General features: G+C 44.3%; 39 protein-coding genes, 1 pseudogene and 1 riboswitch. Of the genes and pseudogenes, 31 read left to right on the forward strand and 9 right to left on the reverse strand.

The genetic code is table 11. From position 1 onward, the window contains the following. Positions 1 to 29: 29 nt before the first annotated feature. A complete protein-coding gene (locus AB4512_RS19435; RefSeq protein ID WP_372074279.1) occupies positions 30 to 704 on the reverse strand; it encodes a glutathione S-transferase family protein in 675 nt (224 codons plus the stop codon). A 485-nt stretch (positions 705 to 1,189) separates the two neighbouring features. On the opposite strand from AB4512_RS19435, the gene AB4512_RS19440 reads away from it, so the two are divergent. The 11 genes and pseudogenes from AB4512_RS19440 to thiM all read left to right on the forward strand — a co-directional run bounded on the left by AB4512_RS19440 (position 1,190) and on the right by thiM (position 11,344). Further along, positions 1,190 to 2,287: an ElyC/SanA/YdcF family protein gene (locus AB4512_RS19440; RefSeq protein WP_372074281.1), complete on the forward strand. Its 1,098-nt coding sequence runs from the start codon at positions 1,190 to 1,192 to the stop codon at positions 2,285 to 2,287. Between the two features lie 107 nt (positions 2,288 to 2,394). Next, the gene (locus AB4512_RS19445) at positions 2,395 to 2,646 is read left to right on the forward strand and encodes a DUF2999 family protein (RefSeq protein WP_004731647.1); all 252 of its coding nucleotides are present in this window, start codon (positions 2,395 to 2,397) and stop codon (positions 2,644 to 2,646) included. Between the two features lie 420 nt (positions 2,647 to 3,066). Next, a complete protein-coding gene (locus tag AB4512_RS19450) occupies positions 3,067 to 4,092 on the forward strand; it encodes a DUF4382 domain-containing protein (protein WP_372175390.1) in 1,026 nt (341 codons plus the stop codon). Between the two features lie 173 nt (positions 4,093 to 4,265). Next, on the forward strand, positions 4,266 to 4,994 hold the full coding sequence (locus AB4512_RS19455; RefSeq protein ID WP_016793022.1) for an AraC family transcriptional regulator: 729 nt from the start codon (positions 4,266 to 4,268) through the stop codon (positions 4,992 to 4,994). An 85-nt stretch (positions 4,995 to 5,079) separates the two neighbouring features. Then, positions 5,080 to 5,997 carry a DMT family transporter gene (locus AB4512_RS19460; RefSeq protein ID WP_102394458.1) on the forward strand — a complete coding sequence of 306 codons (918 nt, stop codon included), beginning with the start codon at positions 5,080 to 5,082 and terminating at the stop codon, positions 5,995 to 5,997. A gap of 98 nt (positions 5,998 to 6,095) precedes the next feature. Continuing rightward, a riboswitch (TPP riboswitch) is annotated at positions 6,096 to 6,207 on the forward strand. Between the two features lie 96 nt (positions 6,208 to 6,303). Next, entirely contained in the window at positions 6,304 to 7,197 is an 894-nt protein-coding gene (gene thiD, locus AB4512_RS19465; RefSeq protein WP_170964257.1) for a bifunctional hydroxymethylpyrimidine kinase/phosphomethylpyrimidine kinase, read from the forward strand. Further along, positions 7,187 to 7,966: an ABC transporter ATP-binding protein gene (locus AB4512_RS19470; RefSeq protein ID WP_372175391.1), complete on the forward strand. Its 780-nt coding sequence runs from the start codon at positions 7,187 to 7,189 to the stop codon at positions 7,964 to 7,966. Before thiD ends, AB4512_RS19470 begins: the two co-directional genes overlap by 11 nt. Beyond that, positions 7,959 to 8,774 carry an ABC transporter permease gene (locus tag AB4512_RS19475; protein ID WP_017077476.1) on the forward strand — a complete coding sequence of 272 codons (816 nt, stop codon included), beginning with the start codon at positions 7,959 to 7,961 and terminating at the stop codon, positions 8,772 to 8,774. The genes AB4512_RS19470 and AB4512_RS19475 overlap by 8 nt, the downstream gene beginning before the upstream one ends. Positions 8,775 to 8,894: 120 nt before the next feature. After that, complete coding sequence (locus tag AB4512_RS19480; RefSeq protein WP_372175392.1) at positions 8,895 to 9,851, forward strand: ABC transporter substrate-binding protein; 957 nt, start codon at positions 8,895 to 8,897, stop codon at positions 9,849 to 9,851. Between the two features lie 8 nt (positions 9,852 to 9,859). Further along, positions 9,860 to 10,534: pseudogene (gene tenA / locus AB4512_RS19485) on the forward strand (thiaminase II); the annotation flags it as partial. A gap of 24 nt (positions 10,535 to 10,558) precedes the next feature. Next, the gene (thiM, locus tag AB4512_RS19490; protein WP_372175401.1) at positions 10,559 to 11,344 is read left to right on the forward strand and encodes a hydroxyethylthiazole kinase; all 786 of its coding nucleotides are present in this window, start codon (positions 10,559 to 10,561) and stop codon (positions 11,342 to 11,344) included. Between the two features lie 129 nt (positions 11,345 to 11,473). Here thiM and AB4512_RS19495 read toward each other — a convergent pair whose 3' ends face one another. Next, on the reverse strand, positions 11,474 to 13,417 hold the full coding sequence (locus AB4512_RS19495; protein WP_104216407.1) for a methyl-accepting chemotaxis protein: 1,944 nt from the start codon (positions 13,415 to 13,417) through the stop codon (positions 11,474 to 11,476). Positions 13,418 to 13,678: 261 nt separating this feature from the next. Here AB4512_RS19495 and thiE point away from each other — a divergent pair, with 261 nt between their 5' ends. Then, the gene (gene thiE, locus AB4512_RS19500; protein WP_104216406.1) at positions 13,679 to 14,296 is read left to right on the forward strand and encodes a thiamine phosphate synthase; all 618 of its coding nucleotides are present in this window, start codon (positions 13,679 to 13,681) and stop codon (positions 14,294 to 14,296) included. 100 nt (positions 14,297 to 14,396) lie between these two features. Here thiE and AB4512_RS19505 read toward each other — a convergent pair whose 3' ends face one another. Continuing rightward, positions 14,397 to 14,741, reverse strand: coding sequence for a thiamine-phosphate diphosphorylase (locus AB4512_RS19505; RefSeq protein WP_372175403.1), 345 nt, complete (start codon positions 14,739 to 14,741; stop codon positions 14,397 to 14,399). A gap of 417 nt (positions 14,742 to 15,158) precedes the next feature. Further along, positions 15,159 to 16,061, reverse strand: a complete 903-nt coding sequence (locus AB4512_RS19510) for a LysR family transcriptional regulator (RefSeq protein WP_372175393.1) — start codon at positions 16,059 to 16,061, stop codon at positions 15,159 to 15,161. Between the two features lie 138 nt (positions 16,062 to 16,199). Here AB4512_RS19510 and AB4512_RS19515 point away from each other — a divergent pair, with 138 nt between their 5' ends. The 5 genes from AB4512_RS19515 (at position 16,200) to AB4512_RS19535 (ending at position 21,464) form a co-directional block, all read left to right on the forward strand. Beyond that, positions 16,200 to 16,628, forward strand: a complete 429-nt coding sequence (locus AB4512_RS19515) for a PACE efflux transporter (RefSeq protein ID WP_017077482.1) — start codon at positions 16,200 to 16,202, stop codon at positions 16,626 to 16,628. A 182-nt stretch (positions 16,629 to 16,810) separates the two neighbouring features. Continuing rightward, positions 16,811 to 17,791, forward strand: coding sequence for a helix-turn-helix domain-containing protein (locus tag AB4512_RS19520; RefSeq protein WP_372175406.1), 981 nt, complete (start codon positions 16,811 to 16,813; stop codon positions 17,789 to 17,791). A gap of 237 nt (positions 17,792 to 18,028) precedes the next feature. Continuing rightward, positions 18,029 to 19,408 (forward strand): amidohydrolase family protein, encoded by a 1,380-nt coding sequence (locus tag AB4512_RS19525; protein ID WP_017071981.1) that lies wholly within the window; start codon positions 18,029 to 18,031, stop codon positions 19,406 to 19,408. A gap of 81 nt (positions 19,409 to 19,489) precedes the next feature. Continuing rightward, positions 19,490 to 20,149 (forward strand): DUF3299 domain-containing protein, encoded by a 660-nt coding sequence (locus tag AB4512_RS19530; protein WP_102393604.1) that lies wholly within the window; start codon positions 19,490 to 19,492, stop codon positions 20,147 to 20,149. Positions 20,150 to 20,264: 115 nt separating this feature from the next. Then, positions 20,265 to 21,464: a carbohydrate porin gene (locus tag AB4512_RS19535; RefSeq protein ID WP_102393623.1), complete on the forward strand. Its 1,200-nt coding sequence runs from the start codon at positions 20,265 to 20,267 to the stop codon at positions 21,462 to 21,464. A 96-nt stretch (positions 21,465 to 21,560) separates the two neighbouring features. Here the strand turns inward: AB4512_RS19535 and AB4512_RS19540 are convergent, their stop codons facing one another. Next, a complete protein-coding gene (locus AB4512_RS19540; RefSeq protein ID WP_372175394.1) occupies positions 21,561 to 22,028 on the reverse strand; it encodes a hypothetical protein in 468 nt (155 codons plus the stop codon). A gap of 379 nt (positions 22,029 to 22,407) precedes the next feature. Between AB4512_RS19540 and AB4512_RS19545 the strand changes: the two genes are divergently transcribed. Both AB4512_RS19545 and AB4512_RS19550 read left to right on the forward strand, forming a co-directional pair. Continuing rightward, the gene (locus AB4512_RS19545) at positions 22,408 to 23,412 is read left to right on the forward strand and encodes a Solitary outer membrane autotransporter beta-barrel domain (RefSeq protein ID WP_372175395.1); all 1,005 of its coding nucleotides are present in this window, start codon (positions 22,408 to 22,410) and stop codon (positions 23,410 to 23,412) included. A gap of 118 nt (positions 23,413 to 23,530) precedes the next feature. Continuing rightward, positions 23,531 to 24,592: a diguanylate cyclase gene (locus AB4512_RS19550; RefSeq protein WP_372175396.1), complete on the forward strand. Its 1,062-nt coding sequence runs from the start codon at positions 23,531 to 23,533 to the stop codon at positions 24,590 to 24,592. A gap of 82 nt (positions 24,593 to 24,674) precedes the next feature. Here the strand turns inward: AB4512_RS19550 and AB4512_RS19555 are convergent, their stop codons facing one another. Beyond that, positions 24,675 to 25,670: a helix-turn-helix domain-containing protein gene (locus AB4512_RS19555; protein ID WP_372175397.1), complete on the reverse strand. Its 996-nt coding sequence runs from the start codon at positions 25,668 to 25,670 to the stop codon at positions 24,675 to 24,677. A gap of 159 nt (positions 25,671 to 25,829) precedes the next feature. Here AB4512_RS19555 and AB4512_RS19560 point away from each other — a divergent pair, with 159 nt between their 5' ends. The 4 genes from AB4512_RS19560 to AB4512_RS19575 are packed head-to-tail and all read left to right on the forward strand — an operon-like array spanning position 25,830 to position 29,743. Beyond that, entirely contained in the window at positions 25,830 to 26,951 is a 1,122-nt protein-coding gene (locus tag AB4512_RS19560) for an HlyD family secretion protein (protein WP_136979931.1), read from the forward strand. Further along, positions 26,941 to 27,960 (forward strand): DUF2955 domain-containing protein, encoded by a 1,020-nt coding sequence (locus tag AB4512_RS19565; protein ID WP_048606138.1) that lies wholly within the window; start codon positions 26,941 to 26,943, stop codon positions 27,958 to 27,960. Before AB4512_RS19560 ends, AB4512_RS19565 begins: the two co-directional genes overlap by 11 nt. A gap of 22 nt (positions 27,961 to 27,982) precedes the next feature. Further along, entirely contained in the window at positions 27,983 to 29,083 is a 1,101-nt protein-coding gene (locus AB4512_RS19570) for an AI-2E family transporter (RefSeq protein ID WP_017068458.1), read from the forward strand. Further along, complete coding sequence (locus tag AB4512_RS19575; RefSeq protein WP_017061900.1) at positions 29,084 to 29,743, forward strand: potassium channel family protein; 660 nt, start codon at positions 29,084 to 29,086, stop codon at positions 29,741 to 29,743. It begins immediately after the preceding gene. Between the two features lie 112 nt (positions 29,744 to 29,855). Here the strand turns inward: AB4512_RS19575 and AB4512_RS19580 are convergent, their stop codons facing one another. Further along, the gene (locus AB4512_RS19580) at positions 29,856 to 30,395 is read right to left on the reverse strand and encodes a DUF3332 domain-containing protein (RefSeq protein ID WP_017061899.1); all 540 of its coding nucleotides are present in this window, start codon (positions 30,393 to 30,395) and stop codon (positions 29,856 to 29,858) included. A gap of 652 nt (positions 30,396 to 31,047) precedes the next feature. Here AB4512_RS19580 and AB4512_RS19585 point away from each other — a divergent pair. Continuing rightward, positions 31,048 to 31,641 carry a hypothetical protein gene (locus AB4512_RS19585; protein ID WP_372175399.1) on the forward strand — a complete coding sequence of 198 codons (594 nt, stop codon included), beginning with the start codon at positions 31,048 to 31,050 and terminating at the stop codon, positions 31,639 to 31,641. A gap of 230 nt (positions 31,642 to 31,871) precedes the next feature. On the opposite strand, the gene AB4512_RS19590 is transcribed toward AB4512_RS19585, so the two are convergent. Next, positions 31,872 to 32,081, reverse strand: a complete 210-nt coding sequence (locus AB4512_RS19590; protein ID WP_004731601.1) for a hypothetical protein — start codon at positions 32,079 to 32,081, stop codon at positions 31,872 to 31,874. Positions 32,082 to 33,009: 928 nt separating this feature from the next. Here AB4512_RS19590 and AB4512_RS19595 point away from each other — a divergent pair. From AB4512_RS19595 to AB4512_RS19620, 6 genes are all read left to right on the forward strand, one after another. After that, complete coding sequence (locus AB4512_RS19595; protein ID WP_017061897.1) at positions 33,010 to 33,942, forward strand: siderophore ABC transporter substrate-binding protein; 933 nt, start codon at positions 33,010 to 33,012, stop codon at positions 33,940 to 33,942. A gap of 100 nt (positions 33,943 to 34,042) precedes the next feature. Continuing rightward, complete coding sequence (locus AB4512_RS19600) at positions 34,043 to 34,996, forward strand: ABC transporter permease (RefSeq protein WP_017061896.1); 954 nt, start codon at positions 34,043 to 34,045, stop codon at positions 34,994 to 34,996. Continuing rightward, a complete protein-coding gene (locus tag AB4512_RS19605; RefSeq protein ID WP_136978264.1) occupies positions 34,989 to 35,939 on the forward strand; it encodes an iron chelate uptake ABC transporter family permease subunit in 951 nt (316 codons plus the stop codon). The genes AB4512_RS19600 and AB4512_RS19605 overlap by 8 nt, the downstream gene beginning before the upstream one ends. Positions 35,940 to 35,951: 12 nt before the next feature. After that, complete coding sequence (locus AB4512_RS19610) at positions 35,952 to 36,716, forward strand: ABC transporter ATP-binding protein (protein ID WP_280588899.1); 765 nt, start codon at positions 35,952 to 35,954, stop codon at positions 36,714 to 36,716. A 310-nt stretch (positions 36,717 to 37,026) separates the two neighbouring features. Next, positions 37,027 to 38,052 carry an HD-GYP domain-containing protein gene (locus tag AB4512_RS19615; RefSeq protein WP_029235511.1) on the forward strand — a complete coding sequence of 342 codons (1,026 nt, stop codon included), beginning with the start codon at positions 37,027 to 37,029 and terminating at the stop codon, positions 38,050 to 38,052. Between the two features lie 70 nt (positions 38,053 to 38,122). After that, on the forward strand, positions 38,123 to 43,018 hold the full coding sequence (locus AB4512_RS19620; RefSeq protein ID WP_372074306.1) for an ATP-binding protein: 4,896 nt from the start codon (positions 38,123 to 38,125) through the stop codon (positions 43,016 to 43,018). 94 nt (positions 43,019 to 43,112) lie between these two features. On the opposite strand, the gene AB4512_RS19625 is transcribed toward AB4512_RS19620, so the two are convergent. Next, positions 43,113 to 44,003 (reverse strand): LysR family transcriptional regulator, encoded by an 891-nt coding sequence (locus AB4512_RS19625; RefSeq protein ID WP_017061891.1) that lies wholly within the window; start codon positions 44,001 to 44,003, stop codon positions 43,113 to 43,115. A 243-nt stretch (positions 44,004 to 44,246) separates the two neighbouring features. Between AB4512_RS19625 and AB4512_RS19630 the strand changes: the two genes are divergently transcribed. Next, a complete protein-coding gene (locus AB4512_RS19630; RefSeq protein WP_017064421.1) occupies positions 44,247 to 45,422 on the forward strand; it encodes an MFS transporter in 1,176 nt (391 codons plus the stop codon). The last annotated feature ends 233 nt before the right edge of the window (positions 45,423 to 45,655 follow it).

The following is a 45,655-nucleotide window of genomic DNA, read 5'->3' on the forward strand; positions in this document are numbered from 1 at the left end:
ACTCAGTAGAGCGTTAACTTTCAATTTTTCTACTTCGCATAATTCGAAGGAAACAGTGCTCGTTTCGCTTCTTCATCACGTTCGGTTTTAAATTGAACGTCTTTACCAGTTTCGCGAGCGCGAATTGCGGCAGGGCGGGCGTTGATTGCATCGAACCAGCGCTTTAAGTTCGGGTAAGGTGCTAGGCCTTCTTCACCAAGCACGAAAGGTGCTTTATCAATCCAACCCCATGCAGCAACATCGACAATGGTGTACTCATTTCCGACGAAAAACTCACGACCTTCCATGTGCTTTTCTAACACTTCGTAGTGACGTTGTGCTTCGCGTAGATAACGATTTACTGCGTAATCTAAGCCTGCTGGCGCAGCATGACGGAAGTGTACCGATTGGCCAGAGTATGGACCAAGTCCGCTGGCGATAAACATCATCCAAGATAATAGTTCAGCTCTGTCTTCTGGCTGACCAGCTAGCTTGCCTGTTTTCTCAGATAGGTACAGCAGGATAGCGTTAGAGTCGAATACACGTTGTCCTTCGTCTTCAATCGCAGGCGTTTTGCCATTTGGATTGATTAAACGATATTCCGGTGAATGCTGCTCACCCTTTAAGGTATCGACAGGAACAAGTTCAAAATCTAGGCCTGTCTCTTCTAGAAACAAAGCGATCTTCATTGGGTTGGGTGTTTGGTGAAAATAGAACTTAAGCATGGGGTAACTCCTTGTATTGGTCATTTATTAAAGCACCACTTGAACGATCGTTCAATAGCTGATTTTTGAATTTTCTGTGAATTGACTGATTTGATAGCACACTCTGTGCTTTTTGAACTTGGTTGAGCAAACGTGAATGAGCGTCGACTTGTAGAGAGATAGCATTTTAAGTTGCTGAAATAATGGACATAAAATGCACATTTAGGTTTGATGTTTAGCTTCGAAACTTACGGGTTTAGATGGAATAGGCATGTGGGATTCGAAGTTAAATATTCCAAAATCATTAAGGGAGCCACTCATAACTCGAAGCTATCTGGATATTTGAGCTTACTCTGGCGCATAAAATCGTGATCTGCAGCCACATCTTATGCAACAAATGAATATTAACCTTGGAGAGTAAGGTTTGGTTCACGGTTTTTTAATCTTGGCGGCTTACATTGGTGAGCAAATCTGATGTGAAACACTTAACGACACAGGATCTTTCCATGGAAAAGAACATTATCGCCCTCGCTCTTGGTGGCATGCTAGCCTTTGGCGCAACACCTTATTCTTTTGCTGCTAACGATGGCGCTGTACAGGCTTCTGCGGACTACGCGCAGTTGGTGACTAAGCGACAAGTTGTCGACCAACTACTTCTTGATGCGTTGCAGGCGTTTAAGTCTCCGGCAAGAATTTCACACGCGGGCTTCACGGCCAAAATGCCAAGCAACATGGAAATTGTGACTAACCGATTGTTAGAAGCGTACCAGCTAGAACCTTACCGTACGGATTTGTTGATCTCGGCGGCGAATGCTCAGATCTACAACAAGAATGCAGAGCGCGCGATTGAGTTGTTTGAGCAAGCGTTGACGGTTGCACCAGACGATGTCGACTTACATGCGTATCTAGCGGTTTGGCAGCGTTTTGAAGACAATGAAAGTGAATCCAACAAGCACATGGAGAAGCTAGAAAGCCTGAATAAAGGTAAGGCAGAAGATATTAAACGCATTTTTGCTACGGTCGACCGCGTATTAGAAACACCGTTAAAAGAGTCTGCGGATAAGGGGCTGTTGAGCGACCCCGGTGCCATAGTCACTTTGGGCTACGCACTTAACCCTGATGGTTCTATGCATCAAATCTTGATCGAACGTCTTGAGACAACGTTGGCGATGTCTAAAGCGAACCCAGATGCGATGATCGTGTTAACGGGTGGCGTGCCGAAGAACCATAAGACTGAAGGCAAGTTAATGGCGGATTGGCTTATCTCAAAAGGGGTAAGTAAAGATCGCATCATTGAAGAGAACTACGCGACCAGCACGGTAGGGAATGCCTTATTCAGTAGCTATGCGCTTGCTCGTCATGATATTAAGCACGCGACCATTATCAGCTCGGCAAGCCATGTTCGTCGTGGTCAAACTCTGTTTGAAATCGCTAGCTGGCAAACGGGCCCTCAGGGCATTACCTTCGATACGGTTTCTTACCCAGACAAGCCGCTCGAAGATCTTAAGAAAGCGAGCAGTGGTGAGCTTCTAGGCATCTACCGTGACGCACTGAGAACGTATGGTATGTGGAGCTACCGCTCTTACCCATTAGAGTCTCGCTAGGCTTAGGGTTATTTCACAGTAGGCAAAGTATAAGTTGCTAGTACAATCGAGCACAGCTAGATGGTATGCTGTGCTCCTACTTAATTTAGTGTTTCAAAGGCAAAAAAATGAACCCGATTTTAGCAATGTTGAAAGAGAACAATATTAGCGACGAGCAGATCAGTGAGCTATTCAAAACGCTGACAGAGAACCCTCTTGCAGCAATGGCGACGATCAGCCAACTTGGTTTACCTCAAGACAAACTTCAAATGCTGATGGGTCAGGTAATGCAAAACCCTGCGCTAATCAAAGAAGCAGTTGAAGAGCTTGGCCTAGATTTTTCTAAGGTTGAAGCGGCTAAAGAGCAACTTCAAAAATAAGTGAATTTGAATGAGTTAATATCGAATTAGCTTAATCCACATTCAATAAAAAGGTCGTTTAAGTTCAGCAACAGGCTGTCTTAACGGCCTTTTTTGATCTTGGTGGCGATTTTTGACTTTGATTTGATTGCATCCAATCATCCTCGCCGACCCTATACATACCGACCATTCCAACACAATTGACAGCAACCTTGCCAAATATGTGCGACTACTGACAATTTACTTACTAGACTTAATTAACCTATGTGCGACCTGAGATGTGCACCTTGATGAACAGAGTTTTTGGATGAAGACAGCCCTAAATAATAGGGCTAGCCGATTTGGGCCATAAGCGCGGTTTGTCTATGACACATTAAGGAAAAGAATAAGAGGGCAACGAACTAAGCCCTTTATTGAGCAGTGATTTATAGGAAATTATTTATGAAGTATTTAAAGGAAACCGCTTTAGCGAGCCTTGTGCTGGCTGGGCTTGTTGGTTGTGGCGGTGATTCAGGTTCATCAAGCAGCACGACACCCATTACTTTGAGCGTGAGTGATGCGCCCATTGATGATGTTAAAGACGTAACTGTGACATTCAGTAAGGTCGCTTTACTTCCTCAAGGGGGAGGTTCGCCACTGATTTATGATGTGTATAAAACGGACGAAAACGGCGATTACGTTGATGAAAATGGCGATCCATTGCCAGATGGTGAGGATCCGATTCCATTAAGTGTGAATTTGCTGGATTACCAAGGCAGCGATGCGCTTCCTTTGATTGAAAATGAGGTCATTCCGGTAGGCAGCTATAAGTTGTGTGTGTTTGCGAATGATGGCGATCATCCAACAGATCCATCTTACGTGGTAGAAAATGATGATACGAATCGTGAGCTAACGGTGAAAGGTGAAGGCGCGTGCCCGCAAGGCGTGGGTAAAGAAGATAACGCTGGCGTACTTTACTTTAATAACTCATTTAATGTGAACCAACAAAGTAACGACTTTGTTGTCGAGTTCGATCTTCGACGTGGCCTAAAGAACAGTTCGACTTTCCCTGATTACACCATTCAAAGAACGTCTGTAAGCCTTATCAATACGGTTGAGACAGGAAATATTGAAGGCACTGTTGCTCTTTCTACTTATGACACTTGTAACGGTGGTGACAATACATTTGTTCAGTCGGTGTACTTGTATGAAGGTAATGTTGAACAAGCTAACATGGCTCCGATTGGCGGCAGTGATGAAGTGAAACCGATTACTTCAGCGTCAGTGGCAATGAATGAAGCACAGACTAACTATGAGTTCTCTCTGGGCTTCATTGATCCAGGTACTTACTCATTAGGTTATACCTGTACTGCGCAATATGACAGTGATGAAGAAAATGTTGATCCGGTTGCTGATGGGTTCGAAATATATGAAGCTCAAAATGGCGTGCAAGTAACCGTTGGTCAAGACAGCCAAGTGTCATTCTAACCTTAATGTAAATGACGATTTTTTATAAAAACGGCCTCTCATTTGGAGGCCGTGTTTGATTATGTCACGTAGCTAGCATGAATTTGATGATCATTGAGTGTGACTCTAGGGAAGTGATAATGTAACTTTGTATCTCTTACTTTAACCTAGCGAAATGTACTCCGGCGTTGCTCATGAAATCTAGCTTAAGCATTCGATCTTACACCAAGCAATTTAATACCCATGCTCATGATGACCATCATCAACTGGTATTGCCGATCCAAGGCAGTATTAATATCGAAATGGTGGGGTATGTCGGTAAAGTGGCGGTGGGCGAATGTGTGGTGATTCCGGTAACCACAGCACATGCGTTTAAAGCGGACGAAGCAGCGCGGTTTATTGTCGCGGATATGGCTGTGTTGCCTCAGCATTTGTTAGAGCACGAGCTCTCGGTTTTCACGATAACGCCACCTTTGATGAGCTTCTTGTTGTTTGTTGAGAAGCAGCTGGAATATCAGGTCGATAGCGGTATTGAGTCATCCATCTTGGATGTGTTTTCACTGCTGTTAGAGCAACAACAAGTGAGCAAGAGCATCGACCCAAGAATCCGCGCTGTACAAAGGCTGATAGCGGATAATTACACACAACCATTATCCATTTCGCAACTTGCAGAAACGGCTTGTTTGAGCCCCACTCAATTCAAAAAACGCTTCAAAGAATGTCTGGGTATCAGTGCGCTTAAATACATCACTCGCTATCGTATGGAGAAAGCCCAAGCCTTGTTAACTCATACCGATTTACCGGTTCAATTGATTGCTGAAAATGTGGGCTATAGTGATGTGTCTGCTTTCAGTCGTCGCTTCTCTCAGCACTTTGGCATGTCTCCAAGGGCGTTTCTAGGCTCAATGAAAGACAGTCTTTAGAAACAACAATAGCGTCCTTTCGGCAAACTAACTTTTATCAATCTTCACTATTATCTATTTCAGAACTGAAAATTGGGTAATAGAAATGAATCTTGCCATCAATCGCGTTAACGAATTCCAAACGGGCACTTTAGCCATCTTGTTTGCTTCTATTTTATGGGGCACGACAGGCACCGCCGCAAGTTTTGCGCCTGATCTAAGCCCATTAGCGATTGGTGCTTTCTCTATGGGCGTCGGTGGCCTAATGCAAGCGGGATTGGCGTATCGAAAAATCCTATTCGCTTTCGACAAGCTTTTGCAGAACAAGAAGCTGTTGACGGTGAGCGCTTTGGCTTTAGCGATCTATCCTTTAGCTTTCTATTCTTCAATGAAATTATCTGGCGTGGCGATTGGTACAGTGGTTTCGATTGCTACCGCACCTTTCTTTTCTGCTCTGTTAGAGTGTCTTATTAGCAAAAAGAATAATATCAACAAACGTTGGCTCACTAGCTTTGCGATTGGTGTGGTGGGTATTGGGTTGTTGGTGTTTTCAGAATCTTCATCGACGAATGAATCCGGTGATGATCTCAAGCTGTTCGGTATTGCTTTAGGTTTGCTCGCTGGGTTGTGTTACGCCATTTATTCTTGGGCGACCAAAGCACTGATCGACAAAGGGATTAAGTCACAAGCGGCGATGGGCAGTATTTTTGGCCTGGGTGCGATGCTGTTGCTGCCAACGCTCTGGTTTACGGGGGAGAACCTGTTTTCCTCGCAGATTAACGTATTAGTCATCAGTTATCTGACGTTAATCCCACAATGCTTGGGCTATATCGCGTTCAGTTTTGGTTTACGCCACGTGACCGCGAGTAGCGCCAATCTGCTGACTCTGTTTGAACCAGTAGTTGCAGCGGTGCTTGCCGTCTGTGTTGTCGGTGAGCTGATTCCTTTTACAGGCTGGTTAGGTATGTCTCTGATTGTGTTGTGCTTGTTTATACAGTCGAAGCCATCTAAAGGAACGTTATAAGTATTTGTTTTGTTTTGCCTAATTGAAATTTTTTCATGTGTAATTCTTATAATTGAATAAAATCAGTATCTCAGTTGTGAGAGTGCTGTTACTATCGCTATCAATAGTCGGGGGGCATATACCTTATTTGGTGTTTGCTGAGATCGTTAATCGAGACCCGTTGAACCTGATTCAGTTAACACTGGCGTAGGGAACTATAAGCACTCGATCTGCGTCTGCACCCATGAAAACTTTCATGTGTTTATTGCGACTTCTCCTTCGATCGGTGTTCGTTCTCCTACGTCTTGTAAGATAGTAGGAGCGACAATGACACACAGTTCTAATTCAAAAGATTTAACGCTAAAAGCCTCAGTTTCGCAGCACTCTGCTGATGGTTCGATTCGAACAAACACTCCGATTGTATTGACGATCGCTGGTTCTGACAGTGGTGGTGGCGCGGGCATTCAAGCTGATATTAAAGCCATGTCTGCAACGGGTAGCTTCGCTTGTTCGGTAATTACCGCGATTACATCTCAGAACACCCAAGGCGTGTCCGCTATATTTCCAATCCCACTAGAGCATGTCGCTAGTCAGTTAGATGCAGTGTTTACCGATTTGAATATCGTGGCGGTAAAAGTTGGTATGTTGGCGGATTCGCAAATCATCAAAGTCGTTGCAGACAAAATCAAACAATACCAACCAAAACACTTGGTAATTGACCCTGTAATGGTCGCGACAAGCGGCGACCTTCTTCTAGAAAACTCTGCTATCACTACGCTAAAACAAGAGCTGATTCCGCTCGCCGACATTATTACCCCTAACTTACCTGAAGGCGCGGCGTTAACAGGCAAGCCGGTACCTGAAAGCGAAGCCGAAATGCAGGACATGATTGAAGATCTGCGCGCTTTAGGTGCTAAAGCCGTTCTGCTAAAAGGTGGTCATCTAGAGAAAGATGAAAACAGCAATGACTTACTGATTCTACCAACTGCATCTGCTGTGATTAGCGCGAAGCGTTTTCCTACCAAAAACACTCATGGCACGGGCTGCACGCTTTCATCTGCCATTGCTTCTTTCTTGGCTCAAGGCAACACGCTCCCAGAGGCTGTAGACCTGGGTAAACAATACATTTCACGCGCGATTGCCCATGCTGACGAGTTGAAAGTCGGTCAAGGTCATGGCCCAGTAAATCACTTTTTCGCTGGACACGGTAATGTCCGTTAATACCGTTGGTGTTCAGCTCAGCAATGCCTCCTTACGTTATAACGACAGCGAGCACGCGACTTTGTCTGGGTTGTCGCTTAGCTTAAACGCAGGTAAGTGGACGGTATTGCTGGGTCGAAGTGGTTGCGGAAAAACCACGGTATTGCGTTATCTGGCAGGCTTGCTGGACGACAAGGTGGAGTGGCAGGGCACATTGGCAACGTCCGATGAATTGCCTTTAACGGACCGCATCGCTTACATGGCGCAGCAGGATTTGTTACTGCCATGGCTATCGGTCATCGACAATGTTTGCCTGAGTCATCGTTTTCAAAATCCCGCAGACAAGCATCAAAGCCGAGCATCCCATAAACAAGCTCAAACCAACCAAGCACTAGAGTTGTTAGCTGCGGTTGGTTTGGCTGATCACGCGTCTACTATGCCGGATCAATTGTCTGGTGGTATGCGCCAGCGTGTTGCTTTGGCACGCACCTTAATGCAAGACAAGCCAGTGGTGCTGATGGATGAACCGTTCTCTGCGCTGGATGCGGTAACAAGACACAAACTACAAAGTTTAGCGTGTGAGCTGTTAAGAGATAAAACCGTTGTGTTGATCACCCATGATCCACAAGAAGCGGTGCGCTTGGCGGATAATTTGTATGTGTTGCAAGGCACACCTGCGAATGCTCAGCCTTTATCTGTGCCAAACACGGCCACACCAAGAGTGTTAGATGGTGAATGCGCTGAGTTACAACAAGCGATCTTAGATCAGTTGGAGCGTGATTATGAATGATCTAACGCGAAGCGAAGCTGTGGCTCGTTCAACTAACACACAGATCACAACTAAGCGCTCTCGTCAGATGAATCCCGTTATGCGATTGCTGATCAGCAGTGCTGTGATTCTCGGTTTATGGCAAATGGTGGTGGTTATCTTCGAGATGCCGAGCTTCATTCTGCCAGCGCCTGCTGAAGTCTTTATTAAGCTAATCGAACGTTACGATGTGTTACTCAAACACACTTGGGTGACGGCGCAGGAGATCTTACTTGGTCTGCTACTCGGTTTGTCTATGGGGTTGTTTTTTGCCTTGCAGATGTTGATGTTCGAACCACTTAAACGCTGGTTGTTGCCTATCTTAATCGCTAGCCAAGCGATCCCTGTGTTTGCGATTGCGCCAGTATTGATGTTGTGGCTTGGCTATGGCATCGCCTCAAAAGTGGTGATGGCGGCGATCATTATCTTCTTCCCTGTGACCACTTGTTGTTACGACGGTCTGCGCAATACACCGACAGGCTATCTCGATCTTGCCAAAACGATGGGTGCATCGAAATGGCAGCTGCTTCGTTATATCCAATTGCCTGCTGCGCTGCCAACACTGGCGTCTGGCATTCGTGTTGCTGTGGTGATTGCTCCAATTGGCGCGGTTGTCGGCGAGTGGGTGGGTTCGAGTGAAGGGTTAGGTTACTTAATGCTGCAAGCCAATGCGCGGATGATCATTGATGAGATGTTTGCGGCCTTATTCATCTTGGCGGTGCTGTCTATCTCGCTCTATTTCATCACAGACAAATTACTTAAAAAAGCTATCCCTTGGGAGAACCAGTAATGGCTTGCTCAATAACACTTTGTTTAGTAAGGCTTCGCTCAACGCTATTTATCTAAACAAAACGTCGTTAAAAATTAGCTCTATAAACACAATAATAATATTCAAAAGGAAAGGTTAACTATGAAAAACACCAAATTGGTAGGTGCAATGGCACTGCTTGCTTCGCTAGTTTCAGGTCATGCTCTAGCGGATTCTGAACAAAAGAAACTGACATTGATGTTGGATTGGTTTGTGAACCCGAACCACGGCCCAATTGTGATTGCTCAAGAGCGTGGCTACTTTGCTGACCAAGGCTTAGAGGTTGAAATCCAAGAACCAGCTGACCCAAGCACGCCAGCAAAATTGGTTGCGGCAGGTAAAGTCGATTTAGCGGTAACTTACCAACCAAGTTTAACCATGGATGTAGCGGCAGGTTTACCTCTCGTTCGTGCATCTACTCTTATCGCAACGCCACTGAATACGTTGATGGTTTTGGATAATGGCAAGAACGATTCGTTAGCGGATCTGAAAGGCAAAAAGATCGGTATTGCGATTGCGGGTAACGAAGAAGCGACCATCGGCACCATGCTAGCTCAAGAAAATGTTGCGTTTACCGACGTGCAAACCATCAATGTCGGTTGGGCACTTTCATCTTCATTGGCATCGGGCAAGGTAGATGCAATTTGGGGTGGCTTACGTAACTTCGAAACTAACCAGCTAGCCCTAGAAGGCTTTAAAGCCAAAGCATTCTTCCCTGAAGAGCACGGCGTACCAGCTTACGATGAGTTGATCTTTGTGGCGAACGCAAAGCAGCACGACGACGAAGCAATCAAAGCGTTCAACAAAGCACTTGAGCAAGCAACCACTTACATTGTGAACCACCCACAAGAGTCATGGAGCGAATTTGTGGCGTATTCACCAGATACGTTGAATAACGAGCTTAACCAACGCGCATGGAACGACACGCTGACTCGTTTTGCACTTCGTCCTTCTGCTGTTGACCTAAAACGTTACGACAATTACGCACAGTTCATGTTTGACAAAGGCATTATCAAATCACTACCAAAAGCCGCTGACTACGTACCGACTTTTGACTAAGGAATCTCATGAAATACCAAGACTTAATCCAAGCCTGTCAACAAGATTGGCAAGACTACACAGAGCATGATTTTGTTAAAACTCTGGCGAACGGCACACTCGCCCAGCCGTGTTTTCTGCATTATTTGAAACAAGATTTTCTGTTCTTGAAGCAATATGCTCGCGCTTATGCGTTGGCGATTTACAAGGCGAAAACCTTGGCTGATATGCGTCGTGCACTGCCAAGTGTTCATGCTCTGCTAGATTCTGAAATCTCTCACCACGTGACTTACTGTGGTCAGTGGGGTTTAACTGAATCTGACCTAGAAAATGAGCCGGAAGATTTCGGTACAGTTGCTTACACGCGCTATGTTTTAGATGCGGGTATGACGGGTGATCTCGTCGACTTATATGCGGCACTGGCTCCGTGTTCAATTGGTTACGCTGTGATTGGTAAAGCGCTGTTAGAAAGCAGTGATACTGTTTTGGAAGGCAACCCATACGCAAGCTGGCTACAGCTTTACGGCGGTGAAGAGTTCCAGTCTGGCGTAGCAACGGGCGCGGAATACTTCAATCAACTGCTTGCTGAAATTGATATCAACAGCGAGCGCGGTCAGAACATCGTTCATATCTTCAAAACCGCAACGCGTATGGAAGTGGCTTTTTGGCAGCAAGGGCTGAACGCTCTTGATGATTCAACAGCGACTTTCACGAATAAGGTTTACCCCATGCTAACTGAACAAATCATCCAATCGTTGCGCGCAGTACGAGAGCAAAAACCACTGGTTGTGAACATCACCAACTATGTAGTGATGAACAACACGGCCAATGCGTTATTAGCGATTGGCGCTTCGCCTATTATGGCGCACTCGCAACAAGAACTGGCAGAGATGATGTCTTTCTCTGGTGCTTTGGTGATTAACATCGGCACGCTCGACAGTGTTTGGACGCCAAGAATGTGTTTTGCTGTTGAGCAAGCGAACGCGAACAACAAGGTTGTGGTTCTTGACCCTGTGGGTTGTGGGGCAAGTACGTTGCGTACCGAGACTTCTCGTGAAATTGCACGCTTAGCCGATAAGTTGATCATTCGTGGTAACGCGTCTGAGATTATCGCGTTAGCGGGCGAACAAGCGCATAGCAAAGGCGTTGATGCGTTGGATAGCAGTGATGCTGCATTAGGCGCTGCGCAATGCTTAGTGGCTGAATACGGCGCGAATGTAGTTATTTCTGGTGAGACGGATTACGTTGTCACGAAAGACAGTGTTGTGACGTTAAACAATGGTCATCCAATGATGCCGTATGTGACAGGCATGGGCTGTACTTTAACAGCATTGACGGGCGCATTTGCTGCTATTGGTGATGACAATGGTTTGGCGGCAGCAGCGGTATTAGGTGTGGTTGGTGAAATCGCAGCTGAAAACTCACGCGGCCCGGGTAGCCTGCAAATGAACTTGCTTGATGAGTTGTACCAGTTAGATGAAGAGACTCTGATTCAACGATTGAAGATTCAGTAGGGTTAACCGAACTCTAAGCCACAAGCCTAACTTAAATCTCTTTAGATAAAGAAAAGCCCCCAACACTTATGTGCTGGGGGCTTTTTATTATTGCTTTGGAACTGTGCCAGCTGTGTATAGACTGGCTGGCTAGGTTCTAAATCGATTCACTTGGCTCTCTAGGTGGTGAGCAACCTCAGTTAAGTCGCTGGCTGCACCTGAAATGCTGCTGACTGATTCTTGGTTACTTTGCGCGATGGTGTTTGCACCTTGCGCGTTCTCACCGAGTGATTTAGTGAGACGATCCTGCTCATCAACTGACACTGCGATTTGGCTGTTGGCTTGGTTCAGGTCTTGGATGTGTTGATTAATCACATGTAAATTCTGAGAAGCTTGCTGCGCCTGCGTTGAAGCGTCTGAAACCGTGCTGTGGCTCTCTTTGATAGACTCTAACGCATCTTTAGCGCCACGTTGTAGTGAGGTGATGAGCTCATCAATCTGGCTAGCAGAGTCTTGGGTACGTTTAGCGAGCGTTCTTACTTCATCGGCTACTACTGCAAATCCGCGACCTTGTTCACCTGCGCGCGCAGCTTCAATAGCCGCATTCAATGCCAACAGGTTGGTCTGCTCAGAAACGCCTTTGATTACTTCAAGAATGGCACCAATGTTCATCGACTCTTTGTGTAGGTCAGTCACTTTCTGGCTGCTGACCTGCATGCTTTCATCGGCGCTGCCAATTTCATGCAGTGTTTTGTCTACTTCTTTGAGTCCCATCGCCACATTCTCGGTTGCTTGGTTAGCAACTTGAGACGCGTGGTTAGCACTTGCAGCAATCTCTGATGTGCTTGAAGCCAATTGATCAACGGCAGAAGAGATATTGATCATCTCATTGTTCAACTGTGTCGCGTTGGTCGAGCTGTTATTGGTCACTTGATTCAGCGACTCCGACATCTCACCAATACGCACGCTAGAGCGGTTCACTTGACCAACAATATCGCGCAGTGACTCGATGGTGATCTCCATGTTGGTCAGCAGTTCGCCAATCTCGTTTTTGCTCTCAATGTTCACTTCAACATTTAAGTTGCCTTGAGAAAGCTCATTGGTGATCTGTTTAACTTGTGCGATGCCTTTAGTAATAGAGCGAGTCACCAACACGGCGCTCGTCATGCCAATAACTAAAGCCACACCCGTCAGCAATATGATGATTTGAATCGAGCGCTTTTCGCTGGCTTGCAGTTCTGGTGTTAATGCTTGTTTCTGTTGTTCTAGAATGCTCTGAGCATCAGCTACCGAAATCGCTAAGCTGTCACCAATAGAGGCGAGGGTAGCGGTTCTTTGCGTGTTCTCAATCATCTGTTGATGAACTTGCTCAAAGCCTTTCGCGTACGCTTCCCGTTGGTTAGAGAAATCTTCAATCAATTCACTTTGATAAGGAGATGATTTAAGAGATTCAATATCGCCTTCTATACCTGGCAGAGCATATTCAAAAATGTCTTTACCAGCTTCATAGGTTTTGAGGTCGTTGTTGTTTGAGTAACTCAGCACTGTGATCTTGGCTGCGAGGAAGTTCTCCATCAACATGCCTGCGTATAAGCTCGCGTTTGGATCATTGTTATTGTAAGACTCATACAATAAGCTCTGAGCCGCTTTCAGTGCGTTGGTTTCTCGTGTGACCATCTCCACGTTCACTAACTGGTCAATGAGCAGTTGGCTCTGTTTCATTGATCCATAAGCCGCATCAAAAGCTGCAACGCTGTCTTGCACTAATTGCAGGCTCGACAAGCTATCAGTATTGGTGGTGGTTTGGATTAAGTTGTTCAGCAGTTCATCAATCGCAAGTTTGCTCGATTGATAATTCGCTTCGTATTGATCATCCAATGACTCTAAGTAACGTTCAGAAGCTAAACGCATCTGAAGAAAGTGCACTTGAATGTTGCCTGACAATGTCGCCTTGTGGCTGAGGTCACTGTACTGGCTAAAGCCGTTCGACAAGGTTTGAATACCTTTGTAACTCACAAGGCCTGAAATGACGAAAAAGAGCAAGCAGATGGCATAACCCAGCTTGATCTTGAGCGCTATAGAAAGGTGGCGCATAACTATCCCTATATTTACCTGATTCCTTCATAGGGGAGTATTTCATAAAACAGCATTCTGGGCATGCTAAAGCGAATAGTTTGTGTAATAAGTAACGCTTTTGTTAGAAAAATCGGGTTTTTCGACATGCTTTCAACGAGTTGCGTATTTGAATTCAACCGCCTAACTTAAGGAATTAAGTGCTAACTTCCATGCATAGGATGTGATTTGTCGGTAAAATGGCAGAAAACCAATTTTAGAAATCGACTTCAAAGGTACGCGATGAACCCTTATAAACTTTATCTGGTGACTGACGACCAACAAGATCTAGAAACGCTTAAATTCGTGGTTGAACAAGCGGTTGCTGGTGGCGTCACTATGGTTCAAGTAAGAGAAAAACATGGGGACGTAAGAGCCTTCATTGAACGAGCACAAGCGGTTAAGTCGATTCTGGCTGGCTCAGGTGTTCCGCTGATCATCAATGACCGAGTGGACGTAGCATTGGCTGTCGACGCCGATGGTTTGCATCTGGGTCAATCGGATATGCCTGCAGAGTTAGCACGTAAGCTGATTGGTTCAGACAAGATTCTTGGGTTATCAATTGAAACTGAACAGCAGCTACAACAAGCAGATAGTTTGCCGATCGATTACATTGGTCTCAGTGCGATTTTTGCCACACCGACTAAGACGAATCTAAAGAAACATTGGGGTTATGAAGGCATTCAAATGGCTTTGAAAACAACGAAATTGCCGATTGTTGGTATCGGTGGAATCAACGAATCGAACATTCCGCAGTTGGTTAACACAGGTATTCATGGATTAGCCTTGGTATCAGCGATATGTCACGCAGACGACCCGAAACAAGCGACCCAAGATTTGTTGTTTTTGATGGGAGAGTGAGTTTGTGGTGGCTAGAAAACAAATGAGACTCGTCATTTGTTTTCTAGTTAGAGCGCATTAAAGCGCTCGATGCAGTAGCCAGTAAAATTTGTGGTCTAACTTACTGAATACACAGAGCAACCGTGCCGATGACCATAAGAACGATCGCAGCATACCAACCGTATTGCGAGGTTTTATCAGCAACAAACACCTTAATGTAGTTGAGCTCTTCATGTGCCATTGCGATGAAGTCCGTGTAGTTAATCGATAACTCACGGCTCGCTTCTTTCAAGTCTTGCTGAAGTTTGTTGAAAGCCTCATCGATGAAGCCTTTTGTTTCTGAAACAGATGGAGTAGCAGCCAAAGTTAGGCTATTCCAAACCGCCATACGCGATTCATATTCGCTTTCACTGACACAATTAAGTACGCGTAAATCATACTCTCGTTTGTTACGCTCTTTACCCATTTTCTCAGGGCAAATATTTCTTAAAACGTTCACGACAAATTTTCCAAAAGGTTCATTTAGATATAAAAAAGCACTCGAAGAGCGCTCATAAACTGGGTGCGAATCAATATTCAAAAGTGATCTATTTGAAACCGGCATAAGCGACTGTAAGACAGAGCGTTTATCTGGGAGATTTGAAGTTGGGTCAGTGGTGTTAAAGAGCGATTTGGGTTTGTCGATATCAGTTTGATAAGACAAACCCTTTGGGATCGCATACTAGTTATGTCACTTTTGGATATCAACTAGGGTGTTTTATCCACACGACAAAGAAAATTATCGGCACGAAAAGCGGAAATGAGGTAGTGCTGGAGAAAACGCCACCGTCATTGATTTAGGATTCAGTTGCTGAAATAGGCTGAACTCAAGAATTGGGGGAGATTAGTTGGCTTGCCACTGATTGTTCTCTAATGAGTGGCCTTTTAGTTTTTCAAGTAAACTTGTTAACACTGGGCCATTGATATGACTGCGAGACACTAAGCAACCCACTGGAGTAATCCAACCACCATGCTCGTGTGCCACTGGCAGTGCTACGAGATCGCCTTTCTGAATCCCTTCCAGCACCATCATTTCAGGCACATTTGCCCAGCCAACGTTCTGTTCAACGAGATCGATGATCGTTCTGTGGTTGTTGGCATACCAAAGCATCGAGCTAATACCGTAGGTGAACCACAGTTCGCGCTGCTTTGAACTGCGATGCACACATTGGCGGTAACGCTTTAGATCTGAGTCTTGTACTAACGACATTTGGCTGAGTTCGTGAGTGGCGGAGCTAACCGTAAGAAAGCGGGCTTGGCCCAGTAAGAAGAAGTCCATATCTACTTTAAGTTCACCATCCGCATAGATGATGCCAATCTGCGCTTTGCCACGTCTCACCAGGTCTTCCACATCGAAGGTTGAGGCCGTAATAATATCGAAGTGCGTGATTGGGAACTGATCGGCCAGTGAGCTGATTATCTTAATGAAATTCTTATCTAAGATGCTTTCATCAACCGCAATGATCAGTTCGTGCTCATCTTCTTGTGTGAGCGATTCTACTTTTTGGTCGAAGTACTTTTGTTGGTCGAGAATCGACTTAGCGACAGGTAATAACGCTTTACCTGTGTTGGTCAAAACGGGGATGTTTTTATCTCGGTTAAACAGCTCTTGGTCGATGGCAATTTCTAGGTTGGCGATCGACTGGCTGACTCCAGACTGAGCGCGTTTCAGTTTGCGAGCGGCGGCAGAGAAAGAGCCACTTTCACACACAGTGACGAAGACTTTTAATTGCTCAAAACTGTACATGTTATCTCTCGTTCAATACCAAAGGGGATAATAACTCCTAGGCTATCACTATTCGTGATGGCTGTTAACTTTCTCTTATTATTTCAGGTGACATAATCTCGACCAATCCAACACGTAATAGATTATTTAGAGGAATGTATGAGTACGTTAGAAAGAGTGTTCCACTCTGTGTTATTTGAAGTACTGGCCGTAACACTATCAATTATAGGCTTAGCGATATTTACTGATCATGATGTGAATGCCTTATCAGGAACCATGATAGTTGTTGCGACCATCGCGATGATTTGGAACTACTGTTTCAACCGCATTTTTGATCGCTACTTCACGGGTGAAAAATCAAAGCGTTCGCTCAAGTTACGTGTTTTTCATGTCGTGCTATTTGAGGCAGGCTTGCTGGTGGCGACGATCCCAGTTATGGCTTACTTACTTGATGTGGGGATTTGGCAGGCATTTTTAATGGATATCGGCGTGACCATTTTTATTACCATTTACGCGTTTGTGTTTAATCTGATTTATGATCATATACGAGCATTCTGGGTACGCAGAGCGGACTTAGCCGTTCAGTAATCTACCAAGTCAGTAAACACGATCTTGGCCACTAACCGTTTGTTTATTCGTTATTTTGACGGAGACATCCGGTTAGTAGGTCTAGGTAACGCGGCGTTTGTTCTGCTATCTTAAAAAAGGTGATAATTTGAGTTCGTGAAAGAACAGATTAAGAGGAAAGGATGCCAGATACCTCTCAGATAATGACAGTGGTAGATAAGAAGGAAGTCGAGCTGTTTGCGGAACTGTTCAAACATATCGATGGTGAAATCTACACCTTGTTACGCAGTGCCAAAATCCCCAATGACATTCTCACCAGCAATGACCATTACGATTACCTCCCAGAGACCACTATAAAAAATGTGGTCAAGATTATGGGGGAATCAGCGTCGAGAGAAGAGTTTTCGCTGTTTATGTGGAGCTTTTGCAAGCAAACCTATGTACCAAGGTTTGTGGCTAAGCTAAGCCAACAGGATTCATTGAAAAGTGCACTAGACCAATTTGGTGAGCAGCTGAAGCTCGTATCCAATGGTGCGAATGTCTATACCAAGCAATCCGGAGGTAAGTGGTGGTTTGTTCGTGAGAAGCCGTTTACTAACGCGCCTTGGTTTAAATTTGCTGAATTGTTCTCTGTCATTTTCATCAACGAACTACTTTCAGTATTAACGCAAGGACGTTGGAAGCCGTCTGAGGTTGGCATTCAAAGTGGCGATCTCGAATGTTTTCAATCTCTTCCACAAATGGGTACTGCTCAGTTTTATACGCATAGACCGGTCACTGCCTTTGAGATCCCTGAAGACATCATGCTTGCACCGATTGTTTTACCCAAAATTGCTCAAGTATCAGAACTCACAAAGTCTTTACCTAGCTCATTCCTGAGCGCTTTTAAGCTTGTTATTAAACCTTATCTCACGATGGGGAAACTCCCAATTAGCTTAGCTTCTGAGATTCTGAATATTCATGTCAGAACGATCCAGCGTCGGTTGGAAAGTGAAGAGGTGGTCTACAAAACCTTGATTGAAGAGATGGTTCTTGAGCAGGTTTTAGAATTGCTTAAGCAGTCAGATCTATCGATCACGCAAGTAGGTGCGAAAATGGGCTATTCCGATTCTTCCCACTTTACCCGAGCCTTCAAACGACAGATGAACATGACGCCAAGACAGTACCGAAAAGAGCACAGCTAAAACCAGTAAGTAAAAACAGGAGCCTGCACGCAGAATTATTTATTGTCACCAAATGGCCATTTATCAACCTTGAATACTGGCAATATCACTACTAAGTTATTGAATGTGGATGAGTTGTTTTTTTTAGCGAGTTTCGCGAGCAATAAAAACATCTTTGAAACCTCATGACACTCATTAGTAGTTACGGAATCGTTATGGGAAGTGGACGCCACTAACAAACGGAATCAAGGTGTAAAAATGAAAAATGCAGGCTTAAAGCTCTCTGTTGTTGCTCTTTCGTGTTCATTTGCTCTTTCTGCAAATGCAGCATCAACGCTATTTACTAACGTCGATGTGTTCAATGGTACTGAAAACAAATTGTACGAAGACCATCATGTATTAGTCGAAGACAATCTTATCAAACAAATCTCTGCGAGCCCGATAGAGGCTGGTGACGCTGTAGTGATCGACGGCGAAGGCAAAACGTTAATGCCGGGTTTAATCGAAGGCCATGGTCACTTGTTGCTGAATGGCGGTAATCTAAGTGACCACGAAAACAACCGTACGATTGAAGAACTGGCTGCTCGAGCAACAGTGAACGCGAACGCTGCGTTTCAATCAGGTTTCACCACGTGGCGTGATGCTGGTGGCTTGAATACTGGCTTACGTAAAACAATCGATTCTGGCATGTTGCCGGGCCCTCGACTCTACACATCAGGCGCATTTATTGGCCCGACGGGTTCGCATGCCGATTTCAGTAACCTAACCACGGCTAACCAACACTTCTTTGGTTCATCAACCAGTATGGCTCGAAATAGCGTGAGCTTTAATGCCGATGGTATTACAGAAATCAAAGCCGCTGCTCGTCAAAACTTCAAGCAAGGCAATACGCAAATTAAGATCATGTCTTCGGGTGGTGTGGCTTCAACATTTGACCCTTGGCAGCTGAATGCGATGTCTGCGGAAGAAATTGAAGCTGCCGTGGAAATTGCTGATGCGTATGGCTCTTACGTGATGTCGCACGCTTACAGCAAAAAAGCGATCATGCGTAACTTGGATGCGGGTGTTAAAACGATCGAGCACGGTTTCATGTTCGATGGCGATATTGCCGACAAGATGGAAGATAAAGACGCCTACATCACAACTAACATGACCGCGTTTTCACCTTACCTGACACAGATCGAAGCGATTAACTCGAACCCAGCCTCTAAGCGTAAAGCGGAGTCGGCAACCAAAGCATTCAAAGACTACATCTCGAATGTAAACAAGTACCAACCGAAATGGGGTTTCCACACAGACTGTGTCGGTGACGTGGTTTCTTGTATCAAACAAACCGACCACACGATCTTCCTTGCAGGTAAAGAGTTAGGCAACTTCTTCACTTTGAAAGGGATGACATCGGTAAACGGTGAGATCGTTAAGTTATCTGGCGTGATGGACCCATACCCAGAGGGTAAGTTAGGCGTGATTGAAGCGGGCGCATACGCCGATATCATTATTGTTGAAGGCAACCCACTTGAAGACTTGTCAGTGATTGGGGCAAACGAAAAATGGTTTGATGCAGAGCCGCGCAGCCCTGAAATCGATACCATCAAAGTCATCATGAAAGACGGCAAAGTCTACAAAAACACGCTGTAACTCAGTTCGACAACTCAGTTAAAAATTAAGCTTTAATGGGTGACCTATTTGGGTAGGTCACCCCTCTTCAAGGTGTTCTATATGCAAAAAATGCTATCTCTTATCCTGTCGGTGGCATCACTTACGGCCGTTGCTTTACCTACTTTTGCTGAAACAGCGATGAATCTTGAGTGGCAAGATCTGAACTCAGAGTCTCACGAAATGAAAGTAGAAATGCCGGATCTAACCGATCAACAAATGCGTCTATTACAAGGTGTGATAGCAATGAGTGCATCAGAGGAAGAGCAAGCTCAACAACAGGCTTTATTATTTAAACAAACGCTAAAAGAGCAAGGCGTGGACGCAGACGAAATGATCGCACTGCGTGATGAATACATGCAAACCATGAAAGCAAACGCCGAAGCTATTACGACAGAGTTTGATGGCAAGAAAGTACGAGTTCCCGGTTTCATCGTTCCACTGGAATTCTCAGAGGGAATGACAGCAACAGAGTTTCTGTTAGTGCCTGTGGCGGGTGCGTGCATCCACATGCCACCGCCTCCTGCAAACCAGATTGTGCGCGTGTCTTTTCCTGAAGGCTTTCAGGTACAGAACGTTCAGTATCCAGTGTGGGTAGAAGGTGACTTTAGCTCCAACAAAGTGACTGAAGAGGTCTTCCTGGTCGATGGTAAAAGTAACCTCACCATGGGTTATGAAATGAAAGCTTCGATGATCGAAGACTATTATGAAAAAGAAAATTAATGGTTGTCATCAAATGACAATTTTCAATGTGAGTAATAACTAAAATAAAACTAACTTAAAAAGCACTGGTGACATGATGAACTCAAGATTTTCTAAAGTAAGTATCGCAATTGTGATGGCGGCTAGCCCAATGAGCGGCGTTGTTTACGGCGCTAACTTTGAAGGCCCAGATTCTGTTGAAAATACAATTGCAGAGCAGAAAGCACAAAAGAAATCTTGGAGGGAGTCATTAGCTGAGGATGGTTTTACATTTGGTGCAGATTACTTTGCTTTGGGGCTGACCTCAGGAGATGGGGTTGGCGGCGATAGCGTTGATGCATCGTCGGGTGTGGCTCGATTATACGGTTCATGGCATCTATACGGAAAGGACACACAGAACTCAGGTAGCTTAGTTTGGAAGGTGGAACATAGACATGCCTATGGTGATACTGCGCCAAAAGACTATTCATTCGGCCCACTTGGCTATGTCGGTTCAATTGGCCCTGCATACAGTGACCAAGGGTTTCGTGTTACGGACTTAAATTGGAAGCAAAAAATTAACGATGGCAAAGGCACTATTGTTGTCGGTTGGCAGGATGTAACTAACTATGCGGATGTTTACGCTCTAGCAAGCCCATGGTCTGGCTTTACTAATTTGGCATTCTCGACAGGCTCTGGTGCGATGGGCTTACCTGATGATGGTGTACTTGCGCTTTCTGCTGGTCATATGTTGGGTGAGAATTTTTATGTGGTCGGTGGTATCGCGGACGCAAAGGGTAAATCAGATGACATTTTTGATGGCTTTGATACCGCTTTTGGCAGCGATGCCTCTTACTTCACCACACTGGAGTTAGGCTGGACGGCTTCGCAAGAGCAGATCTACACCGATAACTTCCATGTGACTTTCTGGGACTTTGGTGACGATACTCGTCATAGTAATAGCCTTGCTGCGGAAGGTGGCTCGGGCGTTAACTTCTCATGGAGCCAGTTCATGACTGATCAAGTGATGCCGTTTGTGCGAGGTGGTTTCTCTGAAGGGGATGTTGCCCTTTACGATAAGTCGATTTCTGTTGGTATGGGGTACTTTGGATTAGGAAAGCCGACCAACAACCTTGGTGTAGCGCTAAACTGGGCGGAAGTGAATGGTGATTCTTTTGCAGCTGATGCGAAAGCTATAAGCGGTAGTACAGAGCAGTGGACAGCAGAGATCTACTACAACATGCAGTTTGGTGACCATTTCCAAGTAACGCCTGACATCCAGTACATAAAGGATCCTGCATTCTCCAATGAAAGCAGCGCTTGGGTATTCGGTGTTAGAGCGAGAGTCTTTATCTAACAGCTCTGCTTGTTAATCGCTGAAACGTAAAGAATAGATGTAAAAAGTGAGCCTTGATAGGCTCACTTTTTTGTCTTAGATGTGAAAGAAAAGCGGCTATGCTTTTTCGGCTTTGGGCGTGTCATCGAGTGCGAAGTAGATCTTTGAAACGATAATCTCTGCGACCAAAATAGTGAATACCACAGCGAAGAACGCCACCACACCATTCCATGGGCCACTGAAATCGACTTTGTCGCCAAATAGGATGTTGATCGCTTCTAGCATCACGAACTTTGAACCGACCAGAATGACATAGCTAGACAAGCCTCTGTAGATCTTAGGCGCAGTACCCGGTTTCGACTTAAAGTAATCCGCCAGTTTATGCTCTAAGCCAATAGACAGTTTGAGCAACAGCTGAAGCAAAATCGCGGCAGCAAACGAGATGGTGAATGACTCGATATTGACGAAGTCCCAGTATTCATCAAAAAAATTAAGAACGGTTAAATCGACGAGTACCGCAAGGGTGTATCCGACAAAGAGTCGTTGGGGAGTATTAAATCCATATACTTTTTCAATATTGCTCATCTACTTCTTCCTGAGTAAAGGGTTATAAAAAACTTAGGAGATAAATACAGAATATTCAAACGCTTACTGCTCAGGATGCGAAACAGCTCTTAAAGTGTGCGTGGCGCATTATGGTAAGTATCCCGAGTGGGAATGATTCAATATGAGTTCTCGGATGAGTTCTCGGAGAGTTCTCGACATGAGCCTACGATTTAAACAGAGGTAGATATGATTATTCACTTTAGAATCCAAGACGTAGAAGAGCTTTGGGGATCAATAGATTTGGCAACACTCTTACAATTAGAACTGAGAGGGGTATCAACCACACAATTAACTATCTGATTGAAATGGCGAAATTACCAATTACACTTGAAGCATAAGTTTGAATGGAGTCAACTTAATGCTTTCACCCCAGTCGCTATATCCCCCTTCTATTGCTTTACTCTTAACAGGCCTTATTTCTTGTTCCGCCTATGCATCCAACGAAGCGATTCAACATCGGCTAGAGAAGATCTTCGCCGTTTCTATTGCGCTTACTGACAGCGATGCCGTTTCAATTGGTTTTGTCGATTTTGACCCGAACTCGTTCATTAATCTAAACGACAGTGGTTTTGGTTCTGATAAAACTATCGACACCCGGAGCCAAGTTAGCGTTGGTTCTATTCCTTATTCTTCCGTGGTTAAAACCGATGATCCTGACTTAGATTTGATTTGGTCGGTACGAGGGTCTTATGCGCTCTCGGAGCAAGATATTGAGATTTCATCTGATGTTACATCGGACCGCAGAGTTAACCCCAATAAAGACTCAGTATTGGGCCTGTATGGCTTTTTCGGCGCTCAAAGCCATTTAAATCAACATTGGTCTATCGCGTATGGTTTGGGCACTCATTTACTCTACTACCGCAATAAATACGAATATAAAAACAGCTACTCTCAAGCCTTTCAATCTCAGCTCGATGGATACGCGTTGAATACTTCTGCATGGGCATTGATTGGCGAGCCGTCGGTCAAACTCAAATACCTACAGAAACAAGAATGGGGAAGTTGGAATGTTTCATCAAGAGCGCGTTATTTCTATGGAACGGGATGGGGCGAAGCCAATGATGGCGATATCGGCAACCCTGAAGGTTTACGCTTTATCAATGAAATTGAATTCAGACAAAATGTGGCATTGGATGCTTGGTCTTTAAAGAACCCTCAAATTCACTACAACTTTCGAAGAATCGATGTAGCAGGGGATCTCACTGATCCGCTTGATACGCACTATTACTATGAATTTGGCGCAGGGTTAGTCTTTGATGTGCCTTACGACTCTTACTTCTTTGATAACTTTGGTGTTGGGATCAACTTTAACTACGGCAGTTCATTGAGTGGAGGTAGCTTGCTATTTTTGCTCAATAACTAGCATAAGTCGTTGAGTGCGCGGCTCAGCATCTAATTTGAATTTGTATGTGTCGTAAAATGGTAAATCTTGTTGGTAAAACTTAGTCATCATAGCGCTCTGTCCATCACCCGAGCACATTATGAACAAGTTAAGTTTTGATCGCAGAGCACCGTTTTACGTTGTCTCTGTGCTTGTCTTAAATACGTTAGTTAGCTTGTGGTTGCTGAGCATCGCTTCCACTGCAGCCATGGTTTTTTCCGTGTGCGCGCTATTTCTCTTATGCACATTGAGCACAGCCCGCTTGTATCGACACGAAGTTAATCAAAGCCAGAACAGTCTGTCTGAGGCGATCATTGATGGCGTGGCTGGCTTTATTGTCCTCGATAGTCAATTGAGAATAATTCAGGTTAATCAGCAGTTTTCTCGAGTCTCTGGTTATGCGTTTGACCAGGTTGAAGCTCGCCCCATCTCTGACCTCTGTTTTATGAATAACAGCGGTCTGGTATCGACCATCGCTACTTCCCTTAAACAAAACCAAAGGTGGAAAGGGGAGTTGAGCGGTGTTAGCCGCCTTGGCGAGCATTTCACGGTTAACGTGGTGGTTGAAAAACTCTCGGAACTATTACCACATAACGAAAAGTACGTGGTCACGTTTACCGATATCAGCAAACGAAAGGTTTTAGAGCGTCGCTTAAGAGTGCTGGTGGAAACCGATTCACTAACTGGTTGTTGGAACCGACGCCGTTTCGATAGAGATTTGAACCACTATGCAAATCTCGCGGAGCGTTACGGCTATACACATTCTTGTTTGGCATTGATCGATTTAGATCATTTTAAAGCCATTAATGATAATCATGGTCATGACCAAGGTGACGCGGCACTTAAAGAGGTTGCAGAACTACTGAGAAACAACAGCCGTGAGACTGACATTGTGGCACGAGTGGGTGGTGAAGAGTTTGCCATCCTAATGCCAGAGACCAATCTGGCCGATGCGTTTGAAGCCATGTACCGATTGAAAGAAGTGATTACCAAAGGAACGACCTTGAACCTAACTGTGAGCAGTGGGGTGTCTGAAATACAGGCTCAAGCTGAAGCGACTTATCGCAGTGCAGATAGGGCGCTTTACCGTGCCAAAGGTAATGGCCGAAACCGAGTATGTAGTTCTAGCTTAGGCTACCCGACACCTATCGTTTTAGGGTAGCTGAATATGGTGTTACCACCATTCTCTTCCCTTTCTGGAGCAACTATCTTCAGGTGGGGAAGGGATTCTGGTAGGAAGGTTTCTAGCCAGAGATTGAGCGTTGATAAATTTTTGGCGTCAGCCCTGAAACGCGCTTAAAAGCACGTGAGAAATGCGAAATGTTGGTGTAACCCAATTGGCTAGAGATGTAGGTAAGGGTGTGGCCCTCTTCCATCAGCTCACAGGCTACGGAAAACATCAGGTTCTCTTTAATTTTTCGATAGGTCGTGTTTTCGTTTTTAAGCTTACGTTGAAAGGTTCTCACTGAGAAATTAAGCAGCTCTGCCGCCTCTTCAAGAGAGAGATCTTGTTCTTTCATGTACGGCTTTAGAAGCTCATAAACGCTATCGGTAAAGCTGGTATGCCACTCAATAAGTGTCGGTTTAGCACTGAGTTCTTTAGAGGTTAGGCGAATTGGGAGTTGTAATATTTCTTCAGGAATAAGTACAGCCGTCGACGATTGATCAACAAACAGTTGGCAGCTACTTGGCACCAGTGTTTTGACGACATCGATGTCATGTCCTTGCAGACGCACCTTATTAGGTAACCATGGCGATTGGGATAAAATAGTTATTAATTCAATGATATACGTAATAGCAAAAGCTTCTCCCCATTGAAACATAGGGGAATTGTCTTCCGGGGCAGTACGGCAAAACCAGCTCTGACCGTGTTCTTGAATAAACTCGACTTTGCTGCCTGGGGAGTCGTAGGCAAAGATTGAATTGATCTGTTTTAGTGCATCACCAATGGTTTCGAATTCGGTAAATTGATGCAAGACATTTGGGATGATTCGACGTCGAAATGCGAGTCCAAGAATATCGGTGAACCGAGATACGCCGAGTTGTGCCGATGTAAGATAAATCAAACGCTTAATGGATTCCGATGGCACAAAATCACTTTCTGATTCGATAAGGTCGGGTGGTAAACCGGAATCTTTCAGCAACAGATGTAAATCAAGACCATAGTCAGAAAAAACCTGAACCAGAATTTTAGCGTAGTTCGTTTGAATTACCGGGACTTGGTAGTGACTAGAGGTCATTGGAATACAATCCTGTATATATTGTTGCATTATTAGACGTGCATATCATTTGCAACGTTTTGTTTACTAAATCTAACCCTATTTACTTGAGTTTTCCATCGCTGGGTTTATTTTTAAAGTATTAATTTTGTTGATGTTAGTTATCTAGAAGGGAGTCCCATGTCAGAAGTCAAAGGGAATAAGCAAGAAGCCAATGAAGAAGTTGGCCAGCAAGAAAATGGAAAAGACAAAGTAAGAAAGGTCACAAACTACCTATTGTTGTTTGTTGCATTCATGTTGATCTTCAGTGTCATTTCAGACCGAATCATCCCTATTACTGATAATGCTCGTGTAAAAGGTTATATCGTTCCAATCAAGCCAGAGGTGTCGGGTAAAGTACTCGATATACTGGTTCAACCTAACCAACTGGTTAATCAAGGCGACAAGTTAGCCATTTTAGATGAGTCTGATTACAAAATTGCAGTACAACAAGCCGAGCAAAATTTAGAGATTGCAGGCCAAAATGTCGGTGCTCAAACCGCGAGCATTGCTTCAGCTCAAGCGAAACTCACTTCAGCGATTGTTGAAAGACAAAACACCAAACTGCAAGCCAAGCGTGTTTTAGAGATGGCAGACAAAGGTGTGGTTTCTAAATCAGATGCAGATAAAGCGCGAGCATCATTAGCGACCTCTCGAGCAGCGGTTGTGAATGCAGAGGCTGATCTTGAAGGTGCGAAGCAACAAATGGGCAAAGAAGGCCAAGAAAATAGCCAAGTGAAAGCGGCGTTGCTGGCACTTGAACAAGCTCAATTGAACCTAGAGCGCACCGTGATTACCGCGCCGACACAAGGTGGTGTTTCTAACTTTAGCCTGTCTGAAGGGTTTTATGCATCGGCAGGGCAAGCAATCATGACCTTTGTTTCAACCGAAGATATTTGGATTGAAGCTTATTATCGAGAGAACAGCCTAGGTAATGTAACGGTCGGTGATGAAGTTGAAGTGGCGTTAGATTTCGCACCGGGCAAAGTGGTTAAAGGGCGCGTAAGTAGTATCGATTGGGGTGTTGATTGGGGGCAAAATGACCAAGCAGGTAAGCTTGCTCAAGCTAGCCAACAAACGGGTTGGTTGCGCCAAACACAGATGCTTCCTATCACCATTGAATTTGATAATGAAGAAGTGACAGGCATGCTCCGAGTGGGTGGCCAAGCGGATGTGATTGTTTATAGCGGTGACAACTTTGTGTTCAACGCGATAGGCAAAGTATGGATTCGTCTGATTAGCGTATTGTCTTATGTCCGATAAGCCGATTCCTGACCAACAAACACAGCAACGGATCCTGCGATTTACGGTCGGGGTCACGTTGGCTGTTTTCTTGGCGGCGTGGATAAACTGGCCGCTTGCGTTTGTGGCGCCAGTGTTCACAGCTAAGTTCTTAATTGATAAACCAAATCTCCATAAAGAAACGGTCTACGAATTGCTCTTGGCCGTTGTGGTGACAATGGGGTTAGGTTTATTACTGTCGCGAGGAATTACCCATTATCCAATCCCATTGCTGATTTTAGTGGGGTTAATGATGCTGTGGGGTTACTACTTGTTTGTCGACCCAAAATGGAACCTGTTTGCCACCATACTGTTGATTGCGGTTTTGATGTTGCCATTCATGGCGATTGATAACCCCGGCGTGTCAGTAATGCTGGCCTCTGGCTTAGCGACCTCTGGTGTGGTTTCAGTCATGCTTTTTGCGTTAGTGCATGTATTTTTCCCTGAGCCAAAATCGGCGTTCTCAGGCTTCGCTGCTGCGCCACTCGAAAAGAAACAGCGTTGGTATGCGGCCTTTAGGGCGATGATTATCTCCTATCCTGTGGTGTGTTTTTTCTTTATTTTTCAAATATCTGAAGCTTTACTGACAATGATGTTCATTGCGTTGTTATCGTTGATGATTACGTCAGAGAAGTCGATAAAGTTGAGCGCTTTTTTGGTGATAAGTAACGGTATCGGGGGATTGCTGGCGATTGCTGCTTTTTCAATTCTTTCTATAGTACCCAACATTGTCTTCTATTCTTTGTTTATAGGACTTATTGCCATTCTTATGGCTACCAAGATCTACACGGTTCCCGAAAAAGCACCTATTTTCGCCACTGCATTTAGTACGTTGCTCGTACTGGTTGGTAGCACGTTGATGAGCTCCGGTGACATCGATAGCAACACTCTTATACGCATATTCCAATTAGTGTTAATTGGCATATATATGATTTTGGCTTCTCTATTCCTAGAAACACGGAATTGGAAGTTTCTACAAAATCAGCCTTAATTTTGTCTAACAAGGACGTCTCATGAAGTTAACCGATGATTTTTCAAAACAGGCGATAGACGCTGCCATCAAGATCGCAGCGATTGCCATGCTCGTGTATTGGTGTTTTTCGATTTTGCGCCCATTCATTCTTCTGGTGATATGGGGTGCGATCATTGCGACTGCGTTGTATCCAGTGGCGGTCGCAATTTCAAATAAAACCGGGATGTCGAAAGGTAAAGCCAGTGCATTGCTGAGCTTTATTGGTGTGATTCTTCTATTTATTCCTTTGGCGGCGCTTTCTTCTGGTATCTACACCAGCGCGACTGACCTGATGACAGGGCTTCAAGATGGCACATTGTCATTGCCTAAACCGAAAGAGTCCTTACAAGATATTCCATTCATAGGTGAGAAGGTTTATTCAACCTTGGTTGCCGCCTCCAACAATATTGAAGGCACTTTCATAAAGTATGCGGATGAACTTAAACAGTTTGCGACGAAAGCGGCTTCTGTTCTTGGCTCGTTAGGTGGCGGCTTTATTCAGTTCATCATCTCTACCATCATTGCGGGTGCATTCATGAGTAATGCCGATAAATGCAAAACCGGCGTGACTCACTTAGTGGCGCGTTTAACGGGCGGTAAAGGTGAAGAGTTGGTAGAGCTCTCTAAATCGACCGTGCGAAGCGTTGTGCAAGGTGTGATTGGTGTGGCTGTGATTCAATCCATGATGTCGGCAATCGGTTTGGTGATTGCAGGCGTTCCAGCAGCTGCGTTTTGGGCGCTAGCTGTGCTGCTCATTGCGATAATCCAACTTCCACCGATTCTCGCTCTATTACCGGCGATTATCTACATGTTCAGCGTTGAATCGACACTGGCGGCGAGCTTGTTCTTAGTGTGGTGTATTTTGGTGAGCGGCAGTGACGCTATCTTAAAGCCAGTATTGCTGAGCCGTGGCTCTCACATTCCAATGTTGGTAATTCTATTGGGTGCACTGGGCGGAATGGCGATGTCAGGCATCGTCGGTCTGTTTGTCGGTGCTGTGATACTGAGTTTAAGCTATGAGCTGATGATGGCGTGGCTTGGACTTGAAGAGAAAAACCAACAAGAAACTGAGAAAAAACCTGCAGAGGTCGAGGGAAAATAGATGAAGCCAGTCTCTAAAGACGACAACTTCTACTTCTTATTCTATGCACTGTTGGTGTTGTTTCTTGGTTGCGCGGTGATGCAGCAGTTTTATCCGCAAGGCCAGAAAACAATCCTATTTCTTATCATTATTACGTTGGCGAGTTCAATTGCCGGTATTCATAAAGAGCGAGCCTTGTATCGCTCTTGGTATGGGCTTTTATTGATTACGGCGCTCGTGTCTGGCGTGTTTTCATTTTTGGAAGGCTATAACCTGTCGATAGTGACGCTATCGGCGTTGGCTGTGTTCTTGTTTTCACACATTTACTCGGCGTTGAAGCAGGTGATGAAAGCCAAAACGGTGACACCCAATCACATCATCGGCTCCATCTGTATTTACTTGTTGCTAGGGTTTGCTTGGTCGACCATCTACTTGTTAATTTTAGAGATATTTCCTAATGCCTTTAACGGGTTAGAAGAGCAAGTCTGGCTGACGAACTTGTTTAATGCGATGTACTTTAGCTTTATCACCTTGACTACGGTTGGTTACGGCGACATATCACCAGCTCTGCCTATTGCTCAATTCTTTGTGTTTATGGAATCCATTATCGGCAGCTTTTACTTAGCTATCATGGTGGCGAGTTTGGTGAGCATTCGACTTGCACAGTCTCAGTCCCAATAGAGCATTTACAAATAATAGAGCACATACAAACAAGCCCGGCAATCGCCGGGCTTGTTCTATTTTATGAGCTCAAAAGTCTCTTTAAGTTTGAACTCTGTGTGGGCGATGAACCTTAAGCTTCAGTGCCTTGAATCTTCTCTAATTCAGCGATAGTTGTTTGCGATACAAGCTGACCATCCATGTAATAGGTAACGTTTTGACCGTCTTTGATGCCCGTTAGAGTCGCTGTTTCACCAGATGTATAGACGATGTCCATTTGAATCGTGTTTTCGTCGATCTTAATCATCTCACCCGTTTCAATGGTGCGATTGTTAGAAATTGGGCCGACAGGGGCTTCTTTCAGGCTTGGGTCCAGCTCATCGTTCACTTTGAAGTGCGTGTCTGTTTTTGTATCAAATACGTGTGGTGAACCGCTGATAGGGTTTTTACCTGTCCAGAATTCAAGTGAGTTGAATACCACATAGTCTGCTGCGGTAGTAATACCGTATACAGGCGCTAATAAGAAGTTTACACCTGCACGGGCATAGCGGTTATCGACAACTTCAACGTTAAATTTCATCACTTTCCCTGTTACGGCGTTGCTGCCGATACAACCAGTTAGCGCAGAAGCCAAAACCGTTAGTCCTACAATTTTAAGTGCAATCTTTTTCATTTTAGTACCTGTATAAGTTAGAAGTCTGTTTCGTTGGAACAGGTGTAGTATGGTTTTTATTCGATGGTCAGTTTTACCATTTAGCGCCACTGACAATATAAAATGTCCTCGGGTTTTTGCCATAAAGCTAGGTATAAAACTGGGCACAAAAAAAGCGCGACCTAATAGGGCGCGCTTTTGGGTATTTGGATAAGTCGTAATGAAAACAACGACTCCAATATAGAATTACTTCATCACATAAGAATAGGCCGATACGACAAGCCAACGGAAAAATCGAAATAAAAGGGTCGAGGCTCTAAAGGCAAACTTAGCGACTGATACCATTGCTTCTGCACCAATACTCACGCACTTATGCAAATCGGATTCTTTGTATTCTGAATAGGTCATGTGTTTTCTCACTTCTGGCTGTTATCTTTCATATGTAAGTAATGACTCCTGTCTGGCGATATACCCTGAGCACGTAATGTACGAACTTTCGCAGAGAGAGATTTACCATTTCATGCCATATGGATTAATAACTAGCCAAAAGAGAAAGGGCTGAGAGAATTTAACGGCATAGCGAGGTGTAACTGATCAAGTTACCGAAAAAACGAGGGTAATAATGGTATGATCGCGGGCTCAGCACCATAAGTGATAAAGAATAGGAAACAGAATGACTCACCTTACCGAACAGCAAGAAGCTGCAATGGCGACGTTTAAAGAAAACTTACACCTTCCAAATGGTGGTTTTCATAAACTGATTATCGAGCTAAGTAAGGAGTATCAGCTGCCTTTCCAAAAGGTGCGTGCGGTTTTAAAGAAAGCTCAAAAAGATGTTGAACGACAAATACGAGAAGATTTTACCAGCGTTGATGACACAGTACTGAGCCAAGCGAACTGGATAAATATCATTAAGTCGAAACTTGTTGAGTTAGCGGAAGAAAACCAAACGGTTATGGATAAGCTGCAACAAAACCTGAAGTATCAAAAAGTGTTGTCGGCAACCGAGGGTTCAATCGCAAGTGAAGACGAACGTGACGAGTTGATTGAAGAGTTGATTCAAGCTTATGAGAAAGAGGTATTCAAACCTTTACTGGCGATGCTGCATACAACAAAGCTGTATTGGAAGTTAATGCTGGTGGATGAGACATGTAAGATGAATGAAGAGAATCGTGAGAAATTCAGTGATTACCCTCAACACATGCAAGCTGCAGAACACTTATATACTCTTGATCAGAAGTTAAGGTCGATGCCGTTAACTTATTAGTCCATGAATGCACTGATAATGACTCAATGGTGATTTAGAGTTTGATATAAGTTGGTTTCAATAGAAGTACGATAACCTAGCTAGCGTTAGCCGCGTGTGAAATGCAAAAAGGGCTAGGTTTCAGATCTGTTTTACTTCTACTCTATTTTGTTCTGCTAGAGCGAATTGAGGGTGACATCTTTTACATCTTTGGGACTAGATGGTGTTTCTTTTGTAGCCTTTGGGAAATGCTATAGGAGTGTGAAATGTCCTAGGGTGTTTCCGTTGCCTGAAACGATAGTTCCGATGCTTTCTCGTTCATTAAATTCAAAGTCGATGAGATAGCTGTGATGTTGTAGCTTGGGCAATATGTGGCGGTGGAGTATATCGCTATTGAGCTGTCGAATCTCGGTGACCCATGAAATCTCTTCTTTGTGTAAATCTATTTTAATCTTGAGCATTTATTACCTTTTAGTTTATTGACTGTTTTTTCGCGTGATAGTTGGTACCAATGGGTTTGTCGTGTTGTTCTGCGTGACATAACTGTGCCTTGTGTTTATTACATTTGTATTTAAGTGCTCGATCTATTCTGACTTCGCTGACAAAAGAGCAAATGACGATAGATCGGTAGTAGGATCGAATTTAAAAGCTATTGAATGACTATCTGGGTGAAAGCTGACGCAGAGATGGTGTAACGAGGGAATCGAGAACTGTCTATGTGGAACTTGGACTTACTTTAGCATTAACAGCTCTATAGATTAGAGCCAGGTGGCGAACTATACGCCTAGTTTTCAAAATTACAACCCTATTTTCAATTAAATTCAAAAATATTTTTGGGTGATTTACCATCGGTTACTGAAGGTTAAATGAGCGAAGGTCAGGGATTTGATCATGATATCTGACTGAGTCTTGGCTTTTCAGCTGTTCGTATTCGTTGTCATTAGTGGGTTTAATTGATCAGCTAATTTGGTGATGATTAAGTCTCTGTTGTATATGATCTTTACATTGTAAATTACAATCCATGATTTTGGGGTTCAGCGTTGTAATTACAGGGTTTTTGGGTGCTTTCCCCATCTGTTTTTTTCTTCAGGTTGATGAGTATTTTCCTCTTCGCGTCTTTTTGATATTTCTGATTCCTAATACCTCTCCTGACTACGCAAAATATGAATACTCACTTTTACGTTTCTGAATAATAAAGTTGTTGTATCGCCAATTTAGTGCAAATATAATTGATAATAGTTCTCACTTGCGTTACAAGTTTGTTGTCAATCCAATGACAGACTTTAAATTATCGTTATTTAGCAGTTGTGTACGCCCCATGCTCGTCTATGAGTAATGTGACTTTCATTGTCATGAGTGGTGGTTTGTATCAATGGCAAAGGAAGAAACATGAAGAAAACAATCAATTCAGTTCGCCAGTTATTGAGCGGGCTTGCCATCGTTCTAGCATCATCATTCATGATGACCGCGCATGCGGAAACCGTCACCATTGAGCATGTGAAAGGCACAGCGCAGTTTACTGAAGTACCACAGCGAGTGGTGGTTCTAGGCCACGGTAGCTTAGACGTGCTCGATAAAATTGGTGTACAGCCAGTTGGCGCGCCTCATAGCTTGCTGCCTGATTACCTAGCTTCGTACAAAGATACGACGGCAAATACAGGCTCTTTAAGCGAACCTGATTTTGAAGCTATCTACATGTTGAAGCCTGACATCATCATCGCGGAAAACCGCATGCTTAAGGTTTACGACAAACTGGCACAAATTGCTCCTACTGTCATGTTTTCTATTGAAGGCGACAAGTACTGGGCTGATGCTCAGCAAAACTGGCGTGTGCTAGGCGACATCTTTGGTAAGCAAGCTGAAGTCGAAGCGATCATTAAAGAGACTCAAGCTTCTATCACAGCGGTAAACGACAAAGTAGCGTCTGACGAAACTTCAGCAATGATGCTAATGAACAACGGCAACAACATTGCGATGTTCAACAAAGGCAGCCGTTTCTCTATCATCTTTGATGACTTTGGTTTCGTGGAATCAAAGAGTGCAACCGTGGCTCCGATTAAAGGAACACACGGCAACCTAATCTCTTTTGAATACATAGCTGATGCAAAACCTGAAGTGCTTTACGTGCTTGACCGCGAAAAAGCGATTGGTAAATCAGAAGGACGCGCACAACAACTGTTTGATAACCCACTGGTTGCGGCAACACCTGCAGCGCAGCACGGCAATATCGTTTACCTTGATTCAAGTGCTTGGTATTTGGCTGGTGGCGGTGTGACAGCGATTCATAGAATGCTTAGTGACATTGAACGTACGATTCAATAGTTACTAACCATCAGATTTTCGGGCTTATAAGAGTGTTCTTATAAGCCCTTTTTCACTTTTTTATACGGGCTACCCGAGACCTATCTTTAGTATTATTCCTATGTTGAAACCCATTGCAGCTGCTGTATTTCTTGTTGTGTTATGCGTTGCGTCATTGATGATTGGAGTCGCTGAAATCAGTTTTAGTGACTTCTTCAATGGCAACCAACACGCCAATTCTATTTATATTGTTAGTCGGATTCCTCGACTACTCGCGATCGTGCTTGCCGGAGCGGGATTGAGTGTTTCTGGCTTGATCATGCAGCAAATCGTACAGAACAAGTTTGCCGCGCCTTCGACGATGGGCACCATTGACTGTGCGATGTTGGGTTACATTGTCGGCATTCTAGTGCTAGGCAATGCTGCGCAATGGAGCTACTTAGGCTTTATCTTCGCGTTTGCAGTGTTTGGCACCATGCTATTGGTTCGCTTCCTACAACACCTCAAGTTTAAGAACGCGGTATTGGTGCCTTTGATTGGCATTATGTATGGCAACGTTGTTTCGTCTCTAACAACCTTTATTGCTTATAAGTACGACTTAGTACAAACCATGTCGGCATGGACTATGGCGAACTTTGCGAGCGTGTTGCAGGGCAGCTATGAAATCCTTTATCTCGCGGTGCCTGCTTGTGTATTGGCTTACTATTTCGCGAGCCAGTTCAGTGCGGCGAGCATCGGTGAGAGCTTCGCGAAAAACATCGGTTTGAATTATCAGAAGATCGTCTTCATTGGTGTTGCGTTAGTGGCTATCAGTGCCTCCTCTGTGGTGATGATCGTTGGTGTTATCCCATTCCTTGGCCTTATCGTGCCGAATATCGTGTCTCTGATGATGGGCGATAACATGAAGAAGATTCTGCCTTGGACTGCCTACTGGGGGGTGATCTTGGTGTTGGCTTGTGACCTGCTAGCTCGAATCGTCATCTTCCCTTATGAGATTCCAATCTCGATGGTAATCAGCATCTTTGGTGGCATGATTTTTATTTACCTAATCATGAGAGACAAGTCGAATGCGTGATTCAGTAAAAATTGCGATTCTGGCTATCGCGTCTTTGGGTATGACAGCGCTATTCATCGGGCAGGGGCTGACGTGGGATAACTACGAGTTCTTCTTGTCTCTGCGCCTACCAAAATTGCTGTCGATTGTGTTGGCGGCGGTAGCGATCTCGGCGTCGTCATTGGTTTTCCAAACCATTACTAATAACCGAATTCTAACCCCATCCATCTTGGGCTTTGACAGCTTGTATATGCTGGTACAAACGGTACTTCTGTTTGTGTTTGGCAGTGCTAGCTTCTGGGTGATTGACTCGATCGCAAACTTTTCGATGTCTGTGACTGTGATGATCTTGTTCTCGTTTGCTCTGTTCCATTTCTACTTTAAGAGCAAGCGAAACAACGTATTCACACTGCTGTTGATAGGCATCGTATGTGGCAGCGTATTCTCGAGTTTGTCTAACTTCTTGGCGATGTTGATTGACCCGAACGAGTTCGCGGTGCTGCAGAATGTGATGTTCGCAAGTTTCAATAACGTGAAAGGCGAGTTGGTTTACCTCAGCCTTATTCCTTTGGGTTTGAGCTTGCTTGGCCTTTGGTTGTTAGCGCCTAAGCTTGATGTACTTTGGCTTGGTGTTGATAACGCGACAAGCCTGGGTGTGAACACCAAGCGATTGACTCAGATTACCTTGGTGATTGTGTCAGTGATGGTCGCGGTGTCTACGGCTCTGGTTGGCCCTGTGCTGTTCTTTGGCTTGATCACCGTAAGCTTAGCTCGCCAGATATTCCGATCTTATCAGCATCGTGTGCTTATCATCGCAAGCAGCTTACTAGCGATCGTGCTATTGGTTTCTGGCCAATGGTTTATCGAAAAAGTGATGGCGTTTGAAACCACTGTGAGTGTGATTATTAACTTGGTCGGCGGTTTGTATTTTATGTTCTTGTTGTTACGCACCAGAATTCAGTAAAGGTAGTAAGTAGTGATTAAATTAACAGGTTTAAGTAAGAAGTATGGCAAGTCACTCGTGGTTGATGATGCCAGTGCTATGTTCCCGAAAGGCGAAGTGACTTCTATCATTGGCCCAAATGGTGCGGGTAAAAGTACACTGCTTTCAATGGCGAGCCGCTTAACAGACAGCGACGCGGGTGAAGTGGTCATTGGCGATAAGTTACTGGCTGAGTGGGATACCAAAGAGCTAGCGAAGCACCTTGCCGTGTTAAGACAATCAAATAACATCAACATGCGATTTACGATTCGTGAATTGGTCTGTTTTGGTCGTTTCCCACACTCTCAAGGTCGCTTGAAAGACGAAGATCATAAGATCGTCGATACAGCACTAGAACACCTTGGCATTACTGACATCCAAAACAAATACCTTGATGAGTTGAGTGGCGGTCAGCGTCAAATGGCGTTTATCGCGATGGTTGTGGCGCAAGATACGGATTATGTGTTCTTAGATGAGCCACTGAACAATCTTGATATTAAACACTCGGTCGAAATTATGCAGACGTTGCGTCGTTTAGCGCATGAGTTCAATAAAGCGGTCGTTATCGTGATTCATGACATCAACTTCGCTTCTTGTTACTCAGATAACATTGTCGCGATGAAGAGGGGCCAAGTGGTTAAGTCGGGCAAGGTCTCTGAAGTGGTTGAAAAATCAGTGATGGAGTCTATCTACGAGATCCCATTTGAGATTCGTGAGTTCGATGGTGTTCGAATCTGTATGTATTATTCTGGTCGTTAGATTACTGAATAACTCGGTTGTTTTGCTTTCTAGCCGTTGAACGAAAAGAGCTCCCATATGAGGAGCTCTTTTTGTTTTCGGATAGTATCGGTGTTGTTAGTGAAATGTTGCAATGCAAAGGTAATTCCCCTTGTATAATAATAACTTAACTGACGTAATATTGACTGGTCGTACTTCTAATAACGCCAGTTTGAAGTCACTCACAGATCTACTCTTCATTTTTGAAAATCAATTGTTTTTTTTTCTACTTAACCTCTGGAAACCGTTCTACACTAGGGTTATAACTGTTTGATTTGTATACGAGGTATCAATGAGTCGGAAACCTATAGTGTTAGTCGTGGATGACACCCCAAGTAACTTGGATGTGTTAACGGCAATACTCAAAGATACTTATCAAGTGAAAGTAGCGATTAACGGCACAATTGGTATCAAAATTGCGAAGATGGTGCCGCAGCCAGACCTTATCCTCCTTGATATCATGATGCCTGACATCGATGGTTACGAGGTGTGCCGCCAACTTAAAGCTCAGCCGAATACGGCTCACATTCCTATCATTTTCGTGACCGCCACAATTGGTCCAGAAGCCGAAGTAAAAGGGCTCTCCTTGGGGGCTGTCGATTACCTAACCAAGCCGATAACCCCTGCAATTGCACTCCAGCGTGTGAAAACGCATATCGCACTTTATGACCAACAACGCGCGTTGTTTAGTCAGGTAAAAGAGAAAACTCAAGAGATCAATCTCGGTAAGCTAGAAACACTGAACATACTGGGTAGAGCTGCTGAATTTAAAGACAATGAAACAGGCATGCACGTTAAGCGTATGAGTCACTACTGTGAAGTGCTAGCTAAAGCCTTGGGAATGACTGACGAAGATGCCGAGACGTTGCGTGATGCAGCACCAATGCATGATATTGGCAAGATCGGTATTCCTGATAGCGTATTACTCAAGCCGGGTAAATTGGACGCCGACGAGTGGACAATTATGCAAAAGCATGTCGAATATGGTGTTGATATACTTGGTAGGCAGAGTGATTCCAAACTGATGCGTATGGCTATTCAGGTGGCGCAATATCATCACGAAAAATGGGATGGCAGTGGTTATCCAAACCAGATAGCTGGTGAAGGTATCCCATTGGTTGGAAGAATTGCGGCTGTTGCTGATGTGTTTGATGCCCTGACCGCAGAGCGCCCTTATAAAAAAGCTTGGAGTATTGATGAGGCGCTGAACTTGTTTGAAGAACAGAAAGGCAAACATTTTGATCCAACTATCGTTGATGTGTTTTTTCTGAAGTTACCTGAGATTCTAGCAATTAAAGAGAAATTTAGAGATGAGTGATGGCTTGATGTTGTCGCTAAATCGTTTGGTTGTTTTTCTGGTCATTACACTTGTGGTGTGGTCGCTGCTAATGCGATCTACGAATGCTGCTGAGGTAACAGATACTGAGTTAAATCAGTGGTTGGGAAACCAACCAACGGTAACTTTTGTTGTCTTGGCCAACCATTATCCTTACTCATTCATCGATGATGATGGGCAGGTTTCTGGGATCATCAAAGATTGGACATTAGATCTTGAACAGCGTTTTGGTGTTCATGTTCGGTTTGTCACAGTTAACTCGCGTGTCGAGGCTAAAGCCGCGTTAGTCGACGGGCGAGGCGATGTATTTCCATTCCAACAGTTCGACCCAAGTGAAGGTGGCCGTTTTCTTGCGAGTGCTCCCTATATTCCTTATCAGGTCGCAGTGATTGTTCCCATCGACAACAAACTCGATGGAAACCTAGATCAAAATAATAAACGCCGTATTGCGATGGTTAACGAAAATATCGATTTGGAGCGAGCCGGTGTCAAATTGAGTTCTATTGAGCGAGTGAATTTTGATAACGTTATTGATGCAGTACGTGCGTTAGGGGCCGGGGATGTCGAAGGCATGGTCGGTGAACCTATCACCACTATGGATCTTGCGAAAAAGATTGGCGTTCATGATTTAGCGGTAAATTATGTTCTGGAGCATTGGAAAAGGTTTGAAGCATCAATGGTGATTCGAACCGATGAACCAGAACTGCTGACGCTAATCAACAAACAGATTGAAACCTTCGACGTTGATAACAAGAACAAGATTTTATCGAAGTGGCTAGACAGTTCCCCCTATCGAGTGCCGCTAAAAGGCGTGTTTGGCTTTGGTAACCCTCCGTATATTTACCCAGACAGCACCGCAGTCGGGCTACAGTACGACATTCTTCAGCGTGCACTGAATGACATGGGATATAAACTAGGTGACGTTGTCACACTTCCACCTAGCGCCGCTAAAAAAGCCATCGATAACAATAATTCTATAGCCTTTGTTTCTGGTGTTCAGTTTGATGATCCTAATGCGCACTTTTTAAGTGATAACGTTTTTAATGTTGAGTTTGTTCCTGTTTCACTAACTCGCCGCAAACTCCAACTTCAATCCCCAAAAGACCTATCATTAGGGGCGTTATTGTTCGACGAAACATCCACAATTAAAAACTCTGTTGAAGTTCTGAAGAGTAAGTTAGACATTGATCGTATTGAAGATTACGAAGATCTTGAATCAGCATTCTCGCAGTTGAGGGCTCAAAATGTTGACCTGCTAATGGTTGAACGAAGAGTGCTAGAGTGGTTTATCACCAACACTCGTTTTATTGAAATGGCAGAGCTAACGCTACATGACGAGTATAAAGTTGAGTATCCGATCTATGTGGACTTTAAGAGTGAAGAAATCAGAGATAGCTTCAATGCCGCAATTAAAAGGCTTAAACAGGAGGATGACGGCTTAAACCAAATTATCGAGATGCAGGTTCAGAGTGATTTAAGCCTAGTCCTTAAAAAAGCGAATATTATCGCGCAAATATCTGCGTATTTTATCGTCAACGACCGCTTTGAAGAGTTGACGGAAGTGTTTGAAATTTTCGACACGGACAGTTCTTTTCAGGTGATCACCGCACAAGCGGATAACAATAGTCGCCCGATCAAATCTTGGTACATAGGCAACCTAGTTGATCAATATGGAGAGAAGAAAAATACCTCTCACTTTTCATCAGTCACCAAGGTGGCGAATTATAGGACCAAGGGAGGGAGTATCAACTCTGGTTCGATGACTTTCTACTTTGATGTTAATTCGTTAGAGCGGAACCATGTTTATTTTCCATCTGTCGAACAATTTAGTTCATTCGGAGATGCGGTGAAACGCTATATTGCGGATGTTTATCAAGCGAGTAACTTGACTGGAGAGATCCTAAATCTAAGCCAAAAAGAGAGGGCGTGGATTAAAGATAATCCGGATGTACGTATAGGTATCGATCCGAATTCGTTACCTTATGAAGCGGTATCCAATACCGGTGAATACATCGGGATGATTGATGATTATCTAACGCTGATTGAACAAAAAACAGGGCTAAGTATTCAGCATGTTGACGTGGCGAATTGGTCTGAGACCCGAAGCTTGGTTGATCATCATGAAGTGGAACTGGTCTCAGCAGCTCAAGAGAATCGTTCGTTAGGAGATAACGTCAAAGCAGCTAAAAGCTTGTTTTCAAGTCGTTTGGCCATTGCATCGAGAAGAGACGTTAGTAGCTTGGTACTTGAAGAAGCTGATGGTTGGAAAATCGGTATATTGAAGAATGCGGCAAATACTAACGCGATTTTAGATAAGTACCCGAACGTTGAGTGGGTAGAGGTAGAATCCACGGCCGATGGGCTCAACCGATTGGATGATAAAACCTTAGACGGCATGGTCGACACTGTTGATGTCCTCAATTACCTCATTGATTCATTTGGTCATCGAGGGGTTGGTATCATCGGCCGGTTAGACTTCTTCCTGTCGCCAACTCTGCATGTCATCAAATCTGAACCTTTGCTGTTGTCTATTGTGAACAAAGCGATAGGCAGTATCTCGGCTGAAGAACACCAGAAGATCTCAGCAAAGTGGGCGGCGCCCAAAGCGATAGAAAGAGTTGATTATCAATTGGTTTACACTATTTCGGTTTTTTCTCTGGTGATCCTTCTTCTTATTATTTTCTGGAATCGTAAATTAGCGAAGCAGATCAGTATTGCTAAGGAAGCGACCGAAGCTCTGGAAAAGGCGCAGAACCAACTCTACAACATGCTAAATAGCTCTCCAATTGCAGCTAGTGTGGTATTTGAAGAAGAGGTTCGTTACGCGAACGATACGGCAAAACGTTTGTTTGGCGTGGAAGATCAGGCGTTGTCTTCTATCGACGTTGCCGCTATCCATGACTCGCTGAGCGTTCGTGATGGCGTGCATGAAGAGCTCGACCTTAACGGTAAAGTTGAAAATAGGGAGTTAGTACTCAGAAAGTCTGATGGAACCCGATTTGTTGCTTTGGTCAGTTACTATCTTTTTGAGATTGATGGTGAAGTCGCCACACTATTTTGGGCATTCGATATTTCAGAAATGAAGCGCCTTAACGAACAATTGGAAGAAGAGAAACAGAGAGCCGATTTGGCGAGCCAAGCTAAATCGGAATTCTTAGCCAATATGAGCCATGAGATAAGAACCCCAATGAACGCCATTATTGGCTTGTCTTATCTGGCGATTGGCGAAATATCTAATCCTGTCGCTCGAAATTACATTGAGAAAGTGCACCGTTCTGGCCATTCGTTACTCGGTATCATCAATGACATCCTTGATTTCTCAAAGATAGAAGCTGGACAACTTGTTATTGATAACGTCCCGTTTGATCCCGTAACGACCTTTAAAGATGTGATTGAACTAATGGAGTCGAAAGCAGCTGAGAAACAACTCAATTTGTCGATGGTCATCGACCCAGAGTTAGACACGCCACTGCAAGGCGATCCCTTGAGGTTGTTCCAAGTCATACTCAACCTTGTGGGCAACGCGATTAAGTTTACGGAACAAGGCAGCGTAGCATTAACGGTGGAGCATGTTGACTCGAACGACAGCAGCCTAACCATGAGAGTGAGTGTGATGGATACCGGGATAGGCATTTCGGATGAGAACCGTCACAAGCTGTTTGAAGCCTTTAGCCAAGCGGATACCACAACGACACGTCGGTTTGGCGGTACAGGGCTTGGGCTCAACATTAGCCAGAAATTAGTTCATGCGATGGGCAGTCAAATTACGGTAGAGAGTGTTTACGGGCAAGGCAGTGAGTTCTCCTTTGTACTGACATTGCCACGCTCAAGCTCGGATGCGTTAGCCGACTTCAAAGCTCAAGAGTTGCAACTGGATTATCAGATAGAGTTCAAAGGGCAAAGAGTGCTATTGGTTGAAGACAATGAGCTGAACCAAGATCTCGCCTTAGCATTTTTCAGTCGCTCTAAATTAAATGCCGATCTTGCTGAAAACGGAAAGGAAGCGCTGGAGTTAGCTAAAAACAACGACTACGAAATAATCTTCATGGATCTTCAAATGCCGATTATGGACGGCTTTGAAGCTACCCGTTTGATTCGTGAATTCGATATAGATGTACCGATTATTGCAATGTCAGCCAATGTTTTTGCTGATGCGAAACAACGAGCGAGGGCGTCGGGCATCACGGACTTCTTGGATAAGCCTATTGTTATTGATAAAGCGATGTCTTTGATTACTCGATACATTGTTCCTGAGGTCTTAGTTGAAGGTCGAGCGCCATCAGACACCTCTTCAGATACGATACTGGCCAGTGATTCTGATAATAGTTCGGAATTACACTCCGATACTCAAACAGAGCAGCCTGTTTTCTCTCAGTCGAAGTTTGAGCAACTGACTCATCATGATGCGAAACTGCAAGAGAAGATGCTTGGTAGATTCTGCCAAGGGGCGCCTGACATTATGTCGGATGCTTTTGATAACTTAGTACAAGGCGACTGGGAGACGTTAGAGCGTAATCTACATACCTTAAAAAGCATGGCAGCTTCGATTGGTGGATTGCGATTGGCAGAGTTACTCAGTGATTTAGAAAGCAAAGCGCATAACAAGGCGTGTGATGAAGCAGATCTTAAGCAAGGCGAACTTGGGTTAATCGAACTGATTAAAGCAGTTGAGATCAGCTTTGATGTGTCTGGTGTTGGGGGATTCAATACGACAAGTACTGAAGAAGCCGATGCGAGTCTTGCTGATACCTCTGATTCACCGAGCATCACGTCAGAACAGCATGCTCAGTTGCTATCACTGCTGGATGCTTATGATAACGATGCAACTCAATATGTGACTGAGTTACTGGCACAGTATCCACATTCTGTTGTTCTCAAAGATGTTCGAAGTGCGTTAGATAATTATGACTTTGAACGAGCAAAAGAGGGGCTTGGCGCTTCTGAGTAGTTGTCTTTTATAAATATCACTTCAACATTAAAGCCTTTAGCTCTTATAGCGAAATACCGAGCTAGCTAAAGGCTTTAAATCTATCTATACCGAACTAACGACTCACGTTCTGTTTGATTAGCTCAACAACCGTATCGTATCGGTGCGGCAGTTTTCGGTTTCGTTTTTGAACCAGATACAGCGTTTCCTCTACTTCTACCTTTGGCGGCACAACGTGTAGCTTGTCTCTATCTGGGAAGTGTTCAACCGCGCCAGCCGGTAACACGGTAAAACCTAATCCTTTTGATACGGGTAGCAAGATCTGGTGAAGCTGATTGATGTAGCCAGATCTTGGTATCTCATTAACGTTGATGTTCGCTAAGTCTTTATCTCCGCAAAGGTCGAAATACAAAGACAGATAGTGTGCAGAATCTGGGTGGGCAATCAGGCCAATGTCATTCAATACTTGCGGCGTTATCTCTAAATCAGCAAGGCTGTGGTGAACAATAAGACACAGTGCTTCTTTGCCGATGACTTGGCTTTGGTAGTAGCTGTCGTTCGGGGAATGCCTAACAATGCCGATATCGGTAGTGCCTTCGCTTAGGTCATTCAATATCTTTTTGTTTGGAGCGGCTTCTAAGTTAATGCTGAGCTCTTGGTGTTGCTGTTGAAGTTCAAGAAGCTTGGGATACAGACGCAAAGAGAGTGAGCCAGAGCAAGACAAGTGACATTGCCCAGCATAAGGGTTATCAAAACTCAGAGACTCAAAAAGATCTTCTTGGTCTTTCTCTAGTTTGATCGCATAGCGATACATAATCCGACCCTGTTCGGTCAGTTCGAAGCTCTTGTTTTCTCGAGATAGCAGGTCACAATTACAAGCTTGTTCAAGCTTCTTGATGTGTTGGCTGACTCCAGGTTGTGTCATATACAACTTTTCTGCCGTTTGGGTGAAATGGCCAACTTCAACCAGAGTCTTAAACGTATTGAGCCAAAGTGGATTAATCATACTCACCTTCAAATACTAAAGCCTATAAATAACAAAGCCAATAAATAACAGAAAATTATTATTATCTTAAGTAATGATAATTTCAACTCTAGCGTCTTAAGTAACGCTAATCAAAGTCATGTGGTGGTAGCACTTTATATTGGTCTATTGGTCGCTTTGTAGAGTTGCTATGAGTAACAAAGTGTTGCGACTTTGTTGAATTTTTGGTCTATTGACCAACTGTGCTCATATTTAGGAACGAAGATGAATAGAAATGTTTGGCTGCTTTCACTGTGTCAGGCCTTGTTGATGACGGGTAACATATTACTGATCTCTGTGATTGGTTTGATCGGTAAGCAGATTGCACCCAGTGTCAGCATGATCACCTTGCCGGTTGCACTGCAGTTTTTGGGTCTAATGGCAGCCACTATTCCTGCATCTTTAATTTCAGGCAAGTTAGGGAGAAAGAGAGGATTTAGCATTGGTAATGTGGTTGGCATTACAGGAGCTAGTCTTGCCACCTACGCACTGTCTCAGCAAAATTTCTATCTGTTTTGTTTCGCTACGTTCTTACTTGGGATAGGCATAGGTTTTGGCACGCTTTATCGTTTTGCTGCAATCGAGGTGTGTGATGAAAATGCACGTCATCGAGCGATCTCTATCTCGATGGCTGGTGGCGTTTTAGCCGCGGTATTAGGGCCAAATTTGGCGATTATGTCGCAACAGTGGTCGCAAGATGGCTTGTACATTGGTGCTTTTGCTTCTTTGATTGGATTGAACATTCTTGCGTTACTCATCTTACAAACCATTCAGTTCCCCAAAGTCTCTTTTAATAGTCAGGCACCTAAATCCGATCCTCTCAGTGTGATAGTAAAAGCGCCTAACTTTATTGGCGCAGTGTTTGCTGCCATGGTCGCTTATGCGGTGATGAATATCCTGATGACAGCAACGCCATTGGCAATGATTGGTTGTGGCTTTGACTTTACCAAAGCAGCGGGCGTCATTGAGTGGCACGTATTGGGGATGTTTGTTCCTGCATTCTTTACTGGTTCACTTATCGAGAAGTTTGGCTCAAGAATGATGATCTTGGCAGGCGGGGTTCTGTTCGTCGTCTGTATCGCGATTAACATTCATGGCGAATCTATCTGGCACTTCAGAGCGGCTCTAGTTGTGCTTGGTGTCGGTTGGAACTTTATGTTTATCGCGGCAACAGGTTTGTTTAGTCAGTCCTACCAATCGCAGAATAAAGCTAAGGCACAAGCGTTTAATGAATTTATTGTCTTTGGCTGTGTGACGATTACAGCGATGCTCTCTGGCTGGCTAGAATCGACAGCAGGGTGGCAGAACCTCAATATCTACGTATTACCATTCGTGTTAGCTGTTATCTTGCTGTTCGCATTCAGTGCTCGTAAATCGCGTATTCAAAAGCAGCCTGTGTAATGGCTCATCGAATGGTGGTTCAGTAAATTTGTTACTGTGATTAAAACCCTAGTATCTCGAACTGCGACCAATAAAAAGCCCTACCAAATCGGTAGGGCCTTTGCTTACGGCTTAAATAATAACGTTTTCTTAAAACTGCTGTCGTGGCTTATATCCTGTGACAACAGTACTTAAGCTTGTGTTGTAAATACGCATGACAGAGCCAGCGATGATTTACAGGTCGACCAAAATTG

It is taken from the genome of Vibrio sp. 10N.222.52.B7, from assembly GCF_041474275.1.
Classification (GTDB): domain Bacteria; phylum Pseudomonadota; class Gammaproteobacteria; order Enterobacterales; family Vibrionaceae; genus Vibrio; species Vibrio crassostreae_C.

Bases quoted from the DNA above. Each gene is read 5' to 3' on its own strand.
- AB4512_RS19445 (WP_004731647.1), top strand. From the start codon at position 2,395: ATGAACCCGATTTTAGCAATGTTGAAAGAGAACAATATTAGCGACGAG.
- AB4512_RS19535 (WP_102393623.1), top strand. From the start codon at position 20,265: ATGGCGGCTAGCCCAATGAGCGGCGTTGTTTACGGCGCTAACTTTGAA.
- AB4512_RS19545 (WP_372175395.1), top strand. From the start codon at position 22,408: ATGCTTTCACCCCAGTCGCTATATCCCCCTTCTATTGCTTTACTCTTA.
- AB4512_RS19435 (WP_372074279.1), bottom strand. From the start codon at position 704: ATGCTTAAGTTCTATTTTCACCAAACACCCAACCCAATGAAGATCGCT.
- AB4512_RS19630 (WP_017064421.1), top strand. From the start codon at position 44,247: ATGAATAGAAATGTTTGGCTGCTTTCACTGTGTCAGGCCTTGTTGATG.
- AB4512_RS19460 (WP_102394458.1), top strand. From the start codon at position 5,080: ATGAATCTTGCCATCAATCGCGTTAACGAATTCCAAACGGGCACTTTA.
- AB4512_RS19525 (WP_017071981.1), top strand. From the start codon at position 18,029: ATGAAAAATGCAGGCTTAAAGCTCTCTGTTGTTGCTCTTTCGTGTTCA.
- AB4512_RS19505 (WP_372175403.1), bottom strand. From the start codon at position 14,741: ATGGGTAAAGAGCGTAACAAACGAGAGTATGATTTACGCGTACTTAAT.
- AB4512_RS19540 (WP_372175394.1), bottom strand. From the start codon at position 22,028: ATGAGCAATATTGAAAAAGTATATGGATTTAATACTCCCCAACGACTC.
- AB4512_RS19440 (WP_372074281.1), top strand. From the start codon at position 1,190: ATGGAAAAGAACATTATCGCCCTCGCTCTTGGTGGCATGCTAGCCTTT.
- AB4512_RS19585 (WP_372175399.1), top strand. From the start codon at position 31,048: ATGACTCACCTTACCGAACAGCAAGAAGCTGCAATGGCGACGTTTAAA.
- AB4512_RS19495 (WP_104216407.1), bottom strand. From the start codon at position 13,417: ATGCGCCACCTTTCTATAGCGCTCAAGATCAAGCTGGGTTATGCCATC.
- thiE (WP_104216406.1), top strand. From the start codon at position 13,679: ATGAACCCTTATAAACTTTATCTGGTGACTGACGACCAACAAGATCTA.
- AB4512_RS19570 (WP_017068458.1), top strand. From the start codon at position 27,983: ATGAAGTTAACCGATGATTTTTCAAAACAGGCGATAGACGCTGCCATC.
- AB4512_RS19475 (WP_017077476.1), top strand. From the start codon at position 7,959: ATGAATGATCTAACGCGAAGCGAAGCTGTGGCTCGTTCAACTAACACA.
- AB4512_RS19510 (WP_372175393.1), bottom strand. From the start codon at position 16,061: ATGTACAGTTTTGAGCAATTAAAAGTCTTCGTCACTGTGTGTGAAAGT.
- AB4512_RS19515 (WP_017077482.1), top strand. From the start codon at position 16,200: ATGAGTACGTTAGAAAGAGTGTTCCACTCTGTGTTATTTGAAGTACTG.
- AB4512_RS19605 (WP_136978264.1), top strand. From the start codon at position 34,989: ATGCGTGATTCAGTAAAAATTGCGATTCTGGCTATCGCGTCTTTGGGT.
- AB4512_RS19575 (WP_017061900.1), top strand. From the start codon at position 29,084: ATGAAGCCAGTCTCTAAAGACGACAACTTCTACTTCTTATTCTATGCA.
- AB4512_RS19555 (WP_372175397.1), bottom strand. From the start codon at position 25,670: ATGACCTCTAGTCACTACCAAGTCCCGGTAATTCAAACGAACTACGCT.
- AB4512_RS19565 (WP_048606138.1), top strand. From the start codon at position 26,941: ATGTCCGATAAGCCGATTCCTGACCAACAAACACAGCAACGGATCCTG.
- AB4512_RS19470 (WP_372175391.1), top strand. From the start codon at position 7,187: ATGTCCGTTAATACCGTTGGTGTTCAGCTCAGCAATGCCTCCTTACGT.
- AB4512_RS19625 (WP_017061891.1), bottom strand. From the start codon at position 44,003: ATGATTAATCCACTTTGGCTCAATACGTTTAAGACTCTGGTTGAAGTT.
- AB4512_RS19620 (WP_372074306.1), top strand. From the start codon at position 38,123: ATGCGATCTACGAATGCTGCTGAGGTAACAGATACTGAGTTAAATCAG.
- thiM (WP_372175401.1), top strand. From the start codon at position 10,559: ATGCTAACTGAACAAATCATCCAATCGTTGCGCGCAGTACGAGAGCAA.
- AB4512_RS19600 (WP_017061896.1), top strand. From the start codon at position 34,043: ATGTTGAAACCCATTGCAGCTGCTGTATTTCTTGTTGTGTTATGCGTT.
- thiD (WP_170964257.1), top strand. From the start codon at position 6,304: ATGACACACAGTTCTAATTCAAAAGATTTAACGCTAAAAGCCTCAGTT.
- AB4512_RS19595 (WP_017061897.1), top strand. From the start codon at position 33,010: ATGAAGAAAACAATCAATTCAGTTCGCCAGTTATTGAGCGGGCTTGCC.
- AB4512_RS19615 (WP_029235511.1), top strand. From the start codon at position 37,027: ATGAGTCGGAAACCTATAGTGTTAGTCGTGGATGACACCCCAAGTAAC.
- AB4512_RS19455 (WP_016793022.1), top strand. From the start codon at position 4,266: ATGAAATCTAGCTTAAGCATTCGATCTTACACCAAGCAATTTAATACC.
- AB4512_RS19560 (WP_136979931.1), top strand. From the start codon at position 25,830: ATGTCAGAAGTCAAAGGGAATAAGCAAGAAGCCAATGAAGAAGTTGGC.
- AB4512_RS19580 (WP_017061899.1), bottom strand. From the start codon at position 30,395: ATGAAAAAGATTGCACTTAAAATTGTAGGACTAACGGTTTTGGCTTCT.
- AB4512_RS19450 (WP_372175390.1), top strand. From the start codon at position 3,067: ATGAAGTATTTAAAGGAAACCGCTTTAGCGAGCCTTGTGCTGGCTGGG.
- AB4512_RS19530 (WP_102393604.1), top strand. From the start codon at position 19,490: ATGCAAAAAATGCTATCTCTTATCCTGTCGGTGGCATCACTTACGGCC.
- AB4512_RS19520 (WP_372175406.1), top strand. From the start codon at position 16,811: ATGACAGTGGTAGATAAGAAGGAAGTCGAGCTGTTTGCGGAACTGTTC.
- AB4512_RS19550 (WP_372175396.1), top strand. From the start codon at position 23,531: ATGAACAAGTTAAGTTTTGATCGCAGAGCACCGTTTTACGTTGTCTCT.
- AB4512_RS19590 (WP_004731601.1), bottom strand. From the start codon at position 32,081: ATGCTCAAGATTAAAATAGATTTACACAAAGAAGAGATTTCATGGGTC.
- AB4512_RS19480 (WP_372175392.1), top strand. From the start codon at position 8,895: ATGAAAAACACCAAATTGGTAGGTGCAATGGCACTGCTTGCTTCGCTA.